Origin of the sequence: Clostridium sp. AM49-4BH (assembly GCF_003478335.1) — a bacterium.
In the GTDB taxonomy this organism is placed as follows: Bacteria; Bacillota; Clostridia; order Lachnospirales; family Lachnospiraceae; genus Butyribacter.
The window spans coordinates 1-57,671 of record NZ_QUFB01000010.1; the positions used below are offsets into that span (position 1 = coordinate 1).

The following is a 57,671-nucleotide window of genomic DNA, read 5'->3' on the forward strand; positions in this document are numbered from 1 at the left end:
CGATTTGCAATGTTACCACCACATAACAGCCTTTTACATACAATGAAATAAGGCAAAACCAGCGTTTTGCAATGTTCCACCACATAACAGCTTTTTACATGCAATGAAATAAGACAGTGCACCAATATGTGCACTGTCTTTTGACTCATTATCTTAAATACACGTTATTTTATTTTTTTACCTGAGACGCCGGATATGCCTGTGTACTTGATAGCACAACACCGTCATCAGACTGCACTTCTACTACAAAAGCATTTGGTACATCTCTCGGCTCCGTAACTTCTGTTTCCGGCTCCCCGGAATCTTTTTTATCTGCTTCGTCCAGTTCGAATTCATCTTGAAGCTGCAAACATTCCGAACTGATCCATTCGGATTCCACCAACGTTCCATCATAATACACTTTGCAATATGGTGTAAAACCGCTGCCAACTACCCGGTAGCCACTTTTCGTCTTTTGAACCGAAGTTAGCTTCACCGGCTCTGTGCCCATCTGAAGCTCCGTCTGTTTAAACGGATTTTCACCGTCATACGCATAATTATCACCATACAACAGATCGTAAGACAATGTAGTGAGACCTGTCAAATACAATTTGGAACGATGTTTTGTCTGTTGATGATATTTAGTGATCATCCCTTCATGAATCTGTATACGATCTAAGACTTCTGCATACAACTGGTATGCATGCAGGTTTTTCGTCTTTTTCTTAAGATTCATATTATCCCAAACGACATACTGCGTCTGGTAAAGATTGGCATTACTCAGATCGTCTTTCTGAATATCCAAGCTTGGCAAATGATCTCCATACAAAACCAATACCGTCTCTTCTTTCCGATTCGACAACTCTTTGATCAACGTATCGATCATTCTATCCACTTCATGGATCTCATTCACATAATACTCATATGCCTGCTCTTTTCCTTCTGGCGCACCAGTAACCTTGATCGTCGGGTCATCTAACGCAATACCATCGTATTTTCCGTGACTCTGCACCGTGATCGCCATCGTAAAATCCGGTCCCGATGTCGAATCCAGAGTTTTCATGATCTCCCGCGACAATACATCATCATTACTCCAGCCATTTGGACTATCCGTCAATCCATTCATATATTCCATAGAACAAAATGTGTCAAATCCAATGTTAGAAAAAACTGTATTGCGACCATAAAACGTCGCCTCATTGTTATGCACAGCATGCGTCGAATATCCCAGCTTTTTCAGGTCTGTACAGATACTTTCCGACGTCTTGCTTTTGAGCACTGTTTTATATGGGTATTCACTCACCCCAAAATCGTGCTGACGCATTCCTGTAAGTATTTCAAACTCCGTATTTACCGTACCGGCACCAACCGTCGGCACCGTAACTAAACCTGAACTATATTTTTTCTGCAAGCTATGAAACACCGGTAGCGGATCTTCTGAAAATTGCAGATTTTTCTCATAACCTACATCAAAAAATGACTCCAACTGAATAAATATAATATTCGGCCGTTTGTCTGTATTTTTTTCATCTTTCAGTGCTTTTGTAATCTTCTTCACAGACTGCTTGCTGTAATCCTCCGGCTTTTTTATTCCGGTATCCAGTATACTATTTGCAAAGCAATAAGCAAAACCGTAATTTTCATAGGCCTCTGAAATGTTTGTATAATGTGTGGAAAGTGCCTGCACCGAATTACTTGAGCGATGAAGGGCAATAATTGCCACGCCAAGTGTAAGACAACACAAAATCGAAAAGATGATCTTTCGATGTCCATGTTGCTCATTCACAGGAGCTTTTCGAAACAAACAGATAAGACCTATTAAAACAACGAATATTGCAACAATGATCATTGCGATCGTAAATAGGTTCAAATAATGAGATGATACACTGATCGCACTCTTGATCAATGTAAAATCAACCGCCGAAAACGGTGTGACTCTAAAATGCAGGATTACAAAATTAACAATACCAAAAATAATCCACACCACAGAAATTGTGGTCAAAGCAAACACCTCACGCTTAAAAAACATTGCAATAGAAAGCGTTAGCATAATGATCAACGTATTAAACGCAAAAAGCAACGGACTATTTATGGCATATTTTACAGCCGCAATCATTGATTTTCGGCTTAATGCTTCAATCAAAAATTCCAAAACAATGGGAAGCAGAATATAAAAGCTAACATAACGCTTAACTTTCATTGTAAATAACCCCTCCTGTATGACTGCCAAAAACTTTTCCCTGATGTTTTCTTTATTCTGTCATGTTTTTGTATATACGTGCTACTTTATCTACCGGTCCTTTAGCAACCAGAACACCACTATCCAAAATGATCGCTTTGTCGCACAAACGACAAACCTGCTCCAAAGAATGTGATACAAAAAGTACGGTTACACCCTTTTCGAACATACTCATGATCTTTCGCTCACTCTTTGTCCGAAACTTCTTATCGCCGACAGACAATACCTCATCCAATATCAATATATCCGGCTCTACAATTGTTGCAATTGAAAAACCTAGTCTGGATTTCATTCCGGAAGAATAGTTCTTGATCGGGACCTCAATGAACTCTCCCAATCCGGAAAAGTCGACAATCTCATCAAATTTTTCATCTAAAAACTCTTTGGAATATCCCAACACCGCTCCGTACAGATAGATATTCTCGCGTCCTGTATACTCTGAATGAAATCCGGCACCAAGCTCCAGCAGCGGAGCCAATACTCCTCGCGTCTGTACCGAACCAACCGTTGGTTTTAATACTCCGGATACAACCTTTAGCAACGTACTTTTACCGGATCCATTCAAACCAAGTACACCAAGTCGTTCTCCTTTTTTGATTTGAAAATCTACATCCCGCAAAGCCCAAAACTCATCGTATTTTAGATCGCGTCTCACAAATTTGATCAAATATTCCTTGAGATTATCTACTCTTTCCTGGCTCTGATTAAAACACATTCCTACGTTCTTTACGCTAACTGCTACATTATCTTTCACGATAACAACCATTCCTTTCCAAGTATCTGTGAACAACCGCCTTATCCCATGCCGCTCACTTCATTAAATTTTGTAATACAATGTTCTCTCAAGCATTATCTTTATACATACAAAATGAATTCATCCTGTTTCTTGTTAAAGAACAAAATACCAACGATCAACAATACTACTGAAATAACAGCAGATGTAATGCAGTAATGTGCATCTAACGGTGTTCCGTACAATACTGCCTCACGGAAGTTGGAAATGCACATATATACCGGATTGACACCAAATATCCATCCATTACCTGTATTGATGACGCGGTCCGGCTGATAGAAAATAGCAGATGCATACATGATCAACATGGTAAATACCGACCAAATATACTCGATATCACGGAAAAATACATTTAAGGTCGCTAAGATCATACTGATACCCGTTGTCATGATCAGTAAGATAAACAGCGGTACAATTGCCTGAACTACATAAATGGTAGGCTGTACATGAAGAACGGCACCCACTCCTACTAACACAACAAGTGAGATCAAAAATGTAACAAAGTTCGATATGACCGTTGATAATACATAAATATACTTTGGTACATATACTTTCTTGATCATTGCAGCATTACCGCTGACCGCTCGAAGACCGGATTTCGTGCCGGATGAAAAAAAGGAATATAACAATCGTCCGGACAGGATATATACAGGATACTGTTCATCGTTGTTACCAAAGAATGTACCAAACACCAACGTCAATACAAGCATCGTAAGCAATGGCTCGATCAGCGTCCATAAAATACCCAAATAAGAACGACGATACTTCAACTTGATATTTTTCTTTACCAACTCTGTCAGCAAATACTTATATCGCAGAAAGTTTTTCAAATACTTTTTCATAACTGACTTGCTCTCCTTCATCATGTACAACTTTTGTACCATTGTTTTATCTGTTTATTCTGTATTGCATACGAATCCAGAATATCATTGCTAATTATATCATACCCCCAAAAAAAGTCAAACAATAGTTCCGAAACATCGCTTTTGAATTTTGGACAGCTAATTGCATCTTTCTCATTTCTGCGATATAATAGTACTTGCAGAAATTTTATTCTTTGTGAATAGGATCTACTGCTAAATTTTGAAAAGCCTGTGAGGAGTGCTTAACGTGATAACAAAATTGCCATTTTCCTTAAAATATGAGACCGGCTTAGATTATCCGATCACCATGTATGATCACCTTCCTATCAGCGGGATTCTGATTACTGTAATGCTGAAAAGATCGGATTGAGCACCGGCAAGATTATTAAATACTATCTCTGTAACAACGAAACAGAGCCGCTGACGATCAACAATCATGATGATGAGATTGATGAACTCCTTCTTCATATTCAGTTGCAGGAGCAGAAGCACGCTCAGATCACAAAGGAACCGCATCCGGAAACTCAACAAGTTTCTGATGAGATCACGCAGGATCAAATTGAATCACTGTTAGCGGATAATACGGAAGAACCTGATGCTGATCCAAAGCCCATCACAGATTTTGAGCCTGCTGAGGAAACTATCGAACCGGAAATTGAATCGACTGTTGTTTCTTAGATTTTTATAACGACAGATTATTTTTTGAAACAATTAATAGGCATTCACACCATATGTGTGAATGCCTATTTTCTAATTTGCAAACCATTATTTCTTCTTTTTGAATGGACTTCGCTTCTCTTTGTGAGACTTATGACCAGTCTCCGGTTCTTCTTCCTTCTTCCCGTCCATTGCCTGATCAAAAGCTTTCAAAAGTTCTTTTTGCTCAGCGTTCATCTTTGTTGGTACCTGAACCACCAACGTTACATAATGATCGCCGCGTACCTGTTTATTCCGTGTTGTCGGAACACCTTTACCACGCAAGCGAACTCTTGTATCTGTCTGCGTTCCCGGTTTTACCGTATACATCACGTCTCCGTCGATCGTCTTGATACGCACTTCTGCACCCAATGCTGCCTGCGCAAACGTGATCGGTGCTGTGGAATAAATATCATAATCCTGACGTTGGAAGATCGGATGACGCCCAACAATAACCTGTACCAGCAAATCGCCTCTTGGACCTCCATTGATACCTGGTTCTCCCTTATCACGAATACGAATACTCTGTCCGTTATCGATTCCTGCCGGAATGCTGACAGAAATTTTCTTTCTGCGGCTAATGTAACCACTTCCGCCACAATCCGGGCAACGATCCTTAATGATCTTGCCAGTGCCATGGCAGTCCGGACATGCCTGAACATTTCGCACAACGCCAAACAATGACTGCTGTGTAAATACAACCTGACCCTTGCCGCCGCACTTGCTGCAGGTTTCCGGCTGTGTTCCCGGTTTAGCACCGGTTCCATGACACTTTGCACAGTCTTCTTTAATATTCAGTTCAATCTCTTTTTCAGTGCCAAAACATGCCTCTTCGAATGTCAAATGTACGGATACACGCACATTCTGCCCTTTCATCGGACCATTATTGGCACTACGGCTTCTTCCGCCGCCACCAAAGAAATCTCCAAAAATATCTCCAAAGATATCTCCCATGTCAAATCCGTTAAAATCGAATCCACCTGCTCCACCACCGGCACCACCATCAAATGCTGCATGACCGAATTGGTCATACTGGCGGCGTTTGTCTGCATCGCTTAGAATGGCATACGCTTCAGAAGCTTCCTTAAACTTTGCCTCCGCTTCTTTATCACCCGGATTCATATCCGGATGATATTTCTTGGCCAATTTACGATATGCCGATTTAATTTCCGAATCGGAAGCGGTTTTGCTTACGCCTAATACCTCGTAATAATCTCTCTTCTCTGCCATTTTCTAAACTCCTGCTTTTATACTTCACGGTATTCACCGTCTACCACATCATCATCTGCACCATTGTCTGCAGCACCTGCGCCCATATCCGGGCCTGCGCCTGCACCCATATCAGGACCTGCACCTGCTGCCTGTGCACCTTCATACATCTTCTGGAACACATTCTGTGCACTCTGCATCAATTTCTCATTTGCAGCCTTGAGCTCTGCAACGTCAGCCTCAGAAACATTCTCTGCATCTGTCTTCTCAACCAATGCTTTCAAAGCATCAATGTCAGCCTGAACCTGTGCTTTCTCGTCAGCACTGATCTTATCGCCAACTTCATCCAATGCTTTCTGTGTCTGGAACACAAGACTATCAGACTCATTTCTTGTATCAACAGCTTCTTTACGAGCCTTATCCTCAGCCTCAAATTGAGCTGCTTCCTGAACAGCTTTCTCAATCTCATCATCAGACATGTTAGATCCAGCTGTGATCGTAATGTGCTGCTCTTTGCCGGTACCAAGATCCTTAGCGGATACATTTACAATACCGTTGGCATCAATATCAAACGTAACTTCAATCTGTGGAACACCTCTTCTTGCCGGTGGGATACCATCCAAACGGAACTGACCGAGTGACTTATTATCCTTGGCAAACTGACGCTCACCCTGTAATACATTAATGTCTACAGCGCTCTGATTATCTGCTGCCGTTGAGAAGATCTGGCTCTTCTTTGTAGGGATTGTTGTATTTCTCTCGATCAATCTTGTAGCTACGCCGCCCATTGTCTCAATAGCCAAAGACAGTGGAGTTACATCAAGAAGAAGAATATCGCCTGCTCCGGAATCTCCGGCAAGCTTACCACCCTGAACGGATGCACCTAATGCAACACACTCATCTGGGTTCAATGACTTACTTGGATCATGTCCGGTAAGCTGTTTTACCTTATCCTGAACTGCCGGGATACGGGTAGAACCACCGACTAACAATACCTGACCAAGCTCAGAAGCCGTGATTCCGGCATCTCTAAGTGCATTCTGTACCGGTGTAGCTGTTCTCTCTACCAGATCATGTGTCAGCTCATCAAACTTAGAACGGCTTAAATTCATATCAAAATGAAGTGGGCCATTCTCGTTCATGCTGATGAACGGAAGGTTGATATTTGTTGTTGTTGCAGAGGAAAGTTCTTTCTTCGCCTTCTCTGCAGACTCTTTTAATCTCTGAAGTGCCATCTTATCATTGGATAAGTCAACACCGTTTTCTTTCTTAAATGTCTCGATCATGTACTGTGTGATCTTCTCATCAAAGTCATCACCACCAAGACGGTTATCACCGGATGTTGCTAATACTTCAATGACACCATCACCGATCTCGATAATAGATACATCAAATGTACCACCACCTAAATCGTATACCATGATCTTTTGCTCTTTCTCATTGTCCAAACCATATGCTAATGCAGCAGCTGTCGGCTCGTTGATGATACGCTTTACATCAAGACCGGCGATCTTGCCTGCATCTTTGGTTGCCTGACGCTGTGCATCGTTAAAGTATGCAGGAACTGTAATAACAGCTTCGGAAACGCTCTCACCTAAATAGCCCTCAGCATCAGCCTTTAACTTCTGCAGGATCATTGCGGAAATCTCCTGTGGAGAATATTTCTTATCATCAATTGTTACGCGATAATCTGTACCCATATGTCTCTTAATAGAAGAAATGGTCTTGTCAGCATTTGTAACTGCCTGACGTTTTGCAGGCTCACCTACCAAACGCTCACCATTTTTAGTGAAAGCAACAACAGACGGTGTTGTTCTGGCTCCCTCTGTATTGGCTACTACGACCGGTTTTCCACCTTCCATAACAGCAACACATGAATTTGTTGTTCCTAAGTCAATACCAATAATCTTACTCATAGTAATTACCTCCTAAAATGCAATGCATATTCTTGCTCATTTAACATAAAATTCAGGGATATTCCCTTAATTAACTACCTTTACCATACTATGACGAACAACGCTGTCTTTGTACATATAGCCTTTCTGCATTTCCTCGGCTACCGTGCCACTCTCCAGCGCATCATCATCAACCATCATAACTGCGTTGTGAAGATTCGGATCAAACTCTTTGCCAACTGCATCGATCGGCTTTACACCAAGAGCATCAAACGCAGTGAGCATCTGTTTATATACCAGTTCCATTCCCTGTACGAATGGACTCTCCTTGTCTTCCTCAGCAACTGCTAACAAACCTCTCTCGAAGTTGTCGATCACCGGAAGCATCTTTTCTACAACATTCTTTGCTCCCATTTCAAACATCTGAGACTTTTCTTTCTCGGAACGCTTGCGGAAATTTTCAAACTCTGCCAATTGGCGAACTCTTTTGTCTTCAAGATCTGCCAGTTTTTCTTCCAGGGCTGCTGTCTTTTTATCTTTTTTCTTATCGAAGAAAGATTTCTTTTCTCCGGCACTCTCTTGTGCCTGCTCAGCCTCCGATGTTTCCGTACTTTCCGCACTCTCTGCTGTCTCTGCAGTTTCTGTTACATCCTCTGCTTTTACAGCTTCCTCTTCCTGATGGATTGTCTCTTCTTTCTTATCTTTCATATCTGCCACTTCGTTATCACCTCTCTGCTTATTGGTCCTTAAATATGTCATCAAGCTGCGCCATAAGCGACTGCAGCGTTCCAACGACCTTATCATAATTCATACGCTTTGGTCCTACGATACCGATCTTACCATACACACCTTCATGAATGCGGTAGGTTGCGGTAACCATAGAACAGTCTTTCATGGATGCCACCTGTGTCTCATCACCGATATACACTTGAATATCATGACTTTCTTCGGAAGGCTTCGTATTCGTTGATGGAATTTCCAGCCAATGTCCGATCTCCTGCTTCTCTTCGAATGCAACCAACAGATCTTCTACATTGGACTTATCTGACAATTCCGGATATTTCAAAATGTTTGTGGCACCACTCGTATACACTTCCGGATCATCTTCACTCGTAAGCACATTACCGATCACTTCCAGCACAGAATCGATCACAGTACTGTCGCTCTTCATTTGCGCCTTGATCTGAGAGATCAGTGCTAAATTCATTTCCGTCACGTCCAAACCATTAAGTGCTGTGTTCAACACAAAATTTAACTTGGCGACGCGTTCTGGATCAAGCGGCTCATTAATGCGTATCATCTGATTCTTCACGTGATTGTTATCGAGTACGATAACTGCCAGCAAGCTGTTCTCATCAACTTCCGTCAGCTGAATGAACTTGACTTTTTTACTCTGGTAACGCGGTCCTGAAACCATTGTCGCATAGTTGGTATTAGTTGCCAAAAACTTTGCAACCTGCTTCAGCAAAAGATCCATCTTGTCTGCCTTCTCTTCCAAAGCATCTTTAAGATCCGCCACCTCGTGCGTCTTGTCTTCCAGCATGGTATCTACATAAAGTCGATATCCTTTGTCAGAAGGAATCCGTCCTGCAGAAGTATGTGGCTGTAAAATATAACCCATATCCTCCAGATCTGACATTTCATTACGAATGGTCGCTGAACTGAGGTGAAGATCCGTATCCTTGGAGATAGTTCGCGAACCAACCGGCTCTCCGGTATCTAAATAAGTTCGTATGATCGCCTGCAGTATCTTAAGCTTTCTCTCATCCAGTTCCACCGTATCACTTCCTTCCTGTTTTGTTAGCACTCTTTATAATGGAGTGCTAACATCTATAGGTAAGATAGCACTCTACATGATTATTGTCAAGTATTTTTCTGTATTTTTCGAAAAAAATTACCTACAAAGGTTTTTCTATAGAAATTCTTTGCTCATACCGATATAATAAGAGACGAGAACAATAAAAATAAGAAAGGTTGGACAAAAAAATGGATCACTCGCGCATTAATCCTTATAATACGAATAATACTTCGCAGTCCCGCAGCACAAACACGTCTTCCTCTGCTATGACCGGTAACGGAGTTCGCCGTGGCAATGTTCCGGGGAATGCTTCTGCGCCCTCTGTTCAAAAATCCGGACAGTTTGGCGTTGTAAAAGCTGCCACCAGTCTGCAGCTGGGCGATGTGATCAAGGGCGAAATATCGGATCTTACCGGTAACGAGATTACCCTTACCTTAGAAAACAATACAATGATACGCGGTCAGATTTCTGACAGTTCCTTATTATCAATCGGACAAACTGCTGCCTTTAAGCTGGATGGATTATCTCCGGCCGGTGTTATCCTATCTCCCGTAAGCGGTTATACGGAAAATGAATTAACGCTGATCAATAAGGCACTGCAGGAAGCAGGACTCCCCGCTTCAGAGCATAATCAGGCTGCCGTTAAAGCGTTGATGGATAATCTGATGCCGATCAATCGTGAAGCGATCCAGCAGTTAATGCAGCAGGCCTTCGATATGAAGAGTACCGATATGGGTACTCTCGCTCTAATGAAGCGTTTAATGATGCCTGTTACCCCGGACAGTCTCGAGCAGTTTGGCAATTACAGGCAGGGAATCCATACATTGACAGAGCAATTAAACAACTTTGCCGGAGAGCTTCCCGTATTGCTTCAGGCATTGTCCGAAAATGGTTCTGCTTCATTGGTAGCAGACTTTGCAAAGCAATGTCTTCAGATCGCCCAACCACTTTTCACGGAAACCTGGGATGGTTTGACGGTTTCATCTCTGTCTGAACAGGATAAAGAAACCCTTCTCACGCTATTATCACAAACAGAACTTCCGGAACAGATATTAAAAGCTGCCTCTGATGGCACACTGTCTGTTCAAGATGCCCTCAAGCTTGTCAAAGATGCTATAGCAGCTCAAAAGGCCGTTGCGGAGCAACAAAGTTCCGAAGAGTCGGAAAATGTGTCTGAGGATCCCAATATCCCGACTGATGCAAAGGCATCGTCCACAGAGACGGAAAACACAGGTATATCCAAACTATTTCATTCCCTACAAGATACCGTCAGCCATTCTTTATCGGATACACTTGGAAAATTCCGTGCAGGACAGTCTACATCGGTTACGGAAGAAAATACAGATAACGAGACTCTGCTTCGTTCACTGTCGGAATTGACTGAGACGGATGCCTCTGCCAGAGGACTGGTGCGTTCTGTGTTATCCGAGGATGCAAGATCTTCATTTGCAGCACTGCTTAGCAAGCTGCCGGTCAGCCCATCTTTTTTGGCACAGATCCTATCCGGCAATGCTTCTATTCAGGAAACAATGCATGTACTCAGAAATGTTATCTCTCTTTCGGATCCTTCATTACTAAAAGAAGTTTTGCGATCTGATGAATTTGCGTCATTATTTGCTAAAAGTTTGGAAAATAACTGGAGTATCACCCCCGATCATCTATCTCAAAAGGGACAGCCGGGTATGTTTTTGGAACAGATCCAGTCTCAAATGCATTCATTAGAACAGTTGATCGGTTCTTCCCTTTCCGGCTCAGACTCCAGACAATTCGAGCAAAATGCGCACGATATACAAAGTAATATACAATTTATGAAAGAACTAAACGAAACGTTCACCTATCTGCAACTGCCGATCAAACTGCCAAGTCAGACGGCAGGCAGTGAATTATATGTTTACACGCAAAAAGAAAAACGGCAGGCAAATCCGGAAAAGATGCGTGTACTGCTCCATTTGGATCTGGAACATCTTGGAAAACTGGAGATCAGACTCGATAAGGATCATCAAAACATTGCCGCCAACTTTCTCTTGACGACGAATTTAGCGTGGAGCTGCTCCGTAAAAATGCAGCACTTCTAACACAGAATTTAGCAGATATGGGATATCAAACGAATATTCAAGTAACAAAACAAGAAGAGGCACCGGTTTCGATGGATGACTTTTTGAACACCCGGATCAAAACCAATGCCACAGAAGAAATGAAACGTTTTTCCTTTGATATCAGAGCGTAGATCATTCTGCGCTCTGTTCTATTTCTTCAAAAATATAATCAAACACGGATGCCATCCCTACAAATTCGCAACCATAATTGAAAACACCATCTGCATACTCCGCCTGACGAATAATACGCACAACACAATTCAAACAACGATCGTGTTTCTCAAATTCCAATCTGGCATTAAAATAAAATCCAATTGGAAGCATACTCGATGATAAAAATCCAATGCCGTCTTTTGAAATATCAATCACCTCAATTGGTGCATTAATATTATTAACTTTGACATTATCCTGCTTAAACAGAGAAGATACTTCCAAATTCATCTTGGTCGGTATTCGTTTGCTTCTCCGTTGTTCCACTCTATTTGTACTCACGACACTCCTCATTTCTGCACACTAAGGTTTTACGGGATCTATCTGGTGTGCACAGATCACCCCTGTAACAACTCTGTCAAAATCTGATTGACCATTCCCGGATCTGCTTTCCCCTGTGTTGCTTTCATTGTCTGCCCCACTAAGAAGCCGATCGCTTTTTTCTTGCCGGCACGATAATCTTCCACAGACTGCGGATTATTTGATACGATTTCCTCAATGGTTGCTCGAAGTGCTCCATCATCTGCAACCGTGCGAAGACCATTTTCCTCAACATACTGCACCGGATCAATGTTTTCGTTGAATATGTGTTCAAACACCTCTTTGGCAACGGAACTATTGATTGCGCGCTCCTCCGTAAGTCCGATCAACTTGGCAAGATTTTCCGGAGAGAACGATAACTGCTCCGGTTCCAGATCTGCATCTTTCATCAGGCGCATCGTCTCACCCATAAGCCAGTTAGAAACTTTCTTCGGTACATGACAGATTTCTGTCGTCTTTTCGAACAGATCTGCCAAATGCTTATTGCCGGTCAAAATCTTAGCATCATACTCCGGAAGTTTATATTCGTCCATATAACGCGCCAGCTTCTCTTCCTGCAATTCCGGCTGTCTTGCACGGATCTCATCCAGCCACTCATCACTAATAATGATCGGCACAAGATCAGGCTCTGGGAAATAACGATAATCCTGAGCATCCTCCTTAGAACGCATTGCATAAGAATATTCCTTCGCATCATCCCATCTTCTGGTTTCCTGAACAACCTCTTTGCCAGCCTCGATCAAATCAATCTGACGTTCTCTTTCGGACTCGATCGCACGTGCGATTGCCTTAAAAGAATTCAGGTTTTTCATCTCCGTTCTCGTTCCAAACTCTGTTGCTCCTACTTCACGCACGGATAAATTGACATCAGCACGCATCGAACCTTCCTGAAGTTTACAATCAGATGCACCCAAATACTGAATGATCATTCGCAGCTTTTCCAAATAGGCGATCACCTCTGACGCTGAGCGCATATCCGGCTCTGATACGATCTCGATCAACGGCACACCGGAACGGTTGAAGTCAACTAAAGAGTTTTCGCCCCACTCATCGTGAACTAATTTACCGGCATCTTCCTCCATATGGATCTCATGAATACCAATTGTCTTTCTTGCACCATCTTCTGTCTCAATCTCAATACCACCATTACGACAGATGGGAAGATAAAGCTGCGATATCTGATAATTCTGTGGATTATCCGGGTAGAAATAGTTCTTACGGTCAAACTTACAATTTTGTGTGATCGTACAGTTGGTAGCAAGACCAACTGCTGCTGCATATTCTACTACTTTTTTATTTAATACCGGCAAAGAACCCGGCATTCCGGTACATACCGGACATGTATGTGAATTTGGTGCTCCGCCAAATTCTGTAGAGCAGGAACAGAAGATCTTTGTCTTGGTCGCTAACTCCACATGAACCTCTAATCCTATGACTGTCTCGTATTGTTTCATGATCTGTCCTCCATTATATTTCTTCCGATACCTTGTAGCAAAGTATCGTTCCCCGTTTCTTTTCTCACCGATTATGCCATCGGACTATGCTCATACGATCTTGTCTGCTCATATGCATATGCTGCACGAATGATCTTGTTCTCCTGGAAACAATCACCGATCAATTGCAATCCGATCGGCAGACCTTTCGAATCTTTGCCACATGGAACAGAAATTCCCGGAAGACCTGCAAGATTTACAGAAATCGTATAAATATCTCCCAAGTACATCTTTAACGGATCACTCAGACTCTTACCAAGCTCCGGTGCCGTCGTCGGTGCAGCCGGACCTAAGATCACATCATATTTAGCAAATGCTTCATCAAACGCCTTTTTGATCAACGCTTTGGTACGAAGTGCCTTCAAATAATAGGCATCATAATAGCCTGAACTAAGTACAAAAGACCCAAGCATGATACGACGTTTTACTTCTGCGCCGAATCCCTCTGAACGGGATTTCTTATACATCTGATGCAACCCCTCATAAGCATCCGTACGGTAACCATATTTCACACCATCAAAACGTGCCAGATTCGAGCTTGCCTCTGCACAGGCAATGACATAGTATGCAGGAATTGCATACTCTACTAAGCTAAGATCAAACTCTTCAACAATAGCACCTTTCTTTTCTAATTCTTTGGCTGCCTGAAGCACAGCAGCTTTCACTTCCGGATCAAGACCCTCGCCAAAGTAATCTTTCGGAATACCAATGCGCATTCCCTTCACATCATCTACCAAAGCATCTGTAAATCTCAGATCATCACGCTGTACGGAAGTGGAATCTTTCGGATCATGAGAAGCGATCGCTTCTAAGATCATTGCACAGTCTGTAACGTCCTTGGCAACCGGTCCGATCTGATCCAACGAAGATCCATATGCGATCAATCCATAACGCGATACCGTTCCGTAAGTTGCTTAATACCTGTTACGCCACAGAAGGAAGATGGCTGGCGAATAGATCCGCCGGTATCTGAACCGAGGGCAAAAGAGCACTCCTCCGCTGCAACAGCGGCACAAGAACCACCGGACGAACCTCCCGGCACATGCTTTGTATTCCAAGGATTTTTGGTCTCGCCATAAGCAGAAGTTTCTGTTGTACTTCCCATGGCAAACTCATCCATATTTGTTTTTCCAATAATGACGGCCCCTGCTTTCTGCAAGTTCAAAACTGCCTCTGCCGTATACGTCGGATAAAAATTATTTAAGATCTTCGAACTACAGGTTGTAAGTATTCCCTCTATGCACATATTATCTTTAATTGCTACCGGTACACCCGCCAAAGGGCTGTCTGCATATTCTCCGGCTTCTATCTGTTTTTGCACGTTCTCTGCCTGTGCCAAAACCTTATCCCTGTCCACAACCGTAACAAAACTATTTACTGCAGTCTCTTTGGCTGCGATCGCATCAAGTGCTTCCTGCGCTGCCTGAACTGCTGTCACTTCACCTGATTTAATTTTTCTGCCAAGCTCAGCCGCTGTCAAACTCATTAAAGACATGCTTTTTCCTCCATTTCTGTTTTATACTAATCGCCCAAAATAGTTTTCGGCACTACGAAACTGTCTCCATTGCGTTCCGGTGCATTTGCCAATGTGTTTTCTCGTCCATCGTGTTCATTCACTTCATCCTCGCGAAATACATTATGAACCGGGAATACATGTGACAACGGCTCTACACTGGATGTGTCAAGCTCACCGAGTTTGTCAATATAATCCAACATCTCTTCCATATCTTTTTTGGCATTTTCCTTCTCTTCCTCGGAAAGCTCTAATTTTGCCAAAATACCAACGTACTCTATTGTTTCATCCGAGATTACATTTGCCATCGTTTTACCTCCATTTCTGCATACATTTCTTATCCAAATAATCCAGAGAAGAAACGTACGATCGCTTCAAATATATTTGCAAAGAAATCGCCTATCTTTTGTGCAAGACCCTTTGTATCCACATTTGACAGATCGATTCCTGCATCTTTCAATTTATTATAAATCTCACCCGCCTGTTTCTTCAATGCATCCACATTAACATCCACTTTAGATACTTTTTGCATCATAGTAACAAGCTTGTCTACCTCGTCTTCCGGAACCTCAATACCCAGTTCCTTAGCAGAGGATTCAACTGCTTTTTTTATATCTTCACGCTTCGTCAACCGCTGGGATAATACTTTTTCCTTGGCGGCTGCGATCAACTGTTCTGCCTTATCACTATCACCAACCGCTTCTGCAAGATTAGCAGTAGCCACCAGCTCATTCGTTGCTGCATCCATCGTATCTTCTGAAATTTCTTTACCGGTCATAACAGAATATGCCTTCATAGCACCAACCAGTGCAGATGTTCCGGAAATCTTAAACGGTCCGGTAACTTTGACCTCTGCATCTTCCAATCCCGCGGTTACAAGCGCATTGGTATACATACCAGACGTACAATAACTGATATTATCCGTTGTTACATGTACTCCGCTGCCCTTCTCGGTCTTTACGACCATTACAGAAGACAGAGCACGCTTTCCGATCACGGAAGATGCAATATAATCACCAAGATATTCATGTTCTTCTTTGTTTGTGATCTTAATCGTTTTATAATTTTTTAAATCGGATTTTGTAATACCAAACGAATCCATGACCTTCTGCTTTTCACTTTTAGACAGATCCTCTCCAAAAGCGATATAGCGATCATAGCTTGTATCCTCTTCCTTCACTTCGGCATCCGCCATCACTGTTTTCGGTAAACTCACGATAACAAGAGCTATCATAAGCAGACCACAGATTCCTTTTAAATAATTATGTTTCATCGAAACCTCCAACCTCTCAATGCCCCATTCGTAGGGTTGTCTATATTAGATAGGGAAAACGGACAGGAACATGAATTTTTCTGTCCGTTTTCATTGTCTCACTGCATGCATCGATCGACTCTCCGCCGCCGTGTGAATATTTTCTATTTATGCTTTCCCATTTTTAATACGATCCATTGCCTTAACTGTATTTTCGGCACTGCCAAATGCAGTCAGTCGGAAATATCCTTCGCCGCTCGGACCAAATCCGGAACCAGGTGTTCCGACAATATTAAGCTCCTCTAACAGGTAGTCAAAGAACTCCCAAGAAGTCATCTTATCCGGTGTCTTCAACCAGATATATGGTGCATCTACACCGCCAAACACTTCATAACCGGCAGAGATCAATCCATCACGGATCGTCTTAGCATTGTTCATATAATATGCGATCTGTTCACCCGTCTGCTTCTTACCTGCCTCCGAATATACTGCCGCACCTGCTGCCTGAATGATATATGGAGCACCATTGAACTTCGTGCCATGACGGCGTGCCCATAAGCTGTGCAATGTAACGTCTCCACATTTTAACTCTTTTGGAATCACCGTAAATCCAAGTCTTGTTCCGGTAAATCCTGCATTTTTAGAAAAGCTTCTAATCTCAATGGCACATGCGGTAGCACCTTCGCACTCATAAATGCTGTGTGGAACATCCGGTGTTGAAATATATGCCTCATACGCTGCATCATAAATGATCACTGCGCCAACCTTCAAGGCATAGTCAACCCATTCCTGTAACTGGGATTTTGTAATCGTTGTTCCGGTTGGGTTATTCGGAAAACACAGATAAATAATATCCGGTGTCTCTGTTGGTAATTCCGGGCAGAAACCATTTTCCTTGGTGCATGGCATATAGATCACATCCGACCATTTCTCCGTCTTAGGATCATAAGTACCGGTACGGCCTGCCATTGCATTCGTATCCACATATACCGGATATACCGGATCACATACGGCAATCTTATTGTCTACTGAAAAAATATCTCCAATATTACCGGAATCGCTCTTCGCACCATCGCTGACGAAAATCTCATCGGCAGAGATCTTACAGCCGCGTGCTTTATAATCATTTTCCACGATCGTAGTACGCAAAAATTCATAGCCCAGATCCGGAGCATATCCCTTAAAGGTTTCTGCATGTGCCATCTCATCCACTGCACTATGCAGACGCTCAATGATCGCCGGTGCAAGTGGCTGTGTCACATCACCAATCCCTAACTTGATGATCTCTTTGTCCGGATTTGCCGACGAATATGCTGCAACTTTCTTTGCGATCGTCGAAAACAAATAACTTCCTGGTAATTTTAAGTAATTGTCATTAATCTTGTACATGGTTACCTCCATTCTGTCAAAATGTCTGAAAACATCCTTATCCTTATAGCCGATACCATTTTACACGAAAACAAAATGTATTTCAATACAAGAAAAAGAAAAACCGAAGCTCTTGATTGCTCAAGATCTTCGGCGCCCCTGCCAAGGATTCTTCTGACTACTGTCCCTACTGTATCCTTGTATCATCGGCGTGACAGGATTTGAACCTGCGACTTCTACGTCCCGAACGTAGCGCTCTACCAAACTGAGCCACACGCCGTAATTCGGGGACAACTACTGTCCCCGAAGAAATACTATAAAATATTTTTTCAAAAATGTCAACTGTCCATTTCAAAAAAAGCCAAAAATGTCAGTTTCAAAAAGAAGTTGTCATTATTTCTGATATGCCTCAACATGACTGGCAATGTCATCAAACAATTTTTGACGAAGTGCGATGACATACTCTTTTGCTTTGTCTAAGTCAACCATTTCCTTTACTGCCTTATCACGTGTTGTGATCTCAACCTTTGATTCCTTTAAATTTCTAGGGCTGACAACCACACGGATCGGTGCACCGATCAGATCTGCGTCAGAGAACATAGCACCTGGACGGACATCTCTGTCATCATATATTGTCTCAATGCCGGCATCCTGCAGACCGGTATACATGTCATCCGCAACCTTTTTGCATTCTTCGTCGTCGGCACGCAGACAACATACTTCTACCTCCCAAGGAGCAATGGAAATTGGCCAGATTGGACCGTATTCGTCATGATGCGCCTCACAGATAGATGCGGCCATACGTCCAACTCCAATACCATAGCAGCCCATGATCGGATTCTTTAACTCGCCGTTTTCATCTGTATAGGTCATATTCATTGCCTTAGTATACTTCGTTCCAAGCTGGAAGATATTACCTACTTCAATACCTCGTTTGATCGTAATAGCAGGCTTGCCACAGCATGGGCATACACTGCCAGCTTTTACTTTTGCAATGTCAACATATTTTGCGTCTTTCAGATCTCGATTTAAATTGAGTCCTGTATAATGATAACCCTCTTTGTTTGCTCCGGCAACCATAGACTCGATCCCCTGCAATGTCAGATCCAAATAATATTCTACTTCTTCCGAAATTGCATATGGTCCGATATAGCCGGCTACTAAGCAGGAATCTTCTGTAATCTCTGCCGGATAGATCTCTTCGCCAACCAGATTACGCAGTTTTGTCTCATTGACCTCATAATCGCCACGAACAAAGCCAACGACAAATTGGCCATTGCTTGCCTTCTGATAAACAACCGCTTTGCAGGAACTTTCTACATCACTGTGCAGGAATGCACATACATCTTCGATTGTTTTGCAGTCCGGAGTCTCGATCATTGCAAGCTCTGTCTGCTCCCCGATCTTGTCACCGGAAACACAGTTTGCTGCTGCTTCCATATTGGCACGATAATCACATTCCTCACAAAGAACGATGGAATCTTCTCCTACCGGTGTAAGAAGCATATACTCATGTGATATATTACCGCCCATCATACCGGAATCCGAAGCTACGGTAACTACTTCCGGGATACCTGCTTTCTGGAAAATGCGATTGTAGGCCTGATAACAAACATCATAATATTTTTCCAAATCTTCCTGGGATGTATGGAAAGAATATGCATCTTTCATCGTAAATTCACGCACACGGATCATTCCTGCACGAGGTCTTGCCTCATCACGGAATTTGCGCTGAAACTGGTAGATCATAAACGGATATTTTGTGTAGGACTGTGCATATTCTCTGACAAGCTGAACAGCAGCCTCCTCATGCGTCATTCCCAATACCATTCGTGCATCATTGCGGTCTGTAAAACGCAGCAACTCGCTGCCAACACTTTCGTAACGTCCGGATTCATCCCATAAATCTGCAGGAAGCACAACAGGGAATAATACTTCCTGTCCGTCAATAGCATCCATCTCCTGACGGATAATGTTCTCAATCTTGCTTGTTACACGACGCAATGTCGGGAACTCCGAATATATGCCATTGCCGACATATTTCATATAACCACCACGCACCATTAACGCATGGCTGTCAATCACACAGTCTGATGGCTTTTCCTTAAAACGTGATCCCACTAAATTTGCAACTTTCATTTTTCTACCTCATTTCTTATCTCTATTGCCTCATTTTTTGTAGCATAAACCTTGTCTTTTGTCAAGATTACCGTACATGAAACCCTCGTTCCTCCCGATCTAACGGAATCGTTTTCCGACGAAGATCCTCTACTTGAATATAGGTTCCCTGATTGATCAATTTGAGCATTTGATTCAACTGTTCTAACGTTCCCTGTGCTTCCATTTCAACCGTTCCATCCCAGTCATTTCGAACCCATCCGGTAATTCTGAGACCATTCGCAACATATTTTGCGCGGTATCGAAATCCAACTCCCTGCACTCTGCCAAAAAACACATAGTGCTCTCTGATCCTGTTTTCTTCCACGGAACGTCCCCCTTCCTTTTGTGAATATAGTCAGGGCATAAATCCATTATTTATTGTAAGGACATGATCTTTTCTGTCATACGCAGTGCGCGTACATTTTTCTCAACGTCGTGCACACGGACCATATCCCAATGATTCAACGCCGCTAACACACTCGTTACCATCGTCCCCTCTTCCCGCTCCTCAACCGGAAGATCTAACGTAAGACCGATCACCGATTTTCTGGAAGTTGCCAGAAGAAGCGGCAATTCAAAATCCAAAAAAGTATCTAAATGTGCTAACACCGCCAAATTCTGCTCGTATGTTTTGCCATAGCCAACACCGGGATCTAATATGATCTGATCTCTCGCTATGCCTGCCGCATCTGCGAGCATAAGCGATCTTTGCAGATCTTTCTTCATGTCGATCAGAAAATGCCCATATTCTGCTTTTGGACGATTATGCATAATGCAGACCGGTTTGTGGTGTTTTGCGACGATCTCCGCCATCGTACCGATCTCCCAAACAGATTTGCAGCCTTCCTGTGCGAATAGCTCATCATAACGCAGTCCCCATATATCATTTGCCATGTCTGCACCTGCAGACAGTCCTGCGTCCATAACGGGTGCCTTGTAGGTGTCCAATGATACCGGTACATCAAATCGTTCTTTAACTTTTCGTATCACTTCTGTCACACGCTCGATCTCTTCTTCCACGGTTATCTTCTGATAACCGGGTCTTGTTGATTCTCCTCCGATATCTATAATATCGGCACCCTGCGCGACCATTTCCTCCACATGCGCCAAAGCCTGATCTAAATGATTAAACTTGCCGCCATCCGAAAACGAGTCCGGTGTTACATTCAAAATTCCCATCACATATACATGATGTCCGTCAAATTGAAATTGTTTTGTTCCTATCTGCATGATTCATACCTTCCTACCACATACTTTGCGGTGAATATTCCTTACAACCGGTAAAGAATGATCCATATTACTGTCATCCTATAAAGATCGTGTCAAAAAACAACACTACATTATCATAGCATAATTTACTATCAGTCGACAATAGTGCTGATCCAAATCCCTTTGCGGATCAAACCATAGCCAATTGCGACTTTGATCAGATCTAACGACTGAACAATGGCATAGATCACAAGCACAGACAACGGCGTTGTTAAACACAACACTGCTGCTACCGGCACTGTCACGACCCATGAAAATACACTATCAAACAAAAAGGTGATCACTGTCTTTCCACCGGAACGTAAAGTGAAATATAAGGAATTTAGCAGCCCCTGTATTGGGAAAAATAATGCTGTGATCACAATAAATTTCTGACCATACCCCCGTACCTGTTCGGTCGTATCGTATACTTTTGGAAAGATCCCTGAAAAAGCGATCAAAATAACGGTGAGGCCCACACAGACAAAACAGGTAAACCACATCAAATGAAACGCATTTTCTTTCGCTTTCTCAAACTTCCCGGCTCCAAGTGTCTGACCGGATAAAATTCCCACGGCAGAGCCTAATGCAACAAACACAACATTAAGCAGGTTACAGATAACATTAGAGATGGTAAGTCCCGCAACAATCTCTAAACCTTTGGTTGAATAACACTGGGTCAATGCCGCTAATCCTCCTGCCCACAAAAACTCATTAAAAAAGATAGGCAGACCTTTTTTGATCATCAGAATTGATATTTCCTTAGGGATGCGCATCGTTCGGTAAATACCGATCAGAAAACTGTGTGTTCTACGCTCATAATGTGCCCACGCTACCACGATCACGCACTCAACGATACGTGCTAACAATGTTGCGATCGCAGCTCCTTTTACTTCAAGTCTTGGCATTCCAAATTTGCCAAAGATCAACAGGTAATTAAACACGATATCAACGATAACGGATAGTATCCCGGCAATCATTGGTTTGACGCTATATCCGGTCTCTCTTAAGCTGCTGGCGTATACCTGCGTAATACTAAAAGGCAGCAGCGTAAACAACATGATCGTCATATATTCTTTTCCCAGATGCATGGTAAGCGCTGCATCCATCTGCGCACTTTCACCATGTAGATACATACTAATCAGGGTTTCTCCACTTGTCATAAAAATAAGCGTTCCTATAATAACACATGCGAGACATATCCAGAGCTTGATACGAAAGGTATGTCGAAATCCCTCCTCATTTCTTTGTCCATAATATTGCGCACCATAGATACCCGGACCTGATATTCCTCCGAATATTGCAAGGTTAAACACAAAGATCAGCTGTCCTACAATAGAAACTGCGGTCATCGATTCTGTGCCCAGCTTTCCCACCATAACATTATCAACCAATCCCACCATATTCGTGATCCCGTTTTGGATCATCATCGGTACCGCAAGCAATAACGCTCTTTTATATATTTCTGTTCTTTTGGTTTGTTCCCTCATTCTATTCCTCCATTTCACCTGCTTCCGACATAAAACGCTGTACCGCACCCTGAATGGACAACGAGCCACAGATTATCGTATTTTCTCCAACCTGTAATGTCTGATAAAGCGCATCCGACATCGTGCGAACATCTTGTATATCTTCTAAAGATAACCTGTTCTCTCCAAACTTCTGTGCTGTCTGCCATATCGATTTTGCCAATTTACCGCTATCAAGCCCTCTGGGACCCGGTGCAGTCACGGTCAAAAAACGCTTGGCATACGGAAGCAGAATATGAATCATTTTTTGATACTCTTTATCCGCAAAAACGCCCATAATAAATTGCCATTTTTGTCCCGGATAATATGCTTCTAAGCTTTGTGCAAGCCGTTTGGCAGCATCCTCATTATGTGCTCCGTCCAATAAAATGATCGGCTTCTTGCAGATCACTTCCATTCTGCCGGGCCACCGGCTGGAATATATTCCCCGTTTCATACTCTCTTCGTTGATCTTTGCAAAGCCAATCGACTGCATGCACTGTGCGGTTTCCAGTGCAAGTGCTGCATTATCAATCTGATACAATCCCGGCGTAGATAACACATAGGACCGGTCACGATAATAAAACTGCGTCTCTTCGCAGGAATGGATCTGTACTTGTCCCACCGATTGCACCAGATGCAAATGTGCACCGGTTTCACGACATACACGCTCTAATAATGGCTGTAATTCTTTAGGCGGTGCAGATACGACCTGTGCTCCCTTCTTAATGATCCCATATTTTTCTTCAGCAATCTCCGTGACCGTTTCTCCTAAAATCGCCATATGATCTCTGCTGATCGAAGTAATCATACAAAGCAGCGGATCGGTAATAAAATTCGTGGCATCCATTCTTCCCCCAAGACCACATTCGACTAACATGACATCCACATTCCAGTCCACACCCTGCTGCATTGCCAATATCGTCTCAATCTCGAATGCTGTAGGATGATGATATCCCTCTTTGACCATCTGCTCGCAAAAAACGCGCAATTTAGTCAGCAGCTTTGCTGCTTCCTGTGCTGAGATCGTAACTGCTTGCTCTGTATATGGCTCCCATTTCTGAACACGCTCCAAATAATGCGTTGTCGGTGACACGTAACGTCCCACACGATATCCCGATGCCGCCAAAATACCAGCCAGATAATTTCCTGCAGACCCTTTTCCATTGGTTCCTGCAATATGCACAATCTGTAATTTTTTATCCGGCCTATCCATATATTCCGCCAATCTTGTGACTTCCTTCAACGAATAGTCACTTCCGAGATTTCCCTGAATATGTGCAATATAGTTACGCGCTTCCTCATAATTCATGTCCATTTCCTCCAACTGCTATACGAGATCAAAACTTCTCAAAAAAAGGATCGTTACCCCAAAATTTTCAGAGTAACGATCCGGCAAATTATGTATGTACTACATTATTTGATGATACGTACCTTTAATACACCATCAATTGCATTCAGCTTATCTTCCAATGCCTTTGAAGAAGCAGCATCAATATCGAATACACAATATGAATAATCACCACGGCTCTTATTTGTCATATGTGCGATATTAATTCCTTCTTCAGCAAATACATTGGTAAACTGTGTCAACATCGTTGGGATGTTTTTATGTGCAACTGTAATACGTCCTTCTGTATTGCAGACACCTGCATTACAATTTGGATAGTTTACAGAATTGATGATATTACCATTCTCTAAAAATTCACGAAGCTCATGTACTGCCATAACGGCACAGTTATCTTCTGACTCTGCTGTAGAGGCACCGAGATGCGGTGTTGCGATCACATTCGGCATCTTAACAACGGCTGGATTTGGGAAATCTGTTACATAACGACGCACCTTTCCAGACTCCAAAGCAGCTTTCATGTCATCATCATTTACCAAAAGATCACGTGCAAAGTTCAAGATAACAACGCCATCCTTCATCTGATCGAAAGCTTCCTTGTTGAGCATTCCTTTTGTCTCAGGAATATAAGGAACATGAATTGTAATATAATCACATACCTGATACAGCTCATCGTAAGATTTTACAACGGTAACATCTCTGGAAAGAGATAACGCATTATTAACGGATAAGAATGGATCTACACCATAGATCTCCATTCCGAAATGTCTTGCCACATTAGCAACTAACACACCGATAGCTCCAAGTCCGATAACACCAAGTTTTTTGCCTTTTAACTCTGTACCGGCAAAATTCTTCTTTGCCTTTTCCATGGATTTGGAAATATTTTCATCGTCAGCGTTGTCCTTAACCCACTGCATTCCACCTGCAATATCTCTGGCAGCCAAAAGCATACCGGATACCACCATCTCTTTTACACCGTTAGCATTTGCACCCGGTGTGTTAAATACAACGATACCCTGATCCGCACATTTATCCAATGGAATATTGTTGACACCGGCACCGGCACGTGCGATAGCACAGAGCTTATCAGAAAGCTCCATATCATGCATCGCTGCACTTCTAACAAGCACTACATCAGCCGCATTCACATCATCTGTCTTTTCATATTGTCCATCAAAACCATCTAAGCCAATCTGTGCGATCGGATTTAAGCAACTATACTGAAACATTACGCATTTTCCTCCTCGAACTTCTTCATAAATTCAACCAACTTCTCTACGCCCTCTTTTGGCATTGCATTGTAAATGCTGGCTCTCATTCCACCTACGGTACGATGACCTTTCAAGTTAACAAAACCAGCTTCTGTTGCTTCTTTGACAAACTTAGCATCCATATCTGCATCACCTGTTACAAACGGAACATTCATCAAAGAACGATCTTTTGGCACTACCGTACCCTTGAACAGTTTACTCTGATCCAAGAAGTCATACAGGATCTTTGCTTTCTCTTCGTTGTGCTTCTTCATAGCCTCTAAGCCGCCCATTTTCTTGAGCCACTTAAATACCTTACCGCAAATGTAAATACCATATGCCGGTGGTGTGTTATACAGAGACTGTGCATCTGCATGTATTTTGTACTGTAACATTGTTGGTGTACCTTCCAAAACATCTTCTGTAATAAGATCCTCGCGGATGATCACAATGACAACACCTGCCGGTCCGATATTTTTCTGTACACCGCCATAAATCACGCCATACTTTGTGACATCTACCGGTTCTGACAAAAAGCAGGAAGATACATCTGCAACTAATGTCTTACCCTTTGTGTTTGGCAGCTCTTTGTATTTCGTACCATAAATTGTGTTATTTTCACAAATGTATACATAGTCGGCATCTTCGGAGATCGGCAGATCCGAACAGTCTGGGATGTACGAGAATGTTTTATCCTCGGAGGAAGCGATCTTATTCGCTTTACCATATTTGGAAGCTTCCTGCCATGCCTTCTTTGCCCATTGTCCGGTTACAATGTAATCAGCGACCTTGTTCTTCATCAGATTCATCGGAATCATTGCAAACTGCTGTGAAGCACCTCCCTGAAGGAAGAGTACCTTGTAGTTATCCGGAATATTCATCAGATCACGCAGATCCTGTTCTGCGGTCTTGATAATATTATCATACACCTTTGAGCGATGACTCATTTCCATAACGGACATGCCGGAACCCTGATAATCCAACATCTCATCTGCTGCTTCCTGCAATACTTCCTCTGGCAATACTGCCGGTCCTGCTGAAAAATTATAAACTCTGCTCATATTTCTCCTCATTTCTGTATACGCATATTTTTATTGAATTTTTGCGGCGCATACTACGCAAAAACCAAAACGGTCCGGGAATCCCCTTTCCTTTTGTCACTTTGTAAATATATGAAACCCTGCTATGTATCATGAATATCAAAACATTCAACTCTTCCACTAAAGCCTACTCGAACTTCGTGTCAGACTATACCAGGATTAACACGCTTACTGCTGTTTTTGCAAATCTTTCTCATCAAAACAGTCTTCTAAGTTCTTACCCGGTGCAACCATCGGGAATACCTTATCATCACTCTCGATCACAACCTCGATCACAACCGGTCCTTCCGTAGAAAGTGCTTCTTTGATTGCTCCCTCAACCTCTTCCTTCTTTGTAACTCTGATTGCTTTCACCCCAAGTGCCTCAGACAGTTTGATATAATCAACTTTGTCATTCAGTACCGTCTGCGAATAACGTTTTCCATAGAATAACGTCTGCCACTGGCGAACCATTCCAAGCACCTGATTGTTAATAATAACCTCAATAATCGGAATGTTATAACGGCTTGCAGTTGCTAACTCATTCATGTTCATGCGGAAGCATCCATCTCCGGCAATGTTAATAACACGTTTATCCGGACAGCCGACCTGTGCACCCAGTGATGCACCCAATCCATATCCCATTGTTCCAAGGCCACCGGAAGTAATCAGTGTGCGTGGATGTGTATAGTGGTAATACTGCGCCGCCCACATCTGATGCTGACCGACTTCCGTACAAATGATCGTCTTATCACTGTCTGTCAACTCGTCCAACTTCTCCATAACATATGGACAAGTCAATCCCTCCTCAGAATAAGTCATTGGCAGTGCATCCTTTCTTGCCATCACCTTATCCATCCACTCTTTATGATACATCTGTTCCATGCGCTCATTCATACGCTCCAAAACAGCTTTCACATCACCAATAATGCTCATATCAACCGATACATTCTTGTTGATCTCCGCTTCATCAATGTCAATCTGAATGATCGTTGCATTCTTCGCATAGTTTGCCGTATTGCCTGTCACACGATCAGAGAAGCGGGAACCAACAACTACCAGCGCATCGCACTCTGAAACACTTAAATTGGCAGTCTTTGTTCCATGCATTCCAAGCATTCCCACATATCGGTCATCGGTACCCGGAAATGCACCTTTACCCATTAACGTATCCGTTACCGGTGCGTCTACTTTTTCCACAAATTCCTTAAGTTCTTTATCCGCACCTGAGATCACAGCGCCGCCACCAACGAATACCATCGGTTTCTTGGCATTGCGCAGTACCTTGATTGCCTCATCAATAACAGCATCGTCAATATTTTCTGTGCTGCGTTCGATCTTTTCCGGAACTTTCGGCTCATATTCAGCTTTGTCACTCGTTGCATTTTTCGCAATATCGATCAAGACCGGACCCGGTCTGCCGGATTTTGCGATCGTAAAGGCACGACGGATCGTATCAGCCAATTTATCAACTTCCTTTACCAGAAAGCTGTATTTCGTAATCGGCATTGCCACTCCGGCAATATCAATTTCCTGGAAAGAATCTTTACCCAGTAACGCCTTGCCAACGTTACATGTAATAGCAACCAATGGAACAGAATCCATATAAGCTGTCGCGATTCCGGTAACTAAATTAGTTGCTCCGGGTCCGCTTGTTGCCATACATACACCGACTTTACCTGTTGCTCTGGCATATCCATCTGCTGCATGAGATGCTCCCTGCTCATGAGATGTAAGGACATGTCTAATTTCATCCTGATGACGATATAATTCGTCATATATGTTCAGAATAGCACCACCCGGATAACCGAATACTGTGTCTACCCCTTGTTCTTTCAAACATTCTATCACAATCTGTGAACCTGTTAATTGCATGACTTTCCTCCACTCTTCTACTGAATCTGTAAAATTGCTCCCTTATCTGCTGATGTAACCATCGACGCATAGCGTGCCAAATAACCACTCTTAACCTTCGGCTCTCTTGGCTGCCATTTTGCACGACGCTCTGCCAAAACTTCATCAGAGACTTTAACATTAATCGTATTTGCCGGGATATCAATTGCAATAATATCACCTTCTTCGACTAAAGCGATCGGACCGCCAACGGCTGCCTCTGGAGAAATATGTCCAATACTTGCTCCACGCGATGCACCGGAAAATCTTCCGTCTGTGATCAATGCTACACTAGAGCCAAGTCCCATACCAGCAATTGCAGAAGTCGGATTCAACATCTCACGCATTCCAGGACCACCCTTAGGTCCCTCATAGCGGATAACTACTACGTCTCCAGCAACGATCTTGCCACCCTTGATAGCCGCAATAGCGTCTTCCTCGCATTCGAACACACGTGCCGGGCCTTCATGTACCATCATCTCCGGAACTACTGCAGAACGTTTTACCACGCCGGAATCCGGTGCGATATTACCTCGCAGTACTGCAATTCCGCCAGTCTCGCTATATGGATTGTCAATCGGACGAATAACTTCCGGATTGCGGTTGACACAATCTTTAATATTCTCCCCTACCGTCTTACAGGTAGCAGTAATAAGTTCTGTATTTAATAAGCCCTTCTTGCTCAGCTCATTCATAACAGCATAGACACCGCCTGCCTCGTTCAACTCTTCCATATAGGTATGTCCTGCCGGCGCTAAATGACACAAGTTCGGAGTCTTTGCACTGATATGATTTGCGATATCTAAGTTAAGTTCTACGCCTGCTTCATGTGCGATCGCCGGAAGATGAAGCATTGTATTTGTAGAACATCCAAGTGCCATATCTACAGTCAACGCATTCATAAATGCCTGCTCTGTCAAAATATCTCTTGGACGGATATTTTTCTCCAAAAGTTCCATGATCTTCATTCCTGCATGCTTTGCAAGCTTGATTCTCTGAGAATATACAGCCGGGATAGTACCATTACCCTGCAATCCCATACCGATCGCCTCTGTCAGACAATTCATACTGTTAGCGGTGTACATACCGGAGCAGGAACCACATGTCGGACAAGCGTTGCAAACATAATCATTTACCTGTTCCTCTGTCATCTTACCTGCCGCATGAGCACCAACTGCCTCAAACATAGAAGATAACGATGTCTTGTTGCCCTGAACATGACCGGCTAACATTGGTCCACCGCTGACAAAAATTGTTGGTATATTCAATCTTGCAGCTGCCATCAACAGCCCCGGAACATTTTTATCGCAGTTTGGCACCATGACCAATGCATCAAACTGATGCGCCAGTGCCATACACTCTGTGGAATCACAGATCAGATCTCTTGTCACAAGAGAGTATTTCATACCGGTATGTCCCATCGCAATACCATCACACACAGCGATTGCCGGAAAAACAATTGGAGTACCACCAGCCATAGCAACACCCATTTTAACGGCATCAACGATCTTATCAATATTCATATGTCCCGGTACGATCTCATTGTAAGAACTCACAATACCGATCAACGGCTTTTCCAATTCTTCTTCTGTAATTCCTAATGCATTAAACAACGATCTCTGAGGTGCTGTCTGCATTCCCTTCTTTACTGCATCACTTCTCATAATAATCACTTATTCCTTTCCAGACCTGCCATTTGAATCTGCAGGCACCAATATCTACCTTGTGTATTTATGTTCTATTAAATACGATCTGCGATCAGATCACCCATCTGTATTGTTCCGACCTGCGTCTTTCCCTCGTCCATGATATCGATCGTACGATATCCGTCTTTAAGTACCTGCTTCACGGCATTCTCGATCGCATCGGCTTCTTTTTCCAGATCAAAGGAATAACGAAGCATCATCGCTGCAGATAAAATAGTTGCGATTGGATTCGCCTTATCTTGTCCTGCAATATCCGGTGCAGATCCATGACTCGGCTCGTATAGACCTAACTTCGTTGCACCAAGGCTTGCAGAAGACAACATACCGATCGATCCGGTCACCATACTTGCCTCATCTGATAAAATATCACCAAACATATTCTCTGTAAGGATCACATCAAACTGCTTTGGATCACGCACAAGCTGCATCGCACAGTTATCTACTAACATATGAGTAAGTTCCACTTCCGGATAATCCTTTGCCACTTCCTCGACAACACTTCTCCACAAACGGGAAGAATCCAAAACATTCGCTTTATCCACGCTGCAAACCTTTTTACCACGCTTCATTGCGACATCAAATCCCCATTTGGCGATACGACGTATTTCATTTTCATCATACGTCAACGTGTCGATCGCTTTCTTAACACCATTCTCTTCAACCGTCTTACGATCTCCAAAATACAGACCGCCGGTAAGCTCACGCATTACCACAAAATCAAATCCACCCTCTGTCAGTTCCGGTTTCAACGGACATGCACCGCTAAGTTCATCAAACAACACAGCCGGACGAATATTAGCATATAATTCCAGTCCCTTACGAATCTTCAGTAATCCTGCCTCCGGTCGTTTATCCGGTGGAAGCTGATACCAATTAGACTGTCCGACGTTGCCGCCCACGGCACCTAACAACACGGAATCGCTTGCTTTCGCAGCTTCCAGTGTCTCCTCGGTCAACGGCTCTCCATAAGCATCAATGGAACATCCACCCATTAACAGCTCCTGATATGTAAACTCATGACCATATTTCTGTCCAACCTTGTCTAATACCTTTCTTGCCTCTCTGACAATTTCCGGACCGATACCATCACCAGGTATCACGGCTACCTTATAATTCATTGGAACCTCCATTCTGCGGTCTTTTCTCTGTACGCCATAAAGAACGCATTACCATCAAAATTTGCATTTTATAAAGAATCTTAAAACGCATCACATTATAGTTTATACAGAATCACTTTTTGTGTCAAGTGTTGGGTGATGCAAACTTATTTCGTTATGCTCCTCATGCAATAGTTAATCCGTCGATTTGCATAGTGCGATCAATCTGCTTGTTCCAAGGCGGTCAGCCCCAGCCTTAAGAAACGCTCTGCATCTTCTAACGATGAGATTCCTCCTGCAGCCTTGACTTTCACTGAATCTCCTACATATTTTTGCAACAGTGCCACATCTTCAAACGTAGCCCCTCCGGTCGAAAATCCGGTTGAAGTCTTAATATAATCCGCCCCTGCCTTTGTAACGATCTCACACATTTTGAGCTTTTCCTCTTTGGTCAAAAGACAAGTCTCAATGATGACTTTTAAGACTTTCCCCTCGCAGGCTGCCCGTATTTCTTTCACTTCCTGCAGTACCTCTTCAAAGCGGTCATCCTTCACACGATTGATATTGATCACCATATCAATTTCATCCGCACCATCTTCCACTGCCTCTTTCGTCTCTGCCACTTTCGCAGCTGTTGTCTGATAGCCATTTGGAAAACCGATCACCGTACAGATCTTCAAGCGGTCTTCGACATAATCACGTGCCTCTTTGACATAACAAGGTGGAATACACACACTTGCCACATGATACTGCATTCCCTCATCGCAAAGTGTCTTGATCTGCTCCCATGTAGCATCCTGTTTTAATAATGTATGATCTAAATGCTGCAATATCTTTTTCTTATCCATAATGTCCTCCCTACTCGTTATTGTTTTCCGGTAGTTCCAAAGCCGCCTCTGTCTTTGCCCTCCAAATGTTCTACTTCCTCGAATAAGATTTCCGGCTGATTTTTCATTATACGAAACTGGCAGATCCTGTCGTTTACATGAATCTGTGTATCGCGCATTGCAATGACCGGCATACGCCACATATCGTTATCTCCGCAGTAAGATCCGTCTACCACACCACAATGATTTGCCTGTATCACGCCAAAATTTTTATAGGTGCTGCTGCGCGGTACGATATGTGCCTCATATCCTTTGGGAAGTTCCATTGCCACACCAAGTGGCACCAAAGCAAACTCACCCTGTTTTAATGTAACTTCTTCAGAAGCTCGCAGATCGATCCAATCACTTTTCCCATCGATATAAGCAAGTTTATCGATCTTGTCCGTAAAATATTTAATCTTGATCTGTTCCATGTTAATCCTCTTTTCTGTTTACAGATGTCCGCGCAGACCATTTTGCCAAATTCGCAGGTTATCTGCAATTCCGTAGTTTTTAATACTGTTTGTGCCGCAATTGCAGCATTTCTACCAACTATATCATACTGAAAATATTATTTCAATCTTTCACTCCTGACTGACAAGAGGCATACAATAATCCAAAACTATGTGTGATTTTTAAAGAATCACAGAAATGAGGTTCTATGTCTCACGATCTATATGCAGCAAAAGATATGCCGGATAAAGGTTTTTTTCAGGCAAATATCACATCTCGCCGAACCTCCAGACCGATTGCCGGAGCCAAGATACAGATCCGTAATATCAATGATGCAAACGATATAATTGAAGAAACCGAAACAAACAGTGCCGGCAAAAGTGATCTGATCACTCTGCCCGCACCGCCATTGGAGTATAGCATGATGCCGGGTACTGATCGCCCATATTCTACGTATTCGATCCAAATAACTGCTCCAAATTTTGAACCGGTAGAAATCAGCGGTGCTGAAATCTTATCCGGACAGACCGCTTTACAAAATACAACTCTGATCCCAACCCCCAACACACCGGAAGCCAACAAAGAACTGTTTGTAATACCGCCTCATACGCTATACGAAAAATACCCGCCAAAAATTCCCGAAGAGGAAATCAAAACAGTAGAAGAAACCGGTGAAATTGTACTAAGCCGTGTCGTTATCCCCGCTGGTGTTCGAACAACATGCAATATGCTTATGGTTCCAAACACCTCGTACCATCGCCCCTGACCATTTATCTGTTGTCTGATCCTGCGGTATTCTTAAATTTCCGGTGCGACGATATATCTCCGGTGTCGCTATGTGATCCTCATTGAGTTTATTTGCAATCTGCACGGAAGATTGTCCCGCTCTTCTCATATTCTGTATGTTTGTTAAAACAGAAAACGTCTGATCAGGTTCTAATACTCTCTTGCCATTCCGGTAACAGATCCGATATCCATATGGAGCCTTGGCACCGATAAAATTTCCTTGTTCCCTTTGCTGACGTTTCGCCAGCCGTACCTTGTATCCGGTATCTACTGCATACCATTCATTTAATAAATTTTTCAATCCAACGATAAGCATCTGTTCCGTAAGTCTTGCACTGTCATAATGATCCGTCACGGTAATCACCCGCACATTATTTGCCGGGAAGAAGTATTCCAGATACCATCCCAATTGCAGATGTTCTCTCCCCAGTCTGGACAGATCCTTTGCAATAACTGCATCTAACAATCCCAAACGACAATCCTCTATCATCTGCTGAAATTCCGGTCTTTGAAAGTTTGTTCCACTGTACCCATAGTCCACATAAACCTTTCGTTGTTGACATTCGGTATGTTGATCCAAATATTGACCAACCAGTAACAATTGATTCTCGATTGACATTTCCTCTCTCTCCGTATTTCGAACGGAAAGCCTTGCATAAATTCCTATACGCTGACACAATATATTATTCATCTGCTCTGACACTTCCAAAATAAAGATTCTTCAATGATCGGCGGCACCGCCTTATCCGTACTGATCCATTCTTCAGGTGGCACTTTACATCTCTGTGCCAGTTTATAGTTGATCTTTCTCGTTTTTCCCTGTTGAAGGATCCCAATATATATTTGATTTTTCAAAATACGTCGAACTGCGACCGGCGACCATAGGAGCACTTTTTGTATGTCCGTATTATCGGACAGGCAAGATTGACCACTTGTTTCATTTACGTCCTTATTGTTAGTCATATTCGATAAACTATTTTGTTTTCTTCTGTCCACGAAACCGGACTTATAAGACTGCCCGCTTATCTTCTTATATACGTACGGCGATGGGATCAATAAAACATTCAAAAACGCACAAATCTTTTCCGCGGAATGCCCTGCATTTTTCCAATGAAATATCTTTTGTACAACATCTGCCGTCTGCCTATCGACAACTAATTTGTGCTTATTGATCATCGCTTTTTGATAACCGTACGGTGCAAAAGCACCTACGTAATCTCCCTGCCTGCGTCTGGCCTCCTGACTGTTTTTGACCTTTCTGGAAATATCTCTGCAATAAGCATCATTCATCAAATTGAGGATTGGAAGCAACAACGCCTTTTCACCAAACAAAGCACTAGCACTATCGTAATGGTCCGCCACCGCAATAAAACGTATCCCCCACTGCGGGAACCACTTTTTCAAATACCATCCGGTCTGTATATACTCTCGTCCGAAACGAGATAGATCCTTGACAAGAATGCAATCTACCTTTCCCTCTCTCGCAGCCTGCAGCATTCGCTGCAACGCCGGCCTTTCAAAACTGCTTCCGCTATACCCATCGTCAACCCATTCGCCTGTAAAACAAAGCTCCGGTCTTGCCGCAATATAGTCCATCAACAGTACGCGCTGATTTCTGATGCTGTTACTCTCAATGGCGGTTCCCTCATCTTCTCTGGATAGTCTTAGATAAATGGCACATCTCCAAATTTCCTGTTGTCTTTCGGCGATGCGGCTCTGCCATAATATCTCTCGTTCATGCCCATCATCTGTCCCTGTATACGGACACGATAAAGCAGAAGGATCCGTCTCTCTTCCCGATACGGACCCTCCTGCTGATATTTCGTCGTAATGTACCACTCTAACTGTTCCATGCTTCACTGATAACCTGCTTTCGCACATAGCCGATTCATTTTCTAACTAAAATAATGCCGGCTGCAGTTTCTGAACTGCCATGCTTTTTTTACAGTCTATTCATCACTTTCTGCACGCATTCCCTCTAAAAACTTTTGTACTTCCTCCCACGCCGTTGCCGATTCCGGTATTTGTGACAATCCCATCTGAAATACATGAAACATTCCGGCATAGCACTGTGCCGTTGCCCGACCACCGCATTGCTGTACCTTCTGTGCAGCGCACTCGCCATCACTTCGCAGCATTTCAATCTCACCTACCTGTATCAACATAGGCGGCAGGCCGGAAAAATCCCCAAACAACGGCGACAGATATGGATCTTTCGGATCATGATCATCTCGATAATCTCCTCGATAGATCATACTTTCTTTCGTCCCGCCAAACATCGGATCTTTGTCATAATTGTCCGTGTAGGAACCCCCGGACGCTGTCATGTCCAACCAGGGGGACATCAATACAAGCTTGGCCGGCATTGGTCTGTCATGTTCACGCAGCCACATGCAGAGTGCTACCGCAAGACCACCTCCCGCAGAATCGCCCGCTACAAAGATTTGATCTCCCGTATAACCCATATCCAAAATCATTTCATAAGATGCAATGGCATCTAGCAGCGCCGATGGATGAGTATGTTCCGGTGCCACCCGGTAATCCGTACTAAACACCTTCATTCCACCGCACATCATTGCATATTTATAAGCAAAACTTCGATAAATATTGCGCAATGGATTCACATATCCCCCACCGTGCAATTGGAGCAATGCGTATTTGCCGGGAATCGGAGGCTGCACCACCTCAATCGTGCAATTTGCAAGCTTTTTCCGTTCCCAAAGCACATCCTCCGGCTTACGCCATAACGGTTCCTTATCAACCAGATGCCGCTGCAACTCTCCCATCTTGATCTTCGGTCCGATCAAACGGTTTCCTGCCGCCAGCCGAATACATTCTTTTACTAACTTTGCCTGAAACTCTGCTCTTGCACACGCTACCTCCATATACTTTATCCCCATCCGGGAATCATAATCTTTCCACTTTAACCGTAAATTGTCACTGCTTTATCCTAACACCACCCATACGCAGATCGTTTCGCATCCTTTATATATAAAAACGCCTTCGCAGCTCACTCTTCGCCTTGCGGGAACCGGCAAGTACCGCAACACCAAACAACACAAGGGTAACTAACAGTACGATCCAAGCAAGCAGCGGATTTCCTTCTTTGGCAAAAATACCAATGCAAAGATTGATCACTGCTAACGCAATAGCATACACCTGTGTCGTCAGATAACTCGTCCAATTAGTGCGATTAATCAGCATTCCTCCACCCAAAAACAGATCCAGCACTAATATGCTGCATGACATACCATACTGTACTGACCAGCCATGAAAACCAAGCCCTGCATCTAATGAGAGCAAAAATAAAATCGTTGCAAATGTCTGAATAAACAGCTTGCGAATATGGCTTTTATTCCATGCTGTAAGATAGTGCATCGAAAAAATTCCATACGCAAAAACCACTGCTGTCACAAAAGACCAGCGATGTCCCGCATCCAAATAATAATTCAACACAAAGAGTAACACCTGTATTAAGATCAAAGCAAACGTAAAGGACCATACGATACGCTTTGCCATACGCGTTTTGTGGAATATTGCCGGATACATATTAACCAATACATTGTCAGATTCTTTGGTCAACACCCGGCCACAAAACAAACAGGTTTTTGCATTATCCGCAATCCTAAGACGACAATTTTTACATATTCGATCACTCATAATACACCCCATTACTTTCTATCGTAACTTCAATACCATCTTCAACTAATTTCCGGAAAAATCGTCGCTGTATCGATACATCACGCAGCGTTGAACTGAAATTTAACACTAATTCATCCCGATAAGAACAAAGCAGCGCTTTAATATGCTGTCCTGTTGACATAGCGATCATTCCATGAAATTTTTCTATGAAAGGCTCGTATTCTTTCTGTACCTGAAAGGCTCCAATATTCGTAAGCGTACTCGTATTCGCTCTAGCCGAAGAACGATATACAAAACGCATAGCAAGCACTTTAATAAACATTGGAACTGAGCGCAGAAAAATGTTTTTCTGATTGGACACATTATAGGAAAACAATTCTTCCAAATGTTCTTTTGTGATCTGCTCACGCAGACTCATTGTCACCAATTCCAAAATCCTGTCAAATGATTCCCCGGTCCGATCGGCTGCATATACCGCACTGACCATGACGAAAAAATTTCTCGTTGTTACAGACTCAAAATACGGTCTCAAATTCACAGGAACCGCTACCGCGATCGGACGGCTTGACGGGCTCTCCTTAAGATACTCCTTGTATATGCTGTAAATAAATACAGCCGTCATATATTCATTGATACTGACGTCCCTCTGATGACAAACCTGTTTCACTGCAGAAAGAGACATACTTCCATGGATCACACCAAGTTCTCCGGTCGGAAGATGTTCTCCCTTAACCTCTACGGCACGTGCTGTTTTATAACCCTTGTTATGACTTTTCTTATAATTTTTGACATAGCTGTCCTCCGTGCTTAAAGACGTCAGATCCGATAAACCTTTCTGTCCGCCGAAGTCCGTCTCAGGATGTGCCAATCGCAAATAACAATACGTTAATTCCCGCAAAAAATTAACGGCTCCCATACCATCTGCCAACACATGAAATACCTCCAAATTAATGCGGTTGCGATAATAACTCACTCGAAACAAATAGCCGTTATTTTCATAGGGTTCAATATAACTGCAAGGATATTTATCCTCTAATTCCACCAATGGCGGTGCCTTATAATTTGTCTCAAAATAATTCCAAAACAATCCTTTGCGCATACGTACCCGAAAGGTATCAAACACCGGAAGTACTTCATCCAGTGCCTGCTGCAATAAATCCCGTTCAACATGATCCGACAGCGTCACGCTGATCCGATACACGTTAGTCATATTCTGCGTTGCAATAGCCGGAAAAAGGTTGGCGGTATTATCAAGTCGTTCCCAGGCGGCTACTTCTCTTTTTTTGCGCCGGCTGACATTTTGCTGTTTTTCAAGCTGTTGTCTGTTTTTACGCCGTTTTTTCCGCTTCCTTTTCTCCTGCTTCCACCGCTCTTTGCCACGATTACGATCGCGTTCACTCATACTGTTACTCCTTACCTGTAAGACGCCGGGTAACGAAAGCTGTCTTCGAACTCCATCCCCCGAATATATAATCGTCCATGATGGACCACCATCGGACTCCCGCGCCAAAAACTATTATGTCAAATATAAAGATTATATAAAAAATGTTGCCTCCAGTGAAATCTATGCCACTTGGCCGGAGGAAACACTGATTGCTAATATTCTTGCCATTCAGTCCATTACGCTCAACCGCGTATATACCGAATGGTACCGCAATAAAAACTATGATTTTACGATCACATCCTCTACTGCCTATGATCAAAAATGGATCTCCGGACGCAATATTTATGCTTCCATATCACAAACTGTAGATTCCATTTTTTCCAATTATCTGGCACGGCCTAATATTACACAGCCGATCTTTACACAATACTGTGACGGACGTCAAGTATCCTGTCCTAACTGGATGCGGCAGTGGGAATCCAAAACGCTTGGTGACCGCGGCTACTCTGCCATCGAAATACTACGCTATTTCTACGGTAATTCCATGTACATCGCTTCCTCAGAGGAAATTTCCGGAGTGCCATCTTCCTGGCCGGGCTCAGATCTGACGATCGGCAGCAGCGGTCAAAAAGTACGCCAGCTGCAGCAACAGCTTAACACGATCGCCGGTGCTTACCCACTGATCCCAAAACTTGCTGTAGATGGTATTTACGGAAAAAAGACAGCGGAAGCAGTCAAAACCTTTCAACAGATCTTTAACCTTCCGGCAACAGGCGTAACTGACTATCCGACCTGGTATAAAATCAGCGAGATTTATGTTGGCGTAAGCCGTATTGCTGAACTGATGTGATCAGTCAACTCCATAAAAATGCTCACAAAGACGGATCAACGCATCCAAATCTTTTGTTCCGGCTGTCTCCATTGCCGAATGCATCGCCCACTGTGCCAGCCCAATATCCACTGATGGTATCGACACATGCGCCGTTGAGATATTTCCTAACGTGGAACCACCGGCAATATCCGAACGGTTATGGTACGATTGACAAGGCACACCCGCTCCTTTGCACAGCGTACGCAAATATCCTGACGTCATGGCATCGGATGTATACTTTTGACCACCGTGAAATTTAAGCACGATCCCACCATTAAGCAAAGGCTGATTGGTGGGGTCCGCTTTGCTTTCATAATTCGGATGGATCCCATGCGCATTATCTGCAGAGATCAAAAAACTGTTGGTGATCATTCGCCTCTTACCACCATCGGAGATTCCGATTGCTTCTGTGATCCAGGTAATCACATCCTCCAAAAAAGTAGAATCTGCTCCTTGTCTCGTCCCGCTTCCCACTTCCTCATTATGGAAAACCGCCGCCATCGCTATCTTATTGTGAACACGTGAGGAAAGCAGTCCTTGTATAACACCATAAGCGCATTGTTGATCATCCAGTCTCGGTGCCAATATCCATTCTCCGTCTCTGCCAACAAAGTGTCCCTTTTCACGGACATATAAATACAATTCCTGCCCTACGATCTGGCCTGGCTGTACTCCGGCTGCACCGGCTGCCAATTCACGGATCCCGGCACCATCTTCCTGCGCATAAACCGGAAGCATATCCTCTTGCACATTAAACGTCTTGCCGGCATTTACGTTGCGGTCCATATGAATTGCCAAACTCGGTATAACAAGCAGATCACGGTCAATCGAAACCAATCTGCTCTCTATCCCATGTTCTCCGGCAACTGCTACTCGTCCGGCAATTGAAAGTGCACGATCAAACCAACTGGAGAGTATCATTCCACCATATTTTTCTACATTTAATGTTATATAATATTTCTTCTTAATCTCCGGGTGCTCTTTGATCAAAAAAGCCGGCGAATCACTGTGGGCTGCCGCAATATGAAATCCAACCGGCTCTTGTTCCGGCATTCGCCAAGCGATCAGTGATGCATCGTTACGTATTGTATAATAAGCCTTGCCATACTCTATATTCATTGGCTTATTCTCCGGAAGATATACAAAGCCTGCCGCATCTAACTGTCGGCGCATATTGTATACAACGTGAAATGCACTTGGACTCTGCTCTATAAAGGTTAATAATTTCTCTGCATTCTCATTACTCATATGGATCACCCTGCCCTTTCCGGTATTCTTACTGCGAATCCTATACCACCAGCTAATATCTGCCTATTATTATACCCATTTTTAATAGATAACGCAATTCCCTGCATCGACATCCACCATATTATATGCATTCCGCAAAGCTAGATTTTTTCGGTTCGAAAATCTTTAAGCTTACAAATAAATTTTCTTGATTTCCGCCCCCATATACGATATACTTTTATCTGAATACAAATGTATGCCTGCGGGCGGAATGGAGGATAATATGAAATTTGGTTTTTTTGACGATCCGAATAAGGAATATGTCATCACTACACCGAAAACACCGCTTCCTTGGATCAATTATCTTGGAAGTAACAACTTCTTTTCTTTAATTTCCAATACTTGCGGTGGTTATAGTTTTTATAAGGACGCTAAACTTCTTCGTTTAACGCGTTATCGTTACAATAACATCCCGAACGATGAAGGCGGCCGTTATTATTACATTAAAGATGGTAATACAGTTTGGAACCCTGGCTGGCAGCCTGTAAAGGCAGAGTTGGACTCTTATGAATGTCGTCACGGTATGGGTTACAGCCGTTTCACTTCCGTTAAAAACGGTTTAAAGGCATCTTTGCTTGCTTTTGTACCTGTCAATGATAACTGTGAGGTTAATCAGCTTACTCTGACCAACGAAAGCAACGAGAAAAAATCATTCTCTGTATTTTCATATATTGAGTTTTGTCTCTGGAATGCCATGGATGATATGACAAACTATCAGCGTAACTTAAATATCGGTGAAGTTGAAGTCATTCATTCTACAATCTATCACAAAACAGAGTACCGTGAGCGTCGTAACCACTTTGCAGTTTATTCTGTAAACTGTCCGGTAGACGGCTTTGATACAAGCCGCGATGAATTTTTAGGTGCTTACCGTGGAGTTACGGATCCTCAGGTTGTTGCCGAGGGCAAATCTCATAACTCTGTTGCCAGCGGATGGTATCCGATCGGATCTCATCAGATTAATATTACTTTGGAGCCGGGTGAGTCTAAAAGCCTTATCTTCGTACTGGGCTACTGTGAGAATCCGGAAGACCAGAAGTTTACTGCACCAAACGTTATCAATAAGAAACCTGCTGATGAATTATTGGCAAAATATCAGACAGATGCACAGGTAGATGCCGCTCTTGCTGAATTGAAAGAGAATTGGGAAAATCTGTTATCTAAATTTACCGTAAGATCTGATGAAGAAAAACTTGATCGCATGGTAAATATCTGGAACCAGTATCAGTGTATGGTTACCTTTAACATGTCACGTTCCGCTTCTTACTACGAGTCCGGTATCGGTCGTGGTATGGGATTCCGTGATTCCTGTCAGGATCTGCTCGGTTTCGTTCATCTGATCCCTGAGCGCGCAAGAGAAAGAATCATTGATATTGCTTCTACGCAGTTTGAAGACGGAAGCGCTTATCATCAGTATCAGCCACTTACCAAAAAAGGTAATGCAGACATCGGATCCGGCTTTAACGATGATCCTTTGTGGCTGATCGCAGGTACTTCAGCATATATCCGCGAGACAGGCGATACTTCTATCTTAGAAGAAATGGTACCGTTTGATAATGATGAATCCAAGGCAGTTCCGTTAATGGAGCATTTGAAGAGATCTTTCGATTACATTGTGAATCACAAAGGACCTCATAATCTTCCACTCATCGGACGCGCCGACTGGAATGACTGCCTCAACTTAAACTGCTTCTCTGAGCATCCGGGTGAATCTTTCCAGACCTTTGGTCCTAGTGAAGGTCCGGTTGCTGAGTCCGTATTTATCGGTGGAATGTTTGTAAAATATGGTAAAGAATATGCTGATCTGTGTGCTTACACAGGTAATCAGGCTGAAGCTGACCGTGCGCTTGCTGAAGTTGAAGCAATGAACAAAGCAGTGTTAGCAGACGGCTGGGACGGCGAATGGTTTGTCCGTGCTTATGATGCACAGAGCAACAAAGTCGGTTCCAAAGAATGCGAAGAAGGTCAGATCTACATTGAGCCTCAGGGCTTCTGCGTTCTCGCCGGTATCGGTGTTGAGACAGGTGAAGCTAAGAAAGCATTGGATTCTGTAAAAGAAAAACTGGATACAAAGTACGGTATTGTATTGTTACAGCCGCCTTACACCAAATACCATGTAGAACTTGGAGAAATCTCCTCTTATCCACCTGGATATAAAGAGAATGCAGGTATCTTCTGCCACAATAACCCTTGGGTATCTTGTGCTGAGACTGTTATCGGTCGTGGTAACCGTGCTTTCGAGATCTACAAAAAGACTTGTCCTGCTTATATCGAGGATATCAGCGAGATCCATTGCACAGAGCCATATGTATACTCTCAGATGATCGCCGGTAAAGATGCGCACTTCTTCGGACAGGCTAAGAACAGCTGGCTTACAGGTACCGCTGCCTGGACATTTGTAAATGTTTCTCAGTATATCTTAGGTGTTGTTCCAACTCTCAATGGTTTGAGCGTTGATCCTTGTATTCCATCCGAGATGGGAACCTCTTTCACTATGACACGTAAGTATCGTGAAGGTGTGTATAACATCAAGGTTGAAAACCCAAATAAGGTTGAAAAAGGCGTTGCCAAGATCGTTGTAGACGGCAAAGAATATACAGGAACCACTGTTATCCCTTATGAGAAGGGCAAAACCTCATACGATGTAACTATCGTAATGGGCTGATCAATGGTCATCCTCTAATAAGATGATAGCACCAAAAAACAGACAGTGACGGAAACGTTGCTGTCTGTCATAAAAGTTCTATTATCCTTTCATGAAAAATAGCACAGATTGGTATCAACTTCCAAAAATTCAACTTGGAAGGGCACCTCATATCTGTGCTATTTTTAGATTTAAAATAATAATAATTTAACACTCTATTTTTATATTTATACGCTGATCATTACTATCGAATTCTTATTGTATACGTTGATAGGTGATAAATTCATATATCACATTTTGCTGTGGATCTTTTTGCAGAAAAGACTGCTCGCAGATTTCCCAATCCTGGCTTTCATCTAAATTCGGGAAATAAGCATCTGCCTCATATTGACGATGCACTTTTGTAATATAAGCTGTATCACAATACGGAAGCAGCAGACGATATACTTCTTCCCCACCAATTACATAGACTTCCTGACCCGGATACTGTTTCACATACTGTTTGAGTTCCTGCAGGCTATGTAATACCTGCGCACCTTCAAAACAATACGTCTCATCCGTAGAAAGAACTATATTGGTGCGATCAGGCAACGCCCGTGCACCCGGAAGTCCCTCCATTGTTTTTCTGCCTCCAACAACAATCTTTCCGATCGTATGCGCCTTAAATGCTTTTTTATCAGCCGGGATATCAACCAACAATTGTCCCTGTCTGCCAATTCCCCAATGGTCATCTACACATGCGATCAACTTCCAGTCATATCTATACTCTACATCCATGTCTATTGATCATCCTCACCATCTGCACTTTGAAACAGATAGGCATACTCTCTTGGTACATATGCTTTTACTTTGGTGCCATCATTTTCATAACTTTCTTCCAACACCTGGCCATATTTACGCAACAAATTGATCTGAGAACCATCTGTATAAGGAATTATTTTGTCGATAAGTACCTGACCGGCTTTCAACAATTCGCTCAACGCATCTAACATTTCCTCCACACCTTCTCCCGAACGTGCTGAAATGCGAACTGTTCGGTCTGCACGCAGATCTTTGAGCACCTGCTCTCCCTCTAAACGATCAATCTTATTAAATGCAGTGACGATCTGTTTATCGCCAATTTCCAGCTTACGAAGTGTTTCATACACTGTATGCATCTGCATATCCAGATCCGGATTCGAGCAATCTACGACATGCAAAATAATATCTGCGTATTTTGCCTCTTCCAATGTACTTCGAAATGCTCGGATCAAATGATGTGGTAATTTGCGAATAAACCCAACCGTATCCGTAAAAAGCATTTCTTCACCGTCTTCACGAACAAGTTTGCGGGTAGTTGGATCCAGTGTCGCAAACAACTGATCCTCCGACAAAACACCTGCTCCGGTCAAATAATTGAGTAACGTTGATTTTCCTGCGTTGGTATATCCTACGATTGCAACAACCGGTGTAGGATTCTCCTGCCTCTTCTTACGAGTCAACTCTCTGGTACGTTTCACCTGCTCCAATTCACGTTTCACAAGCGTAATACGTTCCTTGATCAGACGCCGATCCATCTCCAGTTTCTGCTCACCGGGACCTCTCGTACCAATTCCTCCACCCAGACGGGATAATTCGCTGCGTCCTCCTACCAAATGCGAAGCACGGTACCTAAGCTGTGCTAATTCTACCTGTAACTTTCCCTCGCTGGTCGATGCTCTTTTGGCAAAAATATCAAGTATCATAACCGTTCGGTCAATGACCTTGATCTCCAATGCATCCTGAAGATTGTGATATTGTGCCGGAGATAACTCATCATCACATACTACTGCATCTGCATCCAGAGAGATCGCCAGATTCTTAATCTCCTCTATTTTTCCTTTACCCACATACGTTCCGGCATGTACTTTTTCTCTATTCTGTATTACTTTAGCAACAGTCACCGCACCCGCCGTCTGTCCCAATTCTTCCAACTCATCCAGAGATTGTTCGGTATCGTCTCCATCCGCCGTCGCAACAGCGACCAAAATAATGCGTTCTTTCTGCTCTTCGGTCTCAAACATTACTATCTAACCAAACCTTTCTCTTTACCTTTGTTTTTTCTTACTATGATTTCCGATACGAGTTGCTATAAACTTTGCTTCCTTCGCCATTTCTTTATCATATGGATAGGTTTGTAAATATTCTGCCGCCAATTCTTTAGCCTGTCTCATTTTGCCCATTCGCTCCAACAGAATCACACGATTACGAAGCAGATTCTGATAAGCCATCGTCACACCAAGATCAAGTCCCTGTTCCAAATAATCTTCTGCCTGTCCATAATCCCGTAACTCAATATAACAGCCCGCAAGCTCGCTATACACTTCCGGCAGAGCGCATACTGCTCCGTTCTGTGCTTTCAAATATTTGGTGTACTTCTTAATTGCATTCTCAAAATCACCACGTATCCGCAAGACCTTACCTTGATAAAATAACGCATCGGTGCTTTTTTCTTTTTCGGCATCGCTCAATATATCCTCTGCATCTGCAAGCTTATCCAGACAAATATAAGCTCGTCCGATCTGCGTTTTGGCTTCTGCATCTGCGCCATGTATTGATACCAATTTTTCAAGCACATCTTTCGCATCGCTTTCCCTACCGGCATCGTTGTAAACATTATAGCATCCAAAATACGCCTCATAACATTTCTCATCAACTGAAATTGCTTTCAAAAAGTCTTCAGCAGCAGAATCATACTTACCCATACTCTGTTTGATCTGACCACGCAGAACAAGACCATCCGCATCCTTTACATTTTCTTTTATAAGCTGGTCTAAGGCACCAAGTGCACCTAATGAATCTCCGGAAGCCCACTGCGCCATTGCTAATGTCGCATAAATATCACCATTTAGTACCTTACTTTCTGATATCTCTAATGCTTTATCACATTGTTTCTTTGCCTTATCATATTCATGAATACCATAATAGGCAAGCGCCTCTCCATAATATAAACGCTTATTATTTTGTCTGGAAATTTTATTATCAACCTTCTGATACGCTTTTTCAAACTGCTTTATCGCCTTTTTATAGCTTCCCAGATGATTTAATGTCATTCCATAATCGATATAATACTCTGCTTTGTCTTTGTTTTCTGCAATGGCTTCTTTGAAGGAAGCTGCTGCCTTTTCATAACTACCGTTCTCTGCCAAAGCCACAGCCTGCTTATAGGCTTTCTGTGCCTTGCCACAACCGGCAAGCAAAACCATTGTTCCACATAATATCCCCATCAAAGCCCACTTCTTTACTCTCATGCCAACCTCCATTGTCTTGCTCTGATCATTATCTATTATTATCCTAATGCCTGCTCCTCATCACGAAACAGCATCTTTTCATATTCCTCTGCAGGCATCGGTTTTGCATAATAATACCCCTGCACATATTCACAGCCGATATTCTTCAAGAAACGCACCTGGCTTTCCTTTTCAACGCCTTCCGCAATAACCGGCATCTCAAGCACCTTTGCCATATTTACTACAGAAGCCAGTATATTCTCACCTCTGCCCGGTATCTCAGTATCCGACATAAATTTCATGTCAATCTTTAAAACATCTACTGCAATATCTTTCAAAACATTTAATGACGAATAGCCACTGCCAAAATCATCCATCAATATTGTAAATCCACGTTTCTGTAAATCTTTCATCGCCTCGCGGATCATATATGGATTGGATGTATAAGCACTCTCCGTCAATTCCAGTTGAAATAATTCCGGCGGAATATTATAAGTTGCAACCAGATCACTGATCACTTCCACTAATTTCGGATTGTATACACTGACACGTGATACATTTACAGAAATCGGCATCGGATCATACCCTTTGTCCAGCCAGCTACGCAACAATTTACACGCATGCTCCCACACATAAAAATCCAGTTTCATAATAAATCCGTTCCGCTCAAAGATTGGAATAAACTCTCCCGGAGAGATCATCTTTTGATCGGACGCCTTCCAGCGTACTAATACCTCAGCTCCGGCAAATTTGCCCTCCTGTATATCATATTTTGGCTGCAAAAACAGAACAAACTTCTCTTCCTGCAATGCAGACCGAGTCATATTTACAATACGCTGTTCCTGAATAAGATCCTGACTCATTTCATCCTGATAAAAGGCATAGTTCTGAATATAACTTCCTTTGCAGATCTTTGTTGCAAGCTTAGCATTATCATACATATCATTGACTTCCATCTTTAGATCTTTGATCAAATAAAACCCAAACACCGGAATCATTTCAAATTCCGGAATGATCTCACGGATCTCCTTGCGGAAACGATATGATAACTCTGACAGCTCACTCTCCTTTTCATACGACATGCAGATTGCAAATACATCTGCGCGCATACGCCCATAGGTCACATGATTCTTAGATGCAACAAATTGTCGTATCTTATCAGCCACCTCACAAAGAAATTCATCACCCTGGTGAATGCCAAAAAAGGAATTGACCAAATTAAATTTGGCAATGTCGAGCCTTATCATTGCATACTGCTCCTCAGGAAACGCATCTAACATTTCTCTCGTTGCTTTTTGGAAATAATCTCGTCCATACAATCCGGTCAACGAATCAAAAGCCTCAACATGCTGTAACTTACGCAAAATCTGTGCACGACTTCTCTCGATCGCATTGTGCAGTCGAAAATGAATGATTCGCTCATTGTACGGCTTGCGGATGAAATCCCAGGCACCAAGCTCCAAACTATGTGTCTCACATTCTATATTATCATCTCCGGTAGAAACAATGACCGGAATATTCTGCAGTATCGCATCACTGCAATATTCTTCCAAAAAGGAAAACCCATTCATATCCGGCATCACCAGATCTAAAACAATAGCTGCATATTTATGTGGCTGTGCTTTCAGCATTTGAAGTGCCTGCTTACCGTCCGAAGCTGTCTCCACTTCATACTCTGCCTCCAATATCTTGACAAGAAGCTTCCGATTTACTTCCTCGTCGTCTACCACCAATACATAATCATTCATTTTGTGCTACCTCCGCATCTCTATAGGCCCCATATATGCCTTTAACCTTTATTTTAACATATTTTCATCTGCCTGTCTCTTCATTTTTCATAAAAATGAGATTTTTTTCCACAACAGACGTTTGTCATTTTTTTCATAATATGCTAAAATAATATATAATCATGAACAACGGAAGGGGAAGAATATGGCTGGAGCATACAAATCAAACGAATCCTTAGAAAACTATTTGGAGACAATCTTAGTGTTAAGCCGAAAATTACCTGTTGTCCGCTCGGTTGATATTGCCAACGAACTCAACTTTAAGAAGCCGAGTGTCAGCGTTGCAATGAAAAATCTTCGTGAGAAACAGTATATCACTGTCACTGACTCCGGTTTTATTTATTTGACCGATAGCGGCAAACAGATTGCTGAAATGATTTATGAGCGGCACGAATTTTTGATGAAATTTTTAGTTTCTTTGGGCGTGTCGGAAAGTGTTGCATCCGAAGATGCATGTCGTATTGAACATGTGATCAGTAAAGAAAGTTTTGCTGCACTAAAGACTCACATTACACAGCAACACTAGTACATAATATATAAAAGAGTATTTTCTTATACCCTAAAAAGAAGCCATACAGGAAATAACCTGTATGGCTTCTTGTGTATACGGGAATAAATTACGCCTTATACTTTTTGATCATATCCATAAGATCTTTCTTGGACTGTAATCCGGTCAGCTTTTCCTGAACTTCTCCATCCCGAAAGAGGATCAAAAACGGGATTGCGACAACTTTATACGATTGCGCAAGTCCCATATTCGCATCGACATCCACCTTACAAACTTTAACATCCGGGCATTCTTCATCAATCTCCGCTAGGATCGGAGCGATCATCTGGCAGGGTCCACACCACTGCGCCCAAAAATCCACCAAAACTAAGCCCTTCTGCTTAATAACTTCCTCTTCAAATGTATCTATTGTTGCATGTATCATTTCTAAACCTCCATTCCTTATCGATGTACTCTCGGTATCTTCGGCTTAAGCATAACCGAAAATTTGTGTTTGGTCAAGGGAACCCATATTGTGTTTCCTGCATAAACTACAGTATCCCACTTTATGAGAATTTTACTCACAAAGATTTGGAGAAATTTATGATCCGGGAAGAGAGGATTATTTATGTATGAAATTTGCGAGCTGATCCGATACGGCGACGATGAACGCCAGTTAGCACTAGAACAATTATTTGCAAAAGCGGGTGTCAAAACATGTAGTCAGGCAGTATCTGCTTCAAAAAGCACCACAAGCAGATCGTATCTGCATTCTTGTGGACAGTCTTCTTCCCTGCAGACAATACTGCTTCCTGTGCCATGTGACGAAAAAACGCTGCAACAGGCATATGAGGAGGCACCTGCAGGTTCTCTGATTTTAGGTGGTAATCTTCCTGCTGCATTTGTAAAATGCTGTCAGGAACGCGGTCTGCATATCTATGACTATATGAAATCCTCTGCCGTAGCAATATGGAATGCTGTTGCAACCGCTGAAGGTGCCATCTGCGAAGCAATCCGCCACTCTCCCTATAACTTGTATCAGCACACCTGTCTTGTCATGGGTTACGGACGCTGCGGAAAGGTGTTGGCAGATCGTCTGACAAACCTCGGTGCCACAGTGATCATCTCTGCCAGATCTTCTGAAAAAACAGCCTGTGCAGAAGTCTCACACTGTCTTAATCTAACCGAGTCAACAGATCTTTCAACCTGCCAATGGTTATTTAACACTGTGCCTGCTCCCATTGTCGGCAAAAGTCTTATCGACCGACTTCCTGACACTGCCGTGATCATAGATCTTGCCAGTGCACCGGGCGGCTGCGATCTCACATATTGCGCTCAAAAAGGATTGGATGCCGCATTATATCCCGGTCTGCCGGCAAAATACGCCCCAAAAAGTTCTGCTGAGATTATTTTTCAGCATTTAAATGATATATTTGTAATCGGATAGAAAGGAAATAGACATGAACGAAACAATTTCCATCGGATTTGCTATTACCGGCTCATTTTGCACCTTTGCAAAAACATTAACATTATTAAGCGAACTTGTAAAACAAGGCTATGAAGTGCAGCCTATCTTTTCCAATCATACGAGCCATTTAGACAACCGTTTTACTGCAGCTGAAACCTTTTGTAAAAAAGTAGAACGCATTACCGGAAATACCGGAATATATACAATTCAAGACGCAGAACCAATCGGGCCAAAAGCCCCTTTTGATGCACTGGTCATCGCCCCATGTACCGGCAACACAATGGCAAAATTAGTGAATGGTATCACAGATACTCCGGTACTGATGGCAGCAAAAGCACATCTTCGCAATGAAAAACCGCTGGTCATCTCCATTTCCAGCAACGATAATATGGGAATGAATTTCAGGAATCTTGGAATGCTGTACAATGCTAAAAACGTATATTTTGTTCCATTTGGACAGGATGATCATCATAAAAAGCCTTGCTCCTTAGTAGCTCATGTATCCCTTATCCCCGAAACGATCGAAGCGGCTTTGCATGGCAGACAATTACAGCCTGTACTCCGATCCCCATTTTGAGTGCTATTTATAAAATTCATGGCATCCATGTCTCTTCACTTTAGTCAGACACCGATCAAACCAAGAAGCATTACCACTGTCAGCTAAAGCTCTCTCCATAAAGTACAATGCGCCCTGCGAGGTATCCTGTCCCTGCAGGGCCCTTCTTACTGCTTTTTTTGTTCCGCTTGACACATGTACCGAATAATAACTGCCATTGCTGACCGGCGAAAATTGATATCTGCTTCCACTATGTGCAAAGACTACTTCCTTGATCGTGGATGGAAACTGTTTTCCTAACACACGATTCAAAATGACATTCGCAACAAGTGCTCTCCCCTCTAGATCCTCTCCTCCAGCCTCTGCCTCAACAATACGCTGTAAAATACGTTCAGACTCTGTACCGATCACTCTTCCGCATTTTTCTTCAATGGCAAGACGTCGGTTTTTTTCGTCTCTTTTTTGTTTCTGTTTGGCGCGACGGATCCGTGCTCTTCTAGCACGCTTCCTCTGCTCCTGTTTTCGTTTCTGTCGTTCTTTACGCATCCTCTCCTGCTCTAATTTCTGCTGTCTGATACGCTGCTTTTGCTTTTCTTCCTGTTTTTTTTGCTGCCACTGATCATGTACTCGTGCAATTGTTTCAGACACATATGCTCCCTCTGCCTGTCCGCCTCTCACATAACTGCTTAGCCCGGCAAGCTCCATGTCTTCTTCTATTCGATACTGAGCGGTTTGATGTCTGGCATCGACAATATGACCTTGCGGAAGTATCGATTCCATTGCCAACATCGTCGTCAGCATCCCGATCTGTGCCACCTTCCATCTCATGTCTTTTTTCATGCAAATCCTCCAAACAAATCATTGAATAACAACTCAAACTTCCCACACCTCAAATCCACCGCACCCACATATTGCTTATTATGTCAACGACTATATGGGAAGATTGAGAAATAATTAATAATGTTACAAAACTATTACAGAGTATATGAAATAAATGGAATTTTATACCTGATACCATTCAACATATCTGGCATTTCCTGTCGAAATATGCTACATTATAGCTAATCCGTACAAAGATATAAAACGTTTTATATTGAATATAGCTAAGCATAGAAAGGAGCGTGTGATCTGTATGAAAAAAGGAGTATTTGCTGCTGTAAAAAAGGACGGAAGCGTATACTATCGCGCCTCTATTACATTTCGATGCAAACATATCAGTCTGGGCAGCTTTACCTCAGAATCTGAGGCACACGGTGCGTACCAATCTGCCGATAAGCTGTTATCTGCAACAGTACCGATCACACCAGAAGATTATCAGGAAACACAATTTCCTTTGCTCCCTTTTTCAAAATGGATCAGCTTATTGAATTTTAAGAATAATGGGATCTATATTAAAACACCGATCTATTTGCGAAAAAAATATTTTCAATATTATTTGAGTTCTGAAGAAACGCTGCTCTTTGATGTTGATGACCTGTTTTTTTATTCCAACCATGCGATCATGAAACGCGGCGGTCATCTGTTCGTTGCTGAATATGGTATGCAGACCAATATCCGTTCTCGTTATGGCATCCGTGCCTATGCAAGAAAAGATATCGATTTTACATTTGTAAATGGCAATGAAAATGACTATCGATATTCTAACCTCAATGTATTAAATCCATATCACGGAGTAACGATCGTTCATGATAATGGGCATACGGAATATATAGCCAAACTGCATCTGAATGGCAATTATCTGATCGGACGTTTTCCATCCCTGATCGAAGCTGCAATCGCTTATAATAAAGCGGTCGATTTTGCCTGTATGCACGGTTGTACTAAACAGTTCCCACAAAACTATATCGATTCCCTCTCTTCCAAAGAGTATCTGGCATATTACAAAAAAATAACGCTGCCAGATCGTCTGCTTTCCTACAGATTTTCCTGACAGCGTCTAATTAAGATCTCTTTTTGTGGTAACGTCTAAGTACAAACCATTCCAGTTTTCTTTTTAAAACGATCTGTATTTCCTCATGCTTTGCGATCGGATGCACTAAGACGGCATATACGCCGGCACGTTTTGCTCCCCAGATGTCTGTAAATATCTGATCTCCTACAAACATGGTATTGGAAGCAGTGGTACCCATATGCTCCATCCCCTGCACATATCCTTTGGCAGAAGGCTTATCTGCTTTATATACATACTTCGCACCTAACGTATCTGCTAAAGGTTTCACTCGCGGCTCTTTGTTATTTGAAATAATGCAAACCTCAAATCCAATCTTACGAAGCTTTTCAAAGAGCGCAATTGCTTCGATCGTCACCGGCTGATCATGTTCCACCAGTGTATTATCGACATCGAATAAAATACCACGAAATCCCTTTTGATAATAGCTCTCATAGGGAATCTCATAAGATGAACGGTATTCTTCATCCGGATATAAATTCTGAAACATCGCTAATCGGCCTATTTAAGGGCCACTCCTTTCTAAAGCTGTCTTGTAAGGTTGATCATTTCGATCGCACCAAGCGCACAGTCATATCCTTTGTTACCCGCTTTAGTACCGGCACGCTCAATCGCCTGCTCAATATTATCTGTCGTTACAACACCAAACATAACCGGAATCTGCGCCTCTAAGCTGACTGCTGCAATTCCTTTCGATACTTCAGCACAAACATAATCATAATGACTGGTTGCGCCACGTATAACTGCACCAAGACAGATTACTGCATCATATTTGCCGGACAATGCCATTTTCTTTGCAACTAACGGAATTTCAAATGCTCCAGGTACCCACGCAAGAGTAATATCATCGTCATTGACACCATGTCGAACCAAGCCATCCCTTGCACCACTGATCAATTTTGACACGATAAATTCATTGAAACGAGCTCCTACAATACCAATTTTTAATCCTTCTGCTACTACTTTTCCTTCTACTGTTTTCATGCTTATACCTTACCTTTCTTCCATTATTTATTTAAGATGCAGCAAATGCCCCATCTTTTCTTTCTTTGTCTGTAAATAGAACCGATCGTATTCTCCCGGTTCCATTTCAATCGGAACACGTTCTACGATCTCTAACTGATAACCTGCCAAACCATATACTTTAGCCGGGTTATTCGTGAGAAGACGCAGCTCATGGATTCCCAGATCCACCAAAATCTGTGTTCCTATCGTATAATCCCTGGCGTCCTCCGGGAAGCCCAGTTCCAAATTGGCCTCGACCGTATCTCTTCCATGATCCTGCAATTCATAGGCACGGATCTTATTAATAAGACCAATACCTCGTCCCTCCTGACGCATATATAGCAAAACGCCTCGTCCCTCTTTGGCGATCATCTTCATCGCTGCGTCATATTGCTGGCCGCAATCACAACGTGCAGATCCCAGTGCATCACCGGTCAGGCACTCCGAATGCACTCGACATAACACCGGTTTCCCATCAGTAATATCTCCCTTTACCAACGCAACATGATGCTCACCATTCAATTTATTGACATATCCATATATCGTAAAATCACCATATCGGGTCGGCATTTTTGCCTTTGCCACACACTCTACCAATACTTCATGTTCCTTACGGTACTGCACCAGATCTGCAATTCGACCAAACTTCAATGAATGTTTCTTTGCAAATTCGACCAGATCCGGCGTACGTGCCATCGTGCCATCCTCTTTCATAATCTCGCAACACAGACCAACCGGCTGCAATCCTGCAATACGCATCAGATCAACGGTTGCCTCCGTATGCCCGTTACGCTCTAAAACGCCGCCTTTTTTGGCTTGCAGCGGGAACATATGTCCCGGCATACGAAAATCGCCCGGTTTTGCATCCGGATCTACCGTTTTCATCGCCGTAATAGAACGTTCATAGGCAGAAATGCCCGTTGTCGTATCTTTATGGTCAATAGACACCGTAAATGCCGTACAATGATTATCCGTATTGACCTCACACATCTGTCGCAGGCCAAGTTTCTTCGTGTAACTCTCATCCATTGGCATACAGATCAAGCCTTTAGCATAGCTTGCCATAAAATTCACATTTTCTAAGGTGGCATGCTCTGCTGCGCAGATCACATCCCCCTCGTTCTCGCGATCTTCATCATCGATCATAACGACGATCTTACCATCGCGCAGATCTTCCAAAATCTCATCAATCGTATTAAACTGAAACTCACTCATTGTTTGCACCTAACCTTTCTGTCAATTATATCACGCAAATCCATGTTCTGCCAAAAATGCCAGATCCACACTTTGACATGACGTTTCTGCCGGCTTCTCAAATGTCAGAAAACGTTCCACGTATTTGCCTACAATATCATTTTCCAAATTAACCGGATCTCCCACTTTTTTTGAAAGTAATGTTGTCTCCTCTCCGGTATGTGGTATTAACGAGACCGAAAAACTACTATCTGTCACTTTCGCAACCGTCAAACTGATCCCATCAATAGCAATAGACCCCTTCTCGACAATATAACGCAACAGCTGTGGCGGTGTTTCCACTTCGACCCACACAGCATTGTCTTCTCGTTGCATTGATACGATCTCTCCGGTCCCATCAATATGACCGGACACAATGTGTCCGCCAAATCTGCCATCGGCCGCCATTGCGCGTTCCAGATTGACCGCAGCACCTTTTCCCAACACCCCGAGAGAACTTCTGCGCAAAGTTTCTGCCATAACATCTGCTGTAAAACTACGTTCCTGCATTCCTGTCACAGTCAAACAGATCCCGTTAACTGCAATGCTGTCTCCGATCTTAGTCCCCTCCAATACTTTGGAGGCTTGGATCGACAACACCGCAGATGCACTTCCTTTACGAATTGCTGCGATCTGACCGATTTCTTCTACTATTCCGGTGAACATATTTTCCGTTCCCCCTTGTCTTTCTCATATTCAATCAAGATATCTTCGCCAAGTTCTGTCACATGACTACGCTTAAATTGCCAAGCCTGTGCCGGGGACTGCACGCCTTCACCGCGTACCGGTGTGTATCTGCCACTGCCCCCAAAGATTTTAGGCGCCATATAAACAAGTACATGATCCACAATGCCCGCCTGCAAAGCACCGGCATGTAAGGTACTTCCACCCTCGATCAACAGACCGTCTATTCCCCGTTCACCAAGCTCCTTGCATAATGCGTTCAGATCTATTCCTTCCATGTTCTCTCCATCAGCCTGTGGCACAACGATCAATTCTGCCCCTTTCTCTCGAAGTTTTGTCGCCTTTTCGCTTTCCATACACTCAGAAAGTGTTGCGATCCAAACCGGTGCTTCATCGATCGTCTGAAGAAGATTACAATCAAGGTGTGTTCTCAAATAGCTGTCGCATACGATGCGTACCGGATTCCTGCCACCCGGCATACGGCAGGTAAGCTTGGGATCATCCTGCAGCACAGTCTGTACACCAACCATAATACCGGAAAGAGCATTTCTAACCTTTGCCACATGTGCCCTCGCCATTTCTCCGGTAACCCATTTACTTTCTCCACTATCACAGGCGATTTTCCCATCCATTGTCATGGCATACTTCATGACGACATATGGTGTCTTACTCGTAATATAGTGAAAAAATACAGGGTTTAAGGCATCACATTCCTCTTTTAGCACGTGAGTCTCTACCTCTATACCTGCTTCTCTGAGTATCCGAATCCCCTTGCCTGCCACTAATGCATTCGGATCATCTGAACCGACATAGACCTTACGGATACCATGTTCAATGATCGCCTGTGTACACGGCGGCTGCTTTCCCTGATGACAGCAAGGTTCCAACGTCACATACATTTCTGCACCAATAGCTTCTGCAGGATCCTTAAGCTTAGAAAAAGCACTTCGCTCCGCATGCAGATCGCCATACCGTGCATGATACCCTTCCGCAATGATATGGTCATCCTTCACGATAACAGCGCCCACCAGCGGATTGGGATTCACTCTCCCAAGTCCACGTTTAGCTAACTCGATCGCACGACGCATATATTCCTGTCTCATAGTCGTCCCTCATTTCCTTTCATCCTATAATAAAAAAGTCCCAGTATATGTTACCAGGACTTTTATAACGCATCAATGATATCTCATGTCTTCTCTCATCCAGACTATACTGTCGGCTTTGGATTCTCACCAAATCATGCTTGCGCCTTAGCGCAGGCTCGCGGGCTTACTGCTGTCACAGAATACCGCCGGTAGGGAATTGCACCCCGCCCCGAAAACAAATTCATTATAGTAGTTCTTTCTATTCTTGTCAACCTAGGATTCTCTATCTTCCATCTTCTGTCTGCTATATACACAGCCACAAAAATTCTGTCGATACAGATCATATTCTTTACTCAGACGGATCGACTCTAAATAACCGCCCTTTTTCTTAAAATCAGACAGCAGATAACGGACACCATATTCCTCCTGCAGACGCAGACCGATCTCATTCAGCTTCTGTGCATTCTTATGCGGACTGACCGATAACGTCGTCGTGAAATAATCATATCCTCCCTGTGCGGCTGCAATTGCCGCCTCTCGCTGTCTTAATTCATAACAGCGAAAGCAGCGCTCTCCGCCCTCCGGTATATCTTCCATCCCTTTCGCCATCTCAAAAAAACGCTCCGGATCGTATACCCCCTCTTCAAAACAGATCGGATAACGTACCGGCAGCTCGCGTATCAGACGCATTTGCTCCTGCACGCGTTTTTGATATTCTTCTTTCGGTGAAATGTTCGGATTATAATAGTACAGCGTAATGCGGAAATAAGATGCCAGATATGACAGCACGTAGCTGCTGCACGGTGCGCAGCAACTATGCAATAGCAGTGTCGGAACCTCTCCTTTTGCCGTAATCTCCGCTAAAATCTGATCCAATTCACGTTGATAATTTATTTTATTCATTACACTTTACCGCTCCCGTCATCTCTTCAAAAAGCCTTTAATGAACATTGTCTTTTGAACTGCCTCTTTCGTCCAACCCATTCCATCCAATGTACTCTGCGGAACGATATCAAAAAAGAGATTGATCACAAAATATAGCACAATGAACGCTACAACAAATCCAACCACTGCTCCGCCAAATTTATCCAGGGTTCCGACAACCGGAAGTTTATCTACAAGCCGAAGCACCTGCACCAAATAACGACAAATAATAGACAACACAATAAATGCCACTACAAAAACAATCTCTCTGCCTAATCCGACATAGGATGCCAACA

53 protein-coding genes, 1 tRNA gene, 2 pseudogenes and 1 riboswitch (1 of these 57 running past the window's edge) are annotated in these 57,671 nt (G+C 43.0%); of the genes and pseudogenes, 11 read left to right on the forward strand and 45 right to left on the reverse strand.

The genetic code is table 11. The annotated features are described in order from the left end of the window. Positions 1–169 precede the first annotated feature (169 nt). The 3 genes from DW981_RS04330 to DW981_RS04340 form a co-directional block, all read right to left on the reverse strand. Entirely contained in the window at positions 170–2,179 is a 2,010-nt protein-coding gene (locus tag DW981_RS04330) for an LTA synthase family protein (RefSeq protein ID WP_118506901.1), read from the reverse strand. A 52-nt stretch (positions 2,180–2,231) separates the two neighbouring features. Continuing rightward, entirely contained in the window at positions 2,232–2,984 is a 753-nt protein-coding gene (locus DW981_RS04335; RefSeq protein WP_022025452.1) for an ABC transporter ATP-binding protein, read from the reverse strand. An 89-nt stretch (positions 2,985–3,073) separates the two neighbouring features. Next, entirely contained in the window at positions 3,074–3,853 is a 780-nt protein-coding gene (locus tag DW981_RS04340; RefSeq protein ID WP_022025453.1) for an ABC transporter permease, read from the reverse strand. A 268-nt stretch (positions 3,854–4,121) separates the two neighbouring features. Between DW981_RS04340 and DW981_RS15880 the strand changes: the two genes are divergently transcribed. Both DW981_RS15880 and DW981_RS04345 read left to right on the forward strand, forming a co-directional pair. Continuing rightward, positions 4,122–4,244 carry a hypothetical protein gene (locus DW981_RS15880; RefSeq protein WP_279220176.1) on the forward strand — a complete coding sequence of 41 codons (123 nt, stop codon included), beginning with the start codon at positions 4,122–4,124 and terminating at the stop codon, positions 4,242–4,244. Beyond that, the gene (locus DW981_RS04345; protein WP_118506902.1) at positions 4,241–4,552 is read left to right on the forward strand and encodes a hypothetical protein; all 312 of its coding nucleotides are present in this window, start codon (positions 4,241–4,243) and stop codon (positions 4,550–4,552) included. Before DW981_RS15880 ends, DW981_RS04345 begins: the two co-directional genes overlap by 4 nt. 87 nt (positions 4,553–4,639) lie before the next feature. Here the strand turns inward: DW981_RS04345 and dnaJ are convergent, their stop codons facing one another. The 4 genes from dnaJ to hrcA form a co-directional block, all read right to left on the reverse strand. Further along, on the reverse strand, positions 4,640–5,800 hold the full coding sequence (dnaJ, locus tag DW981_RS04350; RefSeq protein ID WP_022025455.1) for a molecular chaperone DnaJ: 1,161 nt from the start codon (positions 5,798–5,800) through the stop codon (positions 4,640–4,642). Between the two features lie 17 nt (positions 5,801–5,817). Next, positions 5,818–7,695: a molecular chaperone DnaK gene (gene dnaK / locus DW981_RS04355; RefSeq protein ID WP_118506903.1), complete on the reverse strand. Its 1,878-nt coding sequence runs from the start codon at positions 7,693–7,695 to the stop codon at positions 5,818–5,820. A gap of 66 nt (positions 7,696–7,761) precedes the next feature. Continuing rightward, complete coding sequence (gene grpE, locus DW981_RS04360) at positions 7,762–8,433, reverse strand: nucleotide exchange factor GrpE (protein ID WP_347474503.1); 672 nt, start codon at positions 8,431–8,433, stop codon at positions 7,762–7,764. Next, positions 8,411–9,451, reverse strand: a complete 1,041-nt coding sequence (hrcA, locus tag DW981_RS04365; RefSeq protein ID WP_022025459.1) for a heat-inducible transcriptional repressor HrcA — start codon at positions 9,449–9,451, stop codon at positions 8,411–8,413. Before hrcA ends, grpE begins: the two co-directional genes overlap by 23 nt. A 209-nt stretch (positions 9,452–9,660) precedes the next feature. Between hrcA and DW981_RS04370 the strand changes: the two genes are divergently transcribed. Further along, positions 9,661–11,547 (forward strand): hypothetical protein, encoded by a 1,887-nt coding sequence (locus DW981_RS04370; RefSeq protein ID WP_118506904.1) that lies wholly within the window; start codon positions 9,661–9,663, stop codon positions 11,545–11,547. Between the two features lie 17 nt (positions 11,548–11,564). Then, positions 11,565–11,699 (forward strand): hypothetical protein, encoded by a 135-nt coding sequence (locus tag DW981_RS15885; RefSeq protein ID WP_279220177.1) that lies wholly within the window; start codon positions 11,565–11,567, stop codon positions 11,697–11,699. A 1-nt stretch (position 11,700) separates the two neighbouring features. Here the strand turns inward: DW981_RS15885 and DW981_RS04375 are convergent, their stop codons facing one another. The 19 genes and pseudogenes from DW981_RS04375 to DW981_RS04465 form a co-directional block, all read right to left on the reverse strand. Continuing rightward, positions 11,701–12,060 carry a PilZ domain-containing protein gene (locus tag DW981_RS04375; RefSeq protein WP_243034655.1) on the reverse strand — a complete coding sequence of 120 codons (360 nt, stop codon included), beginning with the start codon at positions 12,058–12,060 and terminating at the stop codon, positions 11,701–11,703. Between the two features lie 56 nt (positions 12,061–12,116). After that, entirely contained in the window at positions 12,117–13,553 is a 1,437-nt protein-coding gene (gene gatB, locus DW981_RS04380; protein WP_022025462.1) for an Asp-tRNA(Asn)/Glu-tRNA(Gln) amidotransferase subunit GatB, read from the reverse strand. A 71-nt stretch (positions 13,554–13,624) separates the two neighbouring features. Beyond that, positions 13,625–15,087 (reverse strand): annotated as a pseudogene (gatA, locus tag DW981_RS04385) (Asp-tRNA(Asn)/Glu-tRNA(Gln) amidotransferase subunit GatA). Positions 15,088–15,113: 26 nt separating this feature from the next. After that, positions 15,114–15,413: an Asp-tRNA(Asn)/Glu-tRNA(Gln) amidotransferase subunit GatC gene (gatC, locus tag DW981_RS04390; RefSeq protein WP_022025464.1), complete on the reverse strand. Its 300-nt coding sequence runs from the start codon at positions 15,411–15,413 to the stop codon at positions 15,114–15,116. Positions 15,414–15,442: 29 nt separating this feature from the next. Continuing rightward, on the reverse strand, positions 15,443–16,378 hold the full coding sequence (locus DW981_RS04395; protein WP_118506907.1) for a DUF1002 domain-containing protein: 936 nt from the start codon (positions 16,376–16,378) through the stop codon (positions 15,443–15,445). Between the two features lie 147 nt (positions 16,379–16,525). Beyond that, positions 16,526–17,746 (reverse strand): LL-diaminopimelate aminotransferase, encoded by a 1,221-nt coding sequence (locus DW981_RS04400; RefSeq protein WP_118506908.1) that lies wholly within the window; start codon positions 17,744–17,746, stop codon positions 16,526–16,528. Positions 17,747–17,931: 185 nt separating this feature from the next. After that, a tRNA-Pro gene (locus DW981_RS04405) sits at positions 17,932–18,005 on the reverse strand. Positions 18,006–18,118: 113 nt separating this feature from the next. Continuing rightward, positions 18,119–19,864 (reverse strand): proline--tRNA ligase, encoded by a 1,746-nt coding sequence (locus DW981_RS04410; RefSeq protein ID WP_118506909.1) that lies wholly within the window; start codon positions 19,862–19,864, stop codon positions 18,119–18,121. A gap of 67 nt (positions 19,865–19,931) precedes the next feature. Beyond that, positions 19,932–20,210 (reverse strand): acylphosphatase, encoded by a 279-nt coding sequence (locus tag DW981_RS04415; RefSeq protein WP_022025469.1) that lies wholly within the window; start codon positions 20,208–20,210, stop codon positions 19,932–19,934. Between the two features lie 50 nt (positions 20,211–20,260). Next, positions 20,261–21,115 carry a dihydropteroate synthase gene (folP, locus tag DW981_RS04420; RefSeq protein ID WP_118506910.1) on the reverse strand — a complete coding sequence of 285 codons (855 nt, stop codon included), beginning with the start codon at positions 21,113–21,115 and terminating at the stop codon, positions 20,261–20,263. A gap of 131 nt (positions 21,116–21,246) precedes the next feature. After that, entirely contained in the window at positions 21,247–22,623 is a 1,377-nt protein-coding gene (locus DW981_RS04425) for an MATE family efflux transporter (RefSeq protein ID WP_118506911.1), read from the reverse strand. A 1-nt stretch (position 22,624) separates the two neighbouring features. Beyond that, positions 22,625–23,953, reverse strand: coding sequence for a cyanophycin synthetase (locus tag DW981_RS04430; protein ID WP_182434132.1), 1,329 nt, complete (start codon positions 23,951–23,953; stop codon positions 22,625–22,627). 104 nt (positions 23,954–24,057) lie between these two features. Then, the gene (locus tag DW981_RS04435; RefSeq protein ID WP_118506913.1) at positions 24,058–25,221 is read right to left on the reverse strand and encodes a phosphoglycerate dehydrogenase; all 1,164 of its coding nucleotides are present in this window, start codon (positions 25,219–25,221) and stop codon (positions 24,058–24,060) included. Continuing rightward, complete coding sequence (gene serC, locus DW981_RS04440) at positions 25,221–26,303, reverse strand: 3-phosphoserine/phosphohydroxythreonine transaminase (RefSeq protein ID WP_022025474.1); 1,083 nt, start codon at positions 26,301–26,303, stop codon at positions 25,221–25,223. Before serC ends, DW981_RS04435 begins: the two co-directional genes overlap by 1 nt. Positions 26,304–26,510: 207 nt before the next feature. Next, entirely contained in the window at positions 26,511–28,196 is a 1,686-nt protein-coding gene (ilvB, locus tag DW981_RS04445) for a biosynthetic-type acetolactate synthase large subunit (RefSeq protein ID WP_118506914.1), read from the reverse strand. A gap of 17 nt (positions 28,197–28,213) precedes the next feature. After that, positions 28,214–29,878, reverse strand: a complete 1,665-nt coding sequence (gene ilvD / locus DW981_RS04450) for a dihydroxy-acid dehydratase (protein ID WP_118506915.1) — start codon at positions 29,876–29,878, stop codon at positions 28,214–28,216. 77 nt (positions 29,879–29,955) lie between these two features. Further along, the gene (leuB, locus tag DW981_RS04455) at positions 29,956–31,038 is read right to left on the reverse strand and encodes a 3-isopropylmalate dehydrogenase (protein ID WP_118506916.1); all 1,083 of its coding nucleotides are present in this window, start codon (positions 31,036–31,038) and stop codon (positions 29,956–29,958) included. Positions 31,039–31,238: 200 nt separating this feature from the next. Next, complete coding sequence (deoC, locus tag DW981_RS04460; protein WP_347474504.1) at positions 31,239–31,865, reverse strand: deoxyribose-phosphate aldolase; 627 nt, start codon at positions 31,863–31,865, stop codon at positions 31,239–31,241. 17 nt (positions 31,866–31,882) lie between these two features. Beyond that, positions 31,883–32,317 carry a dUTP diphosphatase gene (locus DW981_RS04465; RefSeq protein ID WP_118506917.1) on the reverse strand — a complete coding sequence of 145 codons (435 nt, stop codon included), beginning with the start codon at positions 32,315–32,317 and terminating at the stop codon, positions 31,883–31,885. Positions 32,318–32,544: 227 nt separating this feature from the next. On the opposite strand from DW981_RS04465, the gene DW981_RS14875 reads away from it, so the two are divergent. Then, complete coding sequence (locus DW981_RS14875; RefSeq protein WP_147352604.1) at positions 32,545–33,102, forward strand: carboxypeptidase-like regulatory domain-containing protein; 558 nt, start codon at positions 32,545–32,547, stop codon at positions 33,100–33,102. Here the strand turns inward: DW981_RS14875 and DW981_RS04475 are convergent. The 5 genes from DW981_RS04475 to DW981_RS04495 form a co-directional block, all read right to left on the reverse strand. Beyond that, positions 33,019–33,813: a recombinase family protein gene (locus DW981_RS04475; protein ID WP_147352605.1), complete on the reverse strand. Its 795-nt coding sequence runs from the start codon at positions 33,811–33,813 to the stop codon at positions 33,019–33,021. The genes DW981_RS14875 and DW981_RS04475 overlap by 84 nt on opposite strands. Next, positions 33,810–34,982, reverse strand: a complete 1,173-nt coding sequence (locus DW981_RS04480; RefSeq protein WP_182434133.1) for a recombinase family protein — start codon at positions 34,980–34,982, stop codon at positions 33,810–33,812. The genes DW981_RS04475 and DW981_RS04480 overlap by 4 nt, the downstream gene beginning before the upstream one ends. Before the next feature lie 89 nt (positions 34,983–35,071). Further along, positions 35,072–36,007: an alpha/beta hydrolase gene (locus DW981_RS04485; RefSeq protein WP_118506921.1), complete on the reverse strand. Its 936-nt coding sequence runs from the start codon at positions 36,005–36,007 to the stop codon at positions 35,072–35,074. 100 nt (positions 36,008–36,107) lie between these two features. Further along, a complete protein-coding gene (locus DW981_RS04490; RefSeq protein WP_118506922.1) occupies positions 36,108–36,782 on the reverse strand; it encodes a DUF6320 domain-containing protein in 675 nt (224 codons plus the stop codon). Next, positions 36,775–38,166, reverse strand: coding sequence for a hypothetical protein (locus tag DW981_RS04495; RefSeq protein WP_022025485.1), 1,392 nt, complete (start codon positions 38,164–38,166; stop codon positions 36,775–36,777). The genes DW981_RS04490 and DW981_RS04495 overlap by 8 nt, the downstream gene beginning before the upstream one ends. 58 nt (positions 38,167–38,224) lie before the next feature. On the opposite strand from DW981_RS04495, the pseudogene DW981_RS04500 reads away from it, so the two are divergent. Continuing rightward, positions 38,225–38,998: pseudogene (locus tag DW981_RS04500) on the forward strand (peptidoglycan-binding domain-containing protein); the annotation flags it as partial. Here the strand turns inward: DW981_RS04500 and DW981_RS04505 are convergent. Then, entirely contained in the window at positions 38,999–40,267 is a 1,269-nt protein-coding gene (locus DW981_RS04505; RefSeq protein WP_118506923.1) for a M18 family aminopeptidase, read from the reverse strand. Between the two features lie 262 nt (positions 40,268–40,529). Between DW981_RS04505 and DW981_RS04510 the strand changes: the two genes are divergently transcribed. After that, positions 40,530–42,971: a glycosyl transferase gene (locus tag DW981_RS04510; RefSeq protein WP_118506924.1), complete on the forward strand. Its 2,442-nt coding sequence runs from the start codon at positions 40,530–40,532 to the stop codon at positions 42,969–42,971. Positions 42,972–43,205: 234 nt separating this feature from the next. Here DW981_RS04510 and DW981_RS04515 read toward each other — a convergent pair whose 3' ends face one another. The 4 genes from DW981_RS04515 to DW981_RS04530 are packed head-to-tail and all read right to left on the reverse strand — an operon-like array spanning position 43,206 to position 47,946. Beyond that, complete coding sequence (locus tag DW981_RS04515) at positions 43,206–43,727, reverse strand: dihydrofolate reductase (RefSeq protein WP_022024494.1); 522 nt, start codon at positions 43,725–43,727, stop codon at positions 43,206–43,208. A 2-nt stretch (positions 43,728–43,729) separates the two neighbouring features. After that, positions 43,730–44,992, reverse strand: a complete 1,263-nt coding sequence (hflX, locus tag DW981_RS04520) for a GTPase HflX (protein ID WP_118506925.1) — start codon at positions 44,990–44,992, stop codon at positions 43,730–43,732. A 24-nt stretch (positions 44,993–45,016) separates the two neighbouring features. After that, positions 45,017–46,219, reverse strand: coding sequence for a tetratricopeptide repeat protein (locus DW981_RS04525; RefSeq protein WP_182434135.1), 1,203 nt, complete (start codon positions 46,217–46,219; stop codon positions 45,017–45,019). A gap of 38 nt (positions 46,220–46,257) precedes the next feature. Next, a complete protein-coding gene (locus DW981_RS04530; protein WP_118506927.1) occupies positions 46,258–47,946 on the reverse strand; it encodes an EAL domain-containing response regulator in 1,689 nt (562 codons plus the stop codon). 184 nt (positions 47,947–48,130) lie between these two features. Here DW981_RS04530 and DW981_RS04535 point away from each other — a divergent pair, with 184 nt between their 5' ends. Beyond that, entirely contained in the window at positions 48,131–48,511 is a 381-nt protein-coding gene (locus DW981_RS04535; RefSeq protein WP_022024490.1) for a metal-dependent transcriptional regulator, read from the forward strand. 91 nt (positions 48,512–48,602) lie between these two features. Here the strand turns inward: DW981_RS04535 and trxA are convergent, their stop codons facing one another. Next, positions 48,603–48,917, reverse strand: coding sequence for a thioredoxin (trxA, locus tag DW981_RS04540; protein WP_022024489.1), 315 nt, complete (start codon positions 48,915–48,917; stop codon positions 48,603–48,605). Positions 48,918–49,100: 183 nt separating this feature from the next. On the opposite strand from trxA, the gene DW981_RS04545 reads away from it, so the two are divergent. Continuing rightward, positions 49,101–49,919: an NAD(P)-dependent oxidoreductase gene (locus tag DW981_RS04545; protein ID WP_118506928.1), complete on the forward strand. Its 819-nt coding sequence runs from the start codon at positions 49,101–49,103 to the stop codon at positions 49,917–49,919. A 13-nt stretch (positions 49,920–49,932) separates the two neighbouring features. Further along, complete coding sequence (locus DW981_RS04550; RefSeq protein ID WP_022024487.1) at positions 49,933–50,517, forward strand: dipicolinate synthase subunit B; 585 nt, start codon at positions 49,933–49,935, stop codon at positions 50,515–50,517. A 3-nt stretch (positions 50,518–50,520) separates the two neighbouring features. Here the strand turns inward: DW981_RS04550 and DW981_RS04555 are convergent, their stop codons facing one another. Beyond that, positions 50,521–51,336 carry a cell wall hydrolase gene (locus tag DW981_RS04555; protein WP_118506929.1) on the reverse strand — a complete coding sequence of 272 codons (816 nt, stop codon included), beginning with the start codon at positions 51,334–51,336 and terminating at the stop codon, positions 50,521–50,523. A 292-nt stretch (positions 51,337–51,628) separates the two neighbouring features. On the opposite strand from DW981_RS04555, the gene DW981_RS04560 reads away from it, so the two are divergent. Beyond that, entirely contained in the window at positions 51,629–52,426 is a 798-nt protein-coding gene (locus DW981_RS04560; RefSeq protein WP_022024485.1) for a hypothetical protein, read from the forward strand. 10 nt (positions 52,427–52,436) lie between these two features. On the opposite strand, the gene DW981_RS04565 is transcribed toward DW981_RS04560, so the two are convergent. The 7 genes from DW981_RS04565 to DW981_RS04595 all read right to left on the reverse strand — a co-directional run. Next, positions 52,437–52,934 carry a YqeG family HAD IIIA-type phosphatase gene (locus tag DW981_RS04565; RefSeq protein ID WP_022024484.1) on the reverse strand — a complete coding sequence of 166 codons (498 nt, stop codon included), beginning with the start codon at positions 52,932–52,934 and terminating at the stop codon, positions 52,437–52,439. Positions 52,935–52,966: 32 nt separating this feature from the next. Next, positions 52,967–53,428, reverse strand: a complete 462-nt coding sequence (gene ribE / locus DW981_RS04570) for a 6,7-dimethyl-8-ribityllumazine synthase (protein WP_022024483.1) — start codon at positions 53,426–53,428, stop codon at positions 52,967–52,969. A 27-nt stretch (positions 53,429–53,455) separates the two neighbouring features. Then, a complete protein-coding gene (locus tag DW981_RS04575) occupies positions 53,456–54,664 on the reverse strand; it encodes a bifunctional 3,4-dihydroxy-2-butanone-4-phosphate synthase/GTP cyclohydrolase II (RefSeq protein ID WP_022024482.1) in 1,209 nt (402 codons plus the stop codon). Between the two features lie 30 nt (positions 54,665–54,694). Further along, positions 54,695–55,348, reverse strand: a complete 654-nt coding sequence (locus DW981_RS04580) for a riboflavin synthase (protein ID WP_022024481.1) — start codon at positions 55,346–55,348, stop codon at positions 54,695–54,697. Continuing rightward, positions 55,333–56,469 (reverse strand): bifunctional diaminohydroxyphosphoribosylaminopyrimidine deaminase/5-amino-6-(5-phosphoribosylamino)uracil reductase RibD, encoded by a 1,137-nt coding sequence (gene ribD, locus DW981_RS04585; protein WP_022024480.1) that lies wholly within the window; start codon positions 56,467–56,469, stop codon positions 55,333–55,335. Before ribD ends, DW981_RS04580 begins: the two co-directional genes overlap by 16 nt. An 83-nt stretch (positions 56,470–56,552) precedes the next feature. Next, positions 56,553–56,692, reverse strand: a riboswitch (FMN riboswitch). Between the two features lie 32 nt (positions 56,693–56,724). After that, positions 56,725–57,354, reverse strand: a complete 630-nt coding sequence (locus DW981_RS04590) for an epoxyqueuosine reductase QueH (RefSeq protein ID WP_118506930.1) — start codon at positions 57,352–57,354, stop codon at positions 56,725–56,727. A gap of 18 nt (positions 57,355–57,372) precedes the next feature. Then, a protein-coding gene (locus DW981_RS04595) for a CvpA family protein (RefSeq protein WP_022024478.1) crosses the window boundary here: on the reverse strand, positions 57,373–57,671 show its 3' portion. It continues 160 nt past the right edge of the window; 299 of the gene's 459 nt are visible here — the last part of the coding sequence; its start codon lies beyond the right edge, outside the window; its stop codon occupies positions 57,373–57,375.

Excerpts from the sequence above, each read along its gene's own strand:
- DW981_RS04575 (WP_022024482.1), bottom strand. The coding sequence starts at position 54,664 with ATGAGTGAGTTTCAGTTTAATACGATTGATGAGATTTTGGAAGATCTG.
- dnaJ (WP_022025455.1), bottom strand. The coding sequence starts at position 5,800 with ATGGCAGAGAAGAGAGATTATTACGAGGTATTAGGCGTAAGCAAAACC.
- DW981_RS04475 (WP_147352605.1), bottom strand. The coding sequence starts at position 33,813 with ATGAATAATATATTGTGTCAGCGTATAGGAATTTATGCAAGGCTTTCC.
- DW981_RS04535 (WP_022024490.1), top strand. The coding sequence starts at position 48,131 with ATGGCTGGAGCATACAAATCAAACGAATCCTTAGAAAACTATTTGGAG.
- DW981_RS04490 (WP_118506922.1), bottom strand. The coding sequence starts at position 36,782 with ATGAGTGATCGAATATGTAAAAATTGTCGTCTTAGGATTGCGGATAAT.
- serC (WP_022025474.1), bottom strand. The coding sequence starts at position 26,303 with ATGAGCAGAGTTTATAATTTTTCAGCAGGACCGGCAGTATTGCCAGAG.
- DW981_RS04495 (WP_022025485.1), bottom strand. The coding sequence starts at position 38,166 with ATGAGTGAACGCGATCGTAATCGTGGCAAAGAGCGGTGGAAGCAGGAG.
- ilvB (WP_118506914.1), bottom strand. The coding sequence starts at position 28,196 with ATGCAATTAACAGGTTCACAGATTGTGATAGAATGTTTGAAAGAACAA.
- DW981_RS04530 (WP_118506927.1), bottom strand. The coding sequence starts at position 47,946 with ATGAATGATTATGTATTGGTGGTAGACGACGAGGAAGTAAATCGGAAG.
- DW981_RS04435 (WP_118506913.1), bottom strand. The coding sequence starts at position 25,221 with ATGTTTCAGTATAGTTGCTTAAATCCGATCGCACAGATTGGCTTAGAT.
- DW981_RS04510 (WP_118506924.1), top strand. The coding sequence starts at position 40,530 with ATGAAATTTGGTTTTTTTGACGATCCGAATAAGGAATATGTCATCACT.
- DW981_RS04545 (WP_118506928.1), top strand. The coding sequence starts at position 49,101 with ATGTATGAAATTTGCGAGCTGATCCGATACGGCGACGATGAACGCCAG.
- DW981_RS04555 (WP_118506929.1), bottom strand. The coding sequence starts at position 51,336 with ATGAAAAAAGACATGAGATGGAAGGTGGCACAGATCGGGATGCTGACG.
- DW981_RS04400 (WP_118506908.1), bottom strand. The coding sequence starts at position 17,746 with ATGTACAAGATTAATGACAATTACTTAAAATTACCAGGAAGTTATTTG.
- DW981_RS15885 (WP_279220177.1), top strand. The coding sequence starts at position 11,565 with ATGGGATATCAAACGAATATTCAAGTAACAAAACAAGAAGAGGCACCG.
- DW981_RS04335 (WP_022025452.1), bottom strand. The coding sequence starts at position 2,984 with ATGGTTGTTATCGTGAAAGATAATGTAGCAGTTAGCGTAAAGAACGTA.
- DW981_RS04370 (WP_118506904.1), top strand. The coding sequence starts at position 9,661 with ATGGATCACTCGCGCATTAATCCTTATAATACGAATAATACTTCGCAG.
- DW981_RS04425 (WP_118506911.1), bottom strand. The coding sequence starts at position 22,623 with ATGAGGGAACAAACCAAAAGAACAGAAATATATAAAAGAGCGTTATTG.
- gatB (WP_022025462.1), bottom strand. The coding sequence starts at position 13,553 with ATGAAACAATACGAGACAGTCATAGGATTAGAGGTTCATGTGGAGTTA.
- gatC (WP_022025464.1), bottom strand. The coding sequence starts at position 15,413 with ATGGCAAATGTAATCTCGGATGAAACAATAGAGTACGTTGGTATTTTG.
- leuB (WP_118506916.1), bottom strand. The coding sequence starts at position 31,038 with ATGAATTATAAGGTAGCCGTGATACCTGGTGATGGTATCGGTCCGGAA.
- ribE (WP_022024483.1), bottom strand. The coding sequence starts at position 53,428 with ATGAAAACAGTAGAAGGAAAAGTAGTAGCAGAAGGATTAAAAATTGGT.
- DW981_RS04465 (WP_118506917.1), bottom strand. The coding sequence starts at position 32,317 with ATGGAACAGATCAAGATTAAATATTTTACGGACAAGATCGATAAACTT.
- trxA (WP_022024489.1), bottom strand. The coding sequence starts at position 48,917 with ATGATACATGCAACAATAGATACATTTGAAGAGGAAGTTATTAAGCAG.
- DW981_RS04410 (WP_118506909.1), bottom strand. The coding sequence starts at position 19,864 with ATGAAAGTTGCAAATTTAGTGGGATCACGTTTTAAGGAAAAGCCATCA.
- grpE (WP_347474503.1), bottom strand. The coding sequence starts at position 8,433 with ATGACATATTTAAGGACCAATAAGCAGAGAGGTGATAACGAAGTGGCA.
- DW981_RS04515 (WP_022024494.1), bottom strand. The coding sequence starts at position 43,727 with ATGGATGTAGAGTATAGATATGACTGGAAGTTGATCGCATGTGTAGAT.
- DW981_RS04505 (WP_118506923.1), bottom strand. The coding sequence starts at position 40,267 with ATGAGTAATGAGAATGCAGAGAAATTATTAACCTTTATAGAGCAGAGT.
- hflX (WP_118506925.1), bottom strand. The coding sequence starts at position 44,992 with ATGTTTGAGACCGAAGAGCAGAAAGAACGCATTATTTTGGTCGCTGTT.
- DW981_RS04330 (WP_118506901.1), bottom strand. The coding sequence starts at position 2,179 with ATGAAAGTTAAGCGTTATGTTAGCTTTTATATTCTGCTTCCCATTGTT.
- DW981_RS04560 (WP_022024485.1), top strand. The coding sequence starts at position 51,629 with ATGAAAAAAGGAGTATTTGCTGCTGTAAAAAAGGACGGAAGCGTATAC.
- DW981_RS04525 (WP_182434135.1), bottom strand. The coding sequence starts at position 46,219 with ATGAGAGTAAAGAAGTGGGCTTTGATGGGGATATTATGTGGAACAATG.
- ribD (WP_022024480.1), bottom strand. The coding sequence starts at position 56,469 with ATGAGACAGGAATATATGCGTCGTGCGATCGAGTTAGCTAAACGTGGA.
- folP (WP_118506910.1), bottom strand. The coding sequence starts at position 21,115 with ATGCAGATAGGAACAAAACAATTTCAATTTGACGGACATCATGTATAT.
- DW981_RS04485 (WP_118506921.1), bottom strand. The coding sequence starts at position 36,007 with ATGGAGGTAGCGTGTGCAAGAGCAGAGTTTCAGGCAAAGTTAGTAAAA.
- DW981_RS04340 (WP_022025453.1), bottom strand. The coding sequence starts at position 3,853 with ATGAAAAAGTATTTGAAAAACTTTCTGCGATATAAGTATTTGCTGACA.
- DW981_RS04550 (WP_022024487.1), top strand. The coding sequence starts at position 49,933 with ATGAACGAAACAATTTCCATCGGATTTGCTATTACCGGCTCATTTTGC.
- ilvD (WP_118506915.1), bottom strand. The coding sequence starts at position 29,878 with ATGAGAAGTGATGCAGTAAAGAAGGGAATGCAGACAGCACCTCAGAGA.
- DW981_RS04430 (WP_182434132.1), bottom strand. The coding sequence starts at position 23,953 with ATGAATTATGAGGAAGCGCGTAACTATATTGCACATATTCAGGGAAAT.
- DW981_RS04395 (WP_118506907.1), bottom strand. The coding sequence starts at position 16,378 with ATGAAACATAATTATTTAAAAGGAATCTGTGGTCTGCTTATGATAGCT.
- dnaK (WP_118506903.1), bottom strand. The coding sequence starts at position 7,695 with ATGAGTAAGATTATTGGTATTGACTTAGGAACAACAAATTCATGTGTT.
- DW981_RS04590 (WP_118506930.1), bottom strand. The coding sequence starts at position 57,354 with ATGAATAAAATAAATTATCAACGTGAATTGGATCAGATTTTAGCGGAG.
- DW981_RS14875 (WP_147352604.1), top strand. The coding sequence starts at position 32,545 with ATGTCTCACGATCTATATGCAGCAAAAGATATGCCGGATAAAGGTTTT.
- DW981_RS04565 (WP_022024484.1), bottom strand. The coding sequence starts at position 52,934 with ATGTTTCAGAATTTATATCCGGATGAAGAATACCGTTCATCTTATGAG.
- deoC (WP_347474504.1), bottom strand. The coding sequence starts at position 31,865 with ATGGATAAGAAAAAGATATTGCAGCATTTAGATCATACATTATTAAAA.
- DW981_RS04580 (WP_022024481.1), bottom strand. The coding sequence starts at position 55,348 with ATGTTCACCGGAATAGTAGAAGAAATCGGTCAGATCGCAGCAATTCGT.